This window comes from Paraherbaspirillum soli, from assembly GCF_042654985.1.
GTDB classification, from domain to species: domain Bacteria; phylum Pseudomonadota; class Gammaproteobacteria; order Burkholderiales; family Burkholderiaceae_D; genus Paraherbaspirillum; species Paraherbaspirillum soli.
This window is the reverse complement of the sequence record NZ_JBHSMT010000031.1, coordinates 114,502-165,434: the sequence shown is the minus strand read 5'-3', so window position 1 is coordinate 165,434 and position 50,933 is coordinate 114,502. Positions and strand designations below refer to the sequence as shown.

The window sequence follows — 50,933 nt, the reverse complement described above, 5'->3', positions numbered from 1 at the left end:
AAGTCAAGCGCGAGCAGATCGTGACGGTCAAGGCACCTGCTGTCCCGCAAAATGAGAAGCCGGTCGCGCATCTGACCGGTCCTGCGCAAGCGGAGGCCGAATCGTTGGTGACCCTGGATGCTTCTGCTTCGAGCGATCCGGACGGCGACGCGCTGAACTATGTGTGGCAAGCCCCGCAAGGCATCAAGCTGACGTCAGACGGCGCACGGGCTAGCTTCACTGCTCCGGCGCTGACGGTTGACCAGCCATTCACGTTCACGGTTGGCGTGCAGGATGGCAAAGAGACGGTGAGCGCGCAACATACCGTGCTGGTCAAGGCGCCTGTTGTGGTGCTGCCGCTGGAGGCGGTGCTGGACGTCCCTGCCACGGTGCAGGCGGGCGGCAAGATCGACTTCAAGGTCGATGTGCGGCAGTCGAGCGGCAAGCCGCTCAAGTACCAATGGAGCCGTACCGCCTCGCTGTTCAGCGGCAGCGTCGGCAATAAGCCGTCTGGCAGCTACGCCGTCGCGGCAGTTGGCAAGGATAGCAATGGCTCGATTTCGGTGATTGTGAGCGATGGCACGGAACAGCTTGAGCTCAAACAGGCGGTGACGGTGCAGGCGCCCAAGCCGAACCTGGCGCCGGACGGCGCGCTGAACGGCCCGGCATCGGTGAAGGCAGGCCAGGCGTTTCAGCTCGACGCGGCATTCTCCGACCCCGAGAACGACCAGCTGTCTTACCGCTGGACCATCCCGTCGGGCTTCACTGGCAGCAGCGCCGACAGCGCGGCCTTGCGCCTGACGGCGCCGGTGGTAAAGACCGATACCAGCGGTACGGTGACGGTCGAAGTGTCAGACGGCAAAAATCAGGTAGCCAAATCGTTCAACGTGAAAGTCGTTGCGCCCACCTGCACCGCAACGCCGTGGCAGGCCGGAAAGGCGTACAACGGCAACGCTACGGTGCAGCATCAGGGCAAGCTGTATCGGGCACGCTGGTGGAACCAGGGCAATGAGCCGGGCAATTCGGCAAACACTGGCGCGGATGGTTCGGGCAAGGTATGGGCTGATCTGGGCGCTTGCTAAAGGACACCTCGAAAACCTACTGCAGGGTTTTGCAAGCCCGTCAATCTCGGGGCTGCAGGAGTGACACATTCGTCGCCGTACCTCTGTACGGCTGCGCTTCTCACCCCGACTTTGAACCGCTCGCTACGGTTTTCGAGGTGCCCTAAAACAACGGGCTGACCACGCTGTTGCGGGGCGGCCCGTTTTTCATTGCTGTGTTGCATCATCTTTTTGTACCGGTGCGGTCGAGTCGCGTTAGGATAGCGGGATGGAAAGCAAATGGCTGGAAGACTTCATTTCGTTGGCGGAAACGCATAGTTTCAGCCGCTCGGCAGAGCTGCGTCACGTCACGCAGCCGGCGTTTTCGCGCCGGATTCAATCGCTGGAGGCATGGCTGGGAGCGGACCTGATCGACCGCACTTCGTATCCGACGCGCTTGACGGCGGCAGGCGAGGTGTTTTACGAGCAGGCGCTGGAAATGCTCGGGCAAATCAATAACGCTCGCGCCATGATGCGCGGCAAGCGGCCGACCGCATTAAGCACGGTCGATTTCGCGGTGCCGCACACCTTGTCGTTGACCTATGTGCCGCGCTGGATCCGCATGCTGGAAGAAGGCTTCGGGCCGTTGAACACGCGTTTGATTGCGCTCAACGTGCACGACGCCGTGATGGCCATGGTGGATGGCGGTTGCGATCTGCTGCTGTGCTATCACCATCCGCGTCAGCCGGTGCAGCTCGACACCGGCCGCTACGACATGCTGACGCTAGGCAGCGAGGTACTGCGCGCCTACTCCCATTGCAATAAAGCCGGCGTGCCCGATTATTTGTTCCCGGGCAGCGCCAGCGCTCCCCTGCCTTTCCTGTCTTACACCAGCAATGCCTATCTCGGCCGCATGGTCGAGCTGATCCTGGCTGACGCCAAAAAGCCGCTGTATCTGGAGAAGCGCTACGAAACCGATATGGCCGAAGGTCTGAAAATGATGGCGCTGGAAGGCCATGGCGTGGCTTTCCTGCCCGAATCCGCGGTTACCCGGGAAGTGAAGCTGAAGCAGCTGGCCAGTGTGGCGGACGGTGCGCCGGAGTGGGAGGCGACCATGGAGATTCGTCTGTATCGCGAGCGCCCCACCGCGCAGCGTCCCGGCAAGCCTGTCGTCGCCAGATTGTGGGCTTACCTGTTGCAGCGGGAAGAGGAGATGGCGAAGGGGCTCAAGAGCAAGAAATTGCGTTCCATCGTTTAGATTCTCAGCCGGTGATGAATAGAGGCATTCGGCGCGCTTCGCAGCCTTTAAATTCCTTTCCGTAACCAAAATTTACAGTCGTTTACAGCGCGTTTCTGGTTTGAGTGTCTCATGCAAAAAACGCATAGTTACATGCGCACAAAGCATTGGATATGTTGCATTGCGTTGACCTACGATTCGCAGCTAGACCGATTTAGCCCTTGCTAAGGAGCCGGTCTGCAACCTCCAGGAGCGCGCAAAAATATGACTATCAAGCATGAAGTTCCATCTTATCTGGCGTCGCATGGCATTGGTCCATGGGGCGACTATCTCGAACAAATCGATCGTGTAACACCTTACCTCGGCTCGCTGTCCCGCTGGGTTGAGACGATGAAGCGTCCCAAGCGGATTTTGGTCGTCGATGTCCCTATCGAGCGCGACGACGGCACCATTGCCCATTTCGAAGGCTATCGAGTACAGCACAACACCTCGCGCGGTCCAGGCAAGGGCGGCGTGCGTTTCCACCAGAATGTGACCCTGTCGGAAGTGATGGCGTTGTCGGCCTGGATGACGGTCAAGAACGCTGCGGTTAACGTTCCATACGGCGGCGCCAAGGGCGGCATCCGGGTTGATCCCAAGACTTTGTCGCCAGGCGAATTGCAGCGCATGACGCGCCGCTACACCAGCGAAATCAACATCATCATCGGCCCGAACAAGGACATCCCGGCGCCGGACGTCAACACCAACGAGCAGATCATGGCCTGGATGATGGATACCTACTCCATGAATCAAGGCAGTACCGCATCCGGCGTGGTGACCGGCAAACCGATTTCACTGGGCGGCAGTCTGGGACGGCGCGAAGCCACCGGACGCGGCGTATTCGTGGTCGGCTGCGAAGCCGCTGCCAAGCGCGGACTGGATCTGCATAAGGCAAAAGTCGCGGTGCAGGGTTTCGGCAACGTCGGCGGCATCGCTGCGCGCTTGTTTGCCGATGCCGGTTCCAAGATCGTGGCGGTGCAGGATCATGTGTCGACGGTGGTCAATGCGAACGGCCTGGATGTTGCGGCTTTGCAAGCACACGTGGACCAGACCGGCAGCGTGGCTGGTTTCACCGGCGGCGATCATGTCTCCGATCGGGCACGGTTCTGGGGCATCGATTGCGATATCTTGATCCCTGCTGCACTGGAGCAACAAATCACTGTGGAAAATGCATCGGCTATCCGCGCCAAGATTATTCTGGAAGGTGCGAACGGTCCTACCACGCCGGCCGCGGACGATATTTTGCATGACAAGGGTGTGCTGGTGGTGCCGGACGTTATCGCTAACGCGGGTGGCGTGACTGTCAGTTATTTTGAGTGGGTACAAGACTTCTCCAGCTTCTTCTGGACCGAAGACGAAATCAACTTGCGCCTTACTCGCATCATGCGCGAAGCCTTCACCGCGGTATGGCAACTTGCCGAAGAGAAAAAAGTATCGCTGCGAACCGCCGCATTTATTGTTGCTTGCACCCGCGTTTTGCAAGCGCGTGAGATGCGCGGTTTGTATCCTTGATTGATGTTGCGTTATAGTCCGATGATTTGCCCGGTAGCAATGGGCTAGCAAAGTTGTCGGTTGCGTGTATTCGCCGCCTGATTCAGATCGAAATTGGATCGCTTTCTCTCTATGAAAAGCAGGATCAGGCGGCGCAAATCGTAGCTGACTTGCACATGCAAAATGTTTGCATGCGCGTTGCGAAAAAAAATATTTCGACATCAATAGCGCAATTCATCAGGAGAGTACTTGTGGTAAATAGGGAACAAAAGGGAACAATGCATGCCGGGCGACGTAATTCATGCTTAGGCGTGGCGTTAATGTTGGTGCTGAGTGTTGCTGCAACAGCGGTCCATGCCGAAGATGTATTGGGCAGGATTCGCGAAAAGAAAACCATCACCATTGCGTACCGGGACGCTGCATTCCCGTTCTCTTTCCTGGACCAGGATAAAAAGCCGGTCGGTTATTCCATCGATCTGTGTCTCAAACTTGCAGACGCGATCAAGCAGCAATTGAAGCTGCCGCAACTGGCGATCGCCTATGTGCCGGCGACCTCCGACAACCGCATGGATTTGATTCAAAACGGCAAAGCGGATCTGGAGTGCGGCGCCACCACCAACACGGCAGAGCGTCGCAAGAGTGTTGCTTTCACCATCCCGCATTTTGTCGCAGGAGAACGGATGTTGGTGAAAACCGATTCCAACATCAAGAACTGGCCCGATTTGCGCAATAAAAAGGTAGCGGTAACTAAGGGAACCACCAACCTGAAGCCATTGGAAGGCCGCGGTCAGGTACGGGCACTAAATTTGAAAGTGGTTGACGGCCGCGACCATAACGATTCGTTCCATATCCTGGAGACCGGCGGCGCCGATGCTTTTGCCACCGACGACGTGCTGTTATACGGACTGAAAGCCACGGCCAAAAACCCGTCGGCTTATGCGGTGGTGGGAGATCCCCTGACTACCGAACCTTATGCAATCATGCTGAGCAAGACCGATCCGGCATTCAAAAAATTCGTGGATGGCGAGATGAGCCGCATTATTCACGATTATGAAATAAACAAGCTGTACGACAAGTGGTTCTTGAAACCGATCCCGGCCAAAGATAACTTCACGTTGAACATGCCGATGAGTTACCTTTTCAGGGATTCATTGCGCTTCCCGACGGACCAGGTCGGTAATTGATTACTGCGAAGATATAAAGATAACGAACGGTTTCCGGCTAAGGACCGGAAACCGTAGTTTCTGTATAGAAATTAATAATAAAAAATATGCATGTTTTAAGGTAAAGTCCGCTTCTGAAGCAGTGACTTTGTTAAACTACACAGATAATTTTTTTTGGGGGATTGTTATGATGTCATCGAAATTGGTTGCCGCTCTGATTGGTCTGGGTGTGCTGGTTGGATCCGTGCAAGCGCAGGAGCTGACCGGGACGCTCAAGAAAATCAAGGATACCGGCACCATTACGCTAGGTGTGCGCGATTCTTCTATCCCGTTTTCTTATCTTGACGACAAACAATCCTATCAAGGCTATTCGATAGACCTCTGCCTGAAAGCGGCCACCGCAATCCAGAAGCAATTGGGCATGACCGAACTGAAGGTGAAGATGGTGCCGGTGACCTCGGCGACCCGTATTCCACTGATCTCCAATGGCGCGATCGACCTGTCCTGCGATTCCGCCACTAATAACGCCGAGCGTCAAAAAGTGGTTTCTTTTGCGCCAACCATGTTTGTGACGGCGACCCGCCTGCTGGCCAAGAAGTCATCCAACATCAAGTCGCTCGATGACCTGAAAGGCAAGACCATCGTCTCGACTTCCGGTACCTCGAACCTGAAGCTGGTCACCATTTTGAATGGCGAGCGCAATCTGGGCATGAACATCCTGGCTGCCAAAGACCATGCCGAAGCTTTCCTTATGGTAGAAACCGGCCGCGCCGTCGCGTTTGCGATGGATGATATTTTGCTGGCGTCACTAGCCGCTAATTCCCGCGCACCGGCTGACTACGCGATCACCACTGATGCGTTGTCGGTTGAGCCGTACGGCATTATTGAGCGTAAAGACGACCCGGCCTTCAAGAAGGCGGTTGATGTTGCTTTGAGCAATGTCTACAAATCGGGCCAAATCAATGATATTTACGCAAAATGGTTCTTGAAGGCGATTCCTCCAAAAGGCATCAACCTGAACGTGCCTATGAGCGCGGAATTGAAAAAGGCATTCGCCAATCCAACCGATTCCGGCGATCCGGCTGTCTATGCTGTCGTGCCTGAAGCACAAAAACAAACAATGAAGAAAAAGAAATAAGATCGGCATCATCAAGAGCAAACTGGGAGGCGCAAGCCTCCCGTTTTGTTTTTGCAATAAAATTGCTGCGACGCACAACTATGCACGGCTGACGCCAAAGCAAGGTCCGGCAATCGTGATTTGAGAGTAATAAGAGGGGACAAAAAATGCATTACAACTGGAACTGGGGCATCTTCTGGCAAGAGGCTCCCGACGGTGTCAGTACTTACATGGACACCTTGTTGGTCGGCCTCAAGTGGACCGTCGCACTATCCGCCGGGGCCTGGATCATGGCACTGATTATCGGCACCGTCATCGGTACCATCCGCACCATGCCGAATAAATGGGCGGTCCGCGTGGCGAATGGCTACGTCGAGCTATTCCGCAATATCCCGCTGATCGTGCAGATGTTCCTGTGGTATTTCGTGATGCCCGAAATCGTGCCGGCGAGCATTGGCCACTGGCTCAAGAACCTGCCGAATGCATCGTTCATCACCGCCTTTCTGGCGCTGGGTTTTTTTACGTCGTCGCGGGTTGCGGTACAGGTTTCCGCCGGCATCAATGCCTTGCCGCGCGGTCAAAAGCTGGCGGGTACCGCGCTTGGCCTGACCTTGCCGCAAACCTACCGCTACGTATTGTTGCCGATGTCGTTCCGCATCATCGTCCCGGCCCTGACCAATGAATTTGCGGCGATCATCAAGAACAGCTCGGTGGCGCTGACTATCGGCCTGGTCGAACTGACCGCAGCGGCCTATTCGATGCGTGAATTCACGTTCCAGACATTCGAGTCGCTGACTGGCGCCACCATCATTTACGTCGCCATTTCGGGAATCGCATTGCTGCTGGCTCGATGGCTGGAAAAAGTGATTGCGATTCCAGGCTTTATTGCCGCCGGTAGCGCTAACACAGGAGGTCATTAATCATGTTTTCGAATTTCGATTTTGACGTCATTCACCGCTCCTGGTTTTACCTGTTCTCGACCGGGATGAAGTTCACGCTGACGTTGACGCTCACTGCGATGCTCGGCGGCATTCTGTTCGGCACCATGCTGGCGATGATGCGCCTGTCGCACAGCAAAGCGATTTCGCTGCTGGCGACCAGCTATGTCAACCTGATCCGCTCGATACCGCTGGTGCTGGTGATTTTCTGGTTTTATTTCCTGGTGCCGTATATCGGCGCCTGGATCATCGGCGCGCCGGAGCCGATCCAGGTCGATGCGTTTTCTTCGGCACTGATCACCTTCATCCTGTTTGAAGCAGCTTATTATTGCGAAATCATGCGTTCCGGGATCCAGTCGATCCCGCGCGGCCAGGTTTCCGCCGGTTATGCGCTGGGCATGAACTACTGGCAAATGATGGGCAATGTGGTGCTGCCGCAAGCGTTCCGCAACATGATCCCGATCCTGCTGACGCAAACCATTGTGTTGTTCCAGGACGTATCGCTGGTGTATGTGCTGGGTTCGGTTCCCGACTTCGTCACCTCGGCATCGAAGATCGCGCAGCGCGACGGCCGTCTGGTCGAAATGTATATGTTTGTGGCGGTGGTCTACTTCATGATGAGTTTCGGCTTGTCATTGCTGGTCAGGAAGCTGCAGCACAGGGTTGCCATTATCCGATAGTAAGAAAACGAATTCAGGTATTAGGAGAAATTAGATGATTGAACTTAAAAACGTCAGCAAATGGTATGGCCACTTTCAAGTCCTGACCGATTGCACTACACAGGTAGCCAAGGGCGACGTGGTGGTGGTGTGCGGCCCGTCCGGCTCCGGCAAATCGACATTGATCAAAACCGTCAACGGTCTGGAACCGTTCCAAAAGGGCGAGATCGTGGTCGACGGCATTTCGGTCGGCGATCCAAAAACCAACCTGTCGAAACTGCGTGCGCGGATCGGCATGGTGTTCCAGAACTTCGAATTGTTCCCGCATCTGTCGATTCGTGAAAACCTGACCATCGGCCAGGTAAAAGTGCTCGGCCGCAGCGTTGACGAAGCCACCGAAAAGGGCTTGAAGTACCTGGACCGTGTCGGCCTGATCGCACAAAAAGATAAATTCCCCGGCCAGTTGTCCGGCGGCCAGCAACAACGCGTCGCGATTGCCCGTGCGCTGTCGATGGACCCGATTGCGATGCTGTTCGACGAACCGACTTCTGCCCTTGATCCCGAAATGATCAATGAAGTGCTGGACGTGATGGTCGGCCTGGCGCAAGAAGGCATGACCATGATGGTGGTGACGCACGAAATGGGCTTCGCCAAGAAGGTCGCCAATCGCGTGGTCTTCATGGACAAGGGCTTGGTGGTGGAAGATTGCCAGAAAGACGAATTCTTCGGCGCCCCACGCTCGGAACGTGCGCGTGACTTCCTGGCCAAAATTATTCACTAATAGTTTCGCGCCGGACATAAAGCCGCTTCGGATCAGACCGCAGCGGCTTTTTTATTTCTCGATAAGGTCGGCCAGCAAGTAGGGCGGATGAGCGCAGCGTTATCCGCCGTTTTGGACGTGCCACATGCATTTGATGCATCCAAGGCGGAAGGCGCTACGCTTTTCCGCCCTACGGCTTTTGAACCCGACGCAACATAAGAGCACCTCGCCGCTGCGGTAAAATGTCGCCCATCGCCACTCCCCCGCAGCACGCATAGCGGAGTGCCTTTTTACAGAAGAGAACCAACATGACCGATACCTTGACCATCACTCGCCCCGATGACTGGCATTTGCATTTGCGCGATGGCGTCGCGCTCGCCAGCGTGTTGCCGCACAGCGCGCGCCAGTTCGGCCGCGCGATCGTGATGCCGAACCTGAAGCCGCCGGTGACCACGACCGAGCAGGCAAGCGCCTATCGCGACCGGATCCTGGCCGTGCTGCCGCCGGACCTGGCGTTCGAACCGCTGATGACGCTGTATCTGACCGACAACACGCCGCCCGATGAAATCCGGCGCGCCAAAGACAGCGGCTTCGTGCATGCGGTCAAACTGTATCCGGCCGGCGCCACCACCAATTCCGATGCCGGCGTCACCGATCTGAGCAAGTGCTACAAAACGCTGGAAGCGATGCAGCAAGTCGGCATGCCGTTCCTGGTGCATGGCGAAGTGACCGACCCGGCGATCGACCTGTTCGATCGCGAAGCGGTTTTCATCGAAAAAGTGCTGCAACCGCTGCGGCGCGACATGCCGGAGCTGAAAGTGGTGTTCGAGCACATCACCACCAAAGAAGCCGCGCAATATGTCGAGAGCGCCGAAGGCCCGATCGCCGCGACCGTGACTGCGCATCACCTGCTGTATAACCGCAATGAAATCTTCAAGGGCGGCATCCGCCCGCATTACTACTGCTTACCGGTATTGAAGCGCGAAACACATCGGCAAGAGCTGGTGCGCGTGGCCACTTCCGGCAACCCGCGCTTCTTCCTGGGCACCGACTCGGCGCCGCATGCCAAGGGCTTGAAGGAAAATGCCTGCGGTTGCGCCGGCTGCTACACCGCGCTGCATGCGCTGGAGTTGTACGCGCAGGCTTTCGATCAGGTCGGTGCGTTGGACAAGCTGGAAGCCTTCGCCAGTTTTAACGGACCCGCATTTTATGAATTGCCGCGCAATCAGGGCAGCGTCACGCTGAAACGCCAGGCATGGACTATCCCCGCAGAGTTGCCGTTGGGCGATGCCACCTTGGTGCCGCTGAATGGTGGCGAGACGATGAACTGGCAGCTGGCATAACACGCCCATCACCCGCCTTCGCACCGCTTGGTGCGATTCTTGCGTGCTGATCGGAGAGGCAGAGATTAAATAAGCTCTCGTCCTCTCCTATCGTAGAAAACCGAGGTCTTGCGACCTGTTTCCAGCATGCATAGCCTACGTATTGTTGTCGTCAATCCAGACGCTATCGACGATGGCGCCAGCGATCCTGCGTTCGAGGCGCAAGCGGAGCGCGGCAAAGCCTTGCGCATCGGTTTGCTGCAAGCCGGCTACAACATCATTGCATCGCTGCCGGCCGACCTTTACCTGCCGGAGCGGATCGCGCAATTGCAACCGGACATGATCATTGTCGATGCCGAATCCGATGCCCGCGACGTGCTGGAGCATGTGGTGATCGCCACCCGCGACGCGCGCCGGCCTATCGTTCTGTTTACCGAGGATGCCAAGAAGTCCAGCATGGAAGCGGCGATGGCGGCCGGCGTGTCGGCCTATGTTGTCGCCGGACTGCAGGCGGAACGCATCAAGCCGGTGCTGGAAGTCGCGCTGGCGCGCTTCAATCAGGAGCAGAAGCTGCGCACCGAATTGTCCGATACCAAGCTGAAATTGGCCGAGCGCAAGATCGTCGAACGCGCCAAGGGACTGCTGATGCAGCGCCACAATATGAGCGAGCAGGATGCGTATCAGAAGCTGCGGCGGCTGGCGATGGACAAGAATCTGAAACTGGCGGAAGTTGCACAGCGCATCATCGATGCCGCCGATTTATTGGGCTAGCCTTCCTGTCTTCCTGTAGGGCGGATGAGCGCAGCGTTATCCGCCGTTGGATGTGCCACAGGTTTGTGATGCATCCAGAACGGCGGAAGGCGCTGCGCTTTTCCGCCCTACGCCACCGAGAACGCCCCAATAAAGACGCGCAAATCTGGTGCGCTGCACAAAGCCGGTGCGAATTTTATGCGTCAAACGCCATCGATCCTGGTTAAAAGCCCTGGCACGCCGCTTGCGTAGATAGAACTAGGCGCCAACGCTGGCGCCGCTGGATTCGGCCAACGGCGGTCGATCCACACAAGACAAAGGTGTCTTCCCGTATGACTTGCTCATCACGGGACGACGCCTTTTTTTATTGCGTGAAGAGAATACGGAGTCGATCCGATGGAAGCAGCAAATGCCCTACCGCACAACAATCAAGCCACCGCCGTTGCAACAGATCAGGTCGACACCAAGCGTCGCCACCTCGTTCAAACCGCAGCCCTTGCAGCGGGAGCAAGCATGTCCGGACTAGTCGGCGCAGGCGCCTGGGCCGCTGGTTCCGATCAGCCGGAAAAGACCGAAGTCAGGATAGGCTTCATCCCGCTGACCGATTGCGCGTCGGTGGTGATGGCATCGGTGCTTGGCTTCGATAAAAAATACGGCATCAAGATTGTGCTCAGCAAGGAAGCCTCCTGGGCCGCTGTGCGCGACAAGCTGGCCAATGGCGAACTGGATGCGGCGCATGTGCTGTCGGGCCTGATTTACGGCGTGCAAATGGGCATCGGCGGCCAGAAAAAAGACATGGCGATCCTGATGGGCCTGAACCAGAATGGCCAGGCCATCACCTTGTCCAGAAAGCTGGCGGACAAAGGCGCGGTGGATGGGCCGTCGCTGGCCAAATTGATGGCGCGCGAGCGGCGCGAATACACCTTCGCCCAAACCTTCCCGACCGGTACCCACGCGATGTGGTTGTACTACTGGCTGGCCGCCAACGGCATCCATCCGCTCAAGGATGCCAAGGTGATCACGGTGCCGCCGCCGCAGATGGTGGCCAATATGCGGGTCGGCAATATGGATGGCTTTTGCGTCGGCGAGCCGTGGGGCCATCGGGCGATTGTCGATGGCGTCGGCATCACCGCCGCCACCACCCAGGAAATCTGGAAAGACCATCCGGAGAAAGTGCTAGGCGCCAGCGCCGAATTCGTCGCCAAACATCCGAACACTTGCCGCGCCATGATTGCCGCCGTGCTGGAAGCCGGCAAATGGATCGACGCCTCGCTCGCCAACAGGAACAAGATGGCGGCAACCATCGCCGACAAGTCCTACGTCAACACCAGCAAGGACGTGATCGAGCAGCGCATCATGGGCCGCTATCAGAACGGCCTGGGCAAGACCTGGGACGACCCGAATTACATGAAGTTTTACAACGACGGCCTGGTGAATTTTCCGTATCTGTCGGACGGCATGTGGTTCATGACCCAGCACCGCCGCTGGGGTTTGCTGAAGACCGATCCCGACTATCTTGCGGTGGCCAGCGCGGTGAGCCAGATCGCGCTCTACAAGGAAGCCGCGGCCATGACCAAGACCAGCGTGCCGAAAGAGCCGTTCAGAAGCTCGACCTTATGCGACGGCACGCTGTGGGACGGCAAGAACCCCAAGGCCTATGCCGCCGCTTTCAAGATTCGGGCCTGAGCATGCCGCACGCAATGATTGATTCTGGAGCCAATATGAGCGCAATCGCCGACGCCGCGACCGCGGCGAATCGCCAAGCCTTGATGCCGGACAGCGTTGCTGTCGATAACGTTGCGGCGCAGCCGGCACCGCCCGCCAAAGTACAGACAGCTGCCCATCGCCGCAGCATGAGCCCGCTGATGATGCAAACGGTCGCGCCGCTGTGCGGCCTGGCATTCCTGGTGCTGCTCTGGCAGCTGATTGCGATGAGCGACAGCCAATTCCCGACGCCGCTGCTGACCTTGCAGGAAGCCGTCAAATTGTTTTCCGACCCGTTCTACCGAACCGGTCCCAACGATCAAGGCATAGGCTGGAACATCCTGGCTTCGCTGCAGCGGGTTGCGGTCGGCTTCGGCCTGGCGGCCGCGGTCGGGATTCCGTTGGGTTTCATGATCGGCCGCTTCCGCTTCCTGTCCGGCATGTTCGGTCCGGTCATCAGTTTATTGAAGCCGGTGTCGCCGCTAGCCTGGCTGCCGATCGGTCTGCTGATGTTCAAGTCGGCCAATCCAGCCGCCATCTGGTCCATCTTCATTTGTTCGATCTGGCCGATGATCATCAACACCGCGGTCGGGGTGCAGCGGGTGCCGCAGGATTACATGAACGTGGCGCGGGTCCTGAATCTGTCGGAGTGGAAGATCATCACCAAAATTCTTTTCCCGTCCGTCTTGCCCTACATGCTGACCGGGGTGCGGCTGGCGATCGGCACCGCCTGGCTGGTGATCGTCGCCGCCGAGATGCTGACCGGCGGCGTCGGGATCGGCTTCTGGGTATGGGATGAATGGAACAACCTCAACGTGCCGCACATCATCATCGCGATTGTGGTGATCGGCGTGGTCGGCCTGTTGCTGGAACAACTGCTGGTGGCGCTGGCGAAAGCGTTTACCTACGAGCAGGTTGGCAGCTAGCCCGACAAGGAGAAAAAGATGGAACTGCGCGACGCCAAATTCATAGAAATCCACCAGGCCGAAATGGTGTTTCATACCCGCAAAGGCGACTTCCATGCGCTGCGTGACATCAACCTGACGGTACGCAAGGGCGAGTTCGTGACCTTGATCGGCCACTCCGGTTGCGGCAAATCGACCTTGCTCAATCTGATTGCCGGCTTGCTGCGGCCCAGCGACGGCGTGCTGATCTGCGCCAATCGTGAAATCGGCGGACCGTCGCCGGAGCGCGCCGTGGTGTTTCAAAACCACTCGCTGCTGCCATGGCTGACCTGCTATGAAAATATTTATCTGGGCGTGGAGCGGGTGTTTGCCGCCAGCGAAAACAAGCAGGCGTTGAAAGAGCGTACCAACGCCGCACTGAGCATGGTCGGCTTGAACGCCGCAGGACAAAAGCGTCCGCACGAAATTTCCGGCGGTATGAAGCAGCGAGTCGGCATCGCCCGCGCGTTGGCGATGGAACCCAAGGTGCTGCTGATGGACGAGCCGTTCGGCGCACTCGATGCGCTGACTCGCGCTCACTTGCAAGACGAACTGCTGAAGATCGTCGCCAAGACCGGCTCGACGGTGGTGATGGTGACCCACGATGTCGACGAGGCGGTGCTGTTGTCGGACCGGATCGTGATGATGACCAACGGCCCGGCCGCCACCATCGGAGAAATCGTGCAGGTCCGTCTGCCGCGTCCGCGCGACAGAGTGGCGCTGGCGCAGGACTCCCTGTATGCCGAATATCGGACCACGGTGCTGGAGTTCCTGTATCGAAAACAGGCACATCCGGTAGCCGCAGCAGCATAAGCGCTTGAGGAGACACACCATGAAAAAGATGAAACTGGTAATGGTCGGCAACGGCATGGCCGGGGTCCGTACCCTGGAAGAGTTGCTGAAGATCGCGCCCGATATGTACGACATCACGGTGTTCGGCGCCGAGCCCTATGCCAATTACAATCGCATCCTGCTGTCGCCGGTGCTGGCGGGCGAGCAGACCATCCAGGACATCATGCTCAACGATGTCGACTGGTACGCCGAGCACGGCATCACGCTGCACCTGAACCAGACCATCACCCGCATCGACCGCGCCAAGCGCCAGGTGATGACCGCCGACGGCATGCTGGCGGAGTACGACCGGCTGTTGCTGGCAACCGGTTCCAATCCGTTCATGCTGCCGGTGCCGGGCAAGGATTTGCAGGGCGTGATTTCGTACCGCGACATCAAGGATACCAATGCCATGATTGCCGCCGCCGGTCAGCACCGGCAGGCCATCGTGATCGGCGGCGGCCTGCTCGGACTGGAAGCCGCCAACGGCTTGAAACTGCGCGGCATGGAAGTGCACGTGGTGCACCTGCCCGGCTGGCTGATGGAGCGCCAGCTGGACCCGGTGGCCGGCAAGATGCTGCAAAAATCGCTGGAGCAGCGCGGCTTGCAATTTGTGCTGGAGAAAAATACCGAAGCGCTGATCGGCGATGAAAACAATCACGTCAAGGCGATCCGCTTCACCGATGGCAGCGAACTGCCGGCCCAACTGGTGGTGATGGCGGTCGGCATCCGGCCCAACACGGCATTGGCCGAATCGGCGCATCTGTATTGCAACCGCGGGATCGTCGTCAGCGACACCATGCAGACTTACGACCCTCGGATTTACGCCGTTGGCGAATGCGTCAATCATCGCGGCAATGTGTACGGCCTGGTCGCGCCGCTGTTCGAAATGGCCAAGGTTTGCGCCAATCACCTGGCCAGTTTCGGCATCGGCCGCTACCTGGGATCGGTCACCTCGACCAAACTGAAAGTCACCGGGATCGACCTGTTCTCGGCCGGTGAATTCATGGGCGGCGAGGGCGTCGAGGAAATCGTTTTGTCCGACCCGTTAGGCGGCGTCTACAAAAAGCTGGTGATCAAGGACGACAAGCTGATCGGCGCCTGCCTGTACGGCGACACGGTGGATGGCAGCTGGTATTTCAAGCTGCTGCGCGAGGGCAAGGACATCGCAGAAATCCGCGACAGCCTGATGTTCGGCGAAGCCAACACCAGCCGTCCCGGCGATGTCGGTCACGAAGGCCATACCCGTGCCGCGGCGATGCCGGACTCGGCCGAGGTCTGCGGTTGCAATGGCGTCTGCAAGGGCAGTATCGTCAAGGCGATCAAGGAAAAGGGTTTGTTCACGCTGGAGGACGTGCGCAAGCACACCAAGGCATCCGCCTCCTGCGGCTCCTGCACCGGGCTGGTCGAACAAATCATCATGTTCACCGCCGGCGGCGATTATTCGGCAACCACCAAGGCCAAGCCGATGTGCGGCTGCACCGATCACACGCACCAGGAAGTGCGCGACGCGATCCGCGTCAACAAGTTGTTGAGCATCGCCGCCACCATGGAGTTTCTCAACTGGCGCGCGCCGAACGGCTGCCCAAGCTGCCGCCCGGCGCTGAACTATTACCTGACCTCGACCTGGCCGCATCAGGCACTGGACGACCCGCAATCGCGCGCGATCAACGAACGCGCCCACGCCAACATCCAGAAGGACGGCACTTACTCGGTGATACCGCGCATGTGGGCCGGCGAAACCAATGCGTCCGAGTTGCGCCGCATCGCCGATGTGGTCGATAAATATCAGATCCCGACCGTCAAGGTGACCGGCGGCCAGCGCATCGACTTGCTCGGCGTCAAAAAAGAAGATCTGACAGCGGTCTGGAAAGACCTCGACATGCCTTCCGGCCACGCCTATGCGAAAGCCTTGCGCACCGTGAAAACCTGCGTCGGCAGCGAGTGGTGCCGCTTCGGCACACAGGATTCGACGCGGATGGGGCATGAGCTGGAGCGCGCCTTGTGGCGCATGTACGCGCCGCACAAGGTCAAGATCGCGGTCTCCGGTTGTCCGCGCAATTGTGCCGAAGCCGGGATCAAGGATGTCGGCGTGATCGGGGTCGATTCCGGCTGGGAGATTTACGTCGGCGGCAACGGCGGCATCAAGACCGAAGTGGCGCAATTTTTCGTCAAATGCAAAACCCACGAAGAAGTGCTGGAGATTGCCGGCGCCTTCCTGCAGCTGTATCGCGAGCAAGGCTGGTATCTGGAACGCACCGTGCATTACATCGCCCGGGTCGGACTGGACTATGTGAAGCAGCAAGTGCTGGAAGATGCGGGCAAGCGGCGCGAGCTGTATGAGCGGCTGTTGTTCGCGCTGGAAGGGGAGCCCGACCCGTGGCATGAGTCGGCCAAGGCACAGGTCGATGAGCGGCAGTTCAAGGCGCTATCAATTTAAGAGTCGCGCCGTGGTAGGTCGGAAAAGCGCAGCGCCTTCCGACGGCGAGAATCGCATCAGCTGGTCAAGCCCTTGGCCTTTTCCGGCGGTACGCAAAACGTCGGAAGGCGCTGCGCTTTTCCGACCTACGATACCGGCAAATGGAGAGAACGAAAATGAGCCAATACTGGAAACCGATTTGCAATTTAAGCGACATCCCGCTGCTGGGCGCCAGAGTGGTCAAGCGCAGCGATGACCGGCAGGCGGTGCCCGATGTCGCGATTTTCCGTGGCGGCGACGAGCAGGTCTTTGCGCTGCTCGATCGCTGTCCGCACAAGGGCGGTCCGTTGTCGCAGGGGATGGTGTTCGGCGATCGGGTCGCCTGTCCGCTGCACAACTGGCACATCCAGCTGGACTCGGGTTGTGCGGTGGCGCCGGATGATGGCTGCGTGCGGCGTTTCAGCGTCAAGGTCGAAGACGGCCAGGTGTATCTCGATATGAACGAACTGGCCGTTGCGATTTAAAGCGTCATCAAAATGAACCCGCCGCGCCACGAAACCAAAGCCACCTGCTGCTATTGCGGCGTCGGCTGCGGCGTCATCATCGAGACTGACGGCCAGCAGGTGACCGGCGTCCGCGGCGACCCTGACCACCCGGCGAATTTCGGCCGTCTGTGCAGCAAGGGCAGCACCTTGCATTTGACCGCGCAGCCGCTGCTGCAACAGCAGGTGCGCGCGTTGCAGCCCGAGATGCGCACAGATCGCAACCAGCCGCGTCGCAACGCCAGCTGGGATGCGACCTTGGCCTATATGGCCGAGCGCTTTGCCGACACCATCGCCCGCCATGGGCCGGATAGCGTGGCTTTTTATGTCTCGGGACAAATGCTGACCGAGGATTACTACGTCTTCAACAAGCTCGCCAAGGGCTTGATCGGCACCAATAACATCGACACCAACTCGCGCCTGTGCATGTCGAGCGCGGTGGCCGGATACAAGCGCACGCTGGGCGCCGATGCGCCGCCGACCTGTTATGAGGACATCGATCATGCGCAGGTGATTTTCATCGTCGGTTCCAATACCGCGTTCGCGCATCCGATCCTGTATCGCCGCATCGAGGATGCGCGCAAAAATAATCCTGAGCTGAAAATCATCGTCGCCGATCCGCGCCGCACCGATACCGCGCGCGAGGCCGACCTGTTTTTGGCTATCCTGCCGGGCACCGATGTCGCGCTGTTCAACGGCATGTTGCATATCTGCCTGTGGGAAGAGTTGACCGACAGCGCTTACATCGCCGCGCACACCGAAGGCTTCGCCGAACTGAAGCAGACCGTGCGCGACTACACGCCGGCCTATGTCAGCGCCGTTTGCGGGATCCCGCAAGCCGACCTGATGCAGGCCGCGCGCTGGTTCGGCGCATCGAAGGCGACGCTGTCGCTGTATTGCCAGGGCTTGAATCAATCGGCTTCCGGCACCGACAAGAACGTGGCCTTGATCAACCTGCATCTGGCCACGCACCAGATCGGCAAGCCAGGCGCCGGCCCGTTTTCGCTGACCGGACAACCGAACGCGATGGGCGGCCGCGAAGTGGGCGGCATGGCGAATCTGTTGTCGGCGCATCGCGACCTCGGCAATCCGCAGCATCGGGCCGAAGTGGCGGCATTGTGGGATCTGCCATCGGTGCCGAGCCAGCCGGGCAAGACCGCTGTGGAATTATTCGAGGCGGTGCGGCAGGGGCAAATCAAAATCATCTGGATCGCCTGCACCAACCCGGCGCAATCGATGCCGGACCAAAAGCTGATTCGCGAAGCCTTGCGCACGGCCGAGCTGGTGATCGTGCAGGAAGCCTATACCAGCACCGCGACAGTCGCCTATGCCGACATCCTGCTGCCGGCCACCGCCTGGAGCGAGAAAGAGGGCACGGTGACCAATTCGGAGCGGCGCATCACGCGCTTCAAGCCGGCCCTGCCGCCGCCCGGGCAGACGCGCCACGACTGGCGGATTGCGGTCGATTTTGCGCACGCGCTGGAAGCGCGCATCGGTTGCAACACGCTCAGCGGCAGCACGCTGTTTCCATATGACTCGGTGGAACAAATCTGGAATGAACATCGCGCCTCGACCCGCGGCCGCGACCTGGACATCAGCGGCTTGTCGTTCGCGCTGCTGGAGCAGCGGGGGCCGCAGCAATGGCCGTTTCCGGAGGGCGCCAGCAGCGGCCGCAAACGCCTGTACCAAGACGGAAGATTTCCGACCGCCAGCGGCCGCGCCAAATTCGTCAACGTCGCCTATCAAGCGGTGGCGGAGCCTATCGATGTCCGTTATCCGTTCGCGCTGACCACCGGACGTCTGCGCGATCAATGGCATGGCATGAGCCGCACCGGCACCGTCGCCCAATTGTTTTCGCATGCCGGCGAACCGGCCGTGATGATGAATCCCGGGGATATGCAGCGACGCTTTTTGACTGCGGGCGATCTGGTGCATGTGACCAGCCGGCGCGGCACGCAGATTTTGCCGGTGCAGACCGGCGACGACATGCGCAGCGGGCAGGTTTTTATCGCGATGCATTGGGGCGAGGAATATTTGTCCGGCCGCGGCCCGCGCCAGAATCCGGATGACGCCTGCTACGGCGTCAATGCGATGACCAATCCCGCGTTCTGTCCCAGCTCTTTTCAGCCGGAACTGAAGCATGCCGCGGTCAAGGTGTTGAAGGCCGAACTGCCGTGGCGCTTCCTGGTGTTTGCCTGGATCGACGAGGCTGCGGTGTTGGCTTTGCAAGCGGCATTGCGGCCCTTCATGCGCAACTTTGCTTACGCCAGCTGCACGCTGTTTGGACGCAGTGGGAGCGGGGTCGGGGTGCTGCTGCGCGCCGCGGATGATGCGGCCGCAGCGCCGCAATTGCTGCAGCAGATTGAAGCCATGTTCGACATCGAGGGGCCGCACATTTTGCGCTACGACGACCGGCGGCGCGGCCATGCGCGCCATATCAAATTGAACGGCGACCGGCTCGAAGCAGTGGCCTTGAGCGGCGACACCAGTGCCGAGCTGTGGCTGAAACCATATCTGGAGGCCGGGCAGTCGGTGCTGGGTCTGGGCCGTCGCTTGCTGATGCCGTCCGCCAAACCGCCGGCCGGCGTGCAATCGCGCGGACGCATCGTCTGCAACTGCCTGAATGTGGCCGAGAGTGAAATCCGCCAGGTGCTGGCGAATGCGGCTGCGGCGCCGGAGGAGCGCCTGGCGCTGTTGCAGCGGCAGCTTAAATGCGGCACCAATTGCGGCTCTTGCGTGCCGGAATTGAAGCGGATGGTGTTGCAGCCGATGCCGGCAGTTTAGTGTCTTGATGCCTCGGCGCATTGTAAAATGCGCGGCAAATGAGTACTCCCGCATCTTTCCCTGACGCCAGTTCGTCTGCGTCTTTTCTTGAAGCTATTGATTGGCAGCGACCCTGGCTGGCGCCGTTCCGGGCGCTTGGCCGGCAGTTGAGCGCGGCTGCCGACTGGCGGCTGGCGTTGAATGCCGCGGCGATGGCGGGTGACATCCGCAACCATCAGGACTTGCCTATCCGTTTCGTGGCGCAGGCTGAATTGCCTGCGGCTACCGCCTATGAGGCGTTCATCAGCAGCAGCGGCCAAGTGCCGACCCGCGACAATCTTCACGATTTTTTGAACGCGCTGGTATGGCTGTCATTTCCCGCCATCAAAGCCTGCCTGAATGCGTTGCAAGCAGCTGAACTGGCGCGCGCCGGGACGCTGTCCGGCAGCAGCAAGCCGCGCGGCGCGGCGCGCGATGCGGCCACCATCTTCGACGAGAACGCGGCGCTGCTGGTGGTGCGTGATAATCCAAGCGGACAAAATTTGATCGCCGCGCTGCGCAATCATCAATGGCAGCAGGCATTCATCGAACAGCGCCGCGCTTTTGACTGCGACGCCGAAGTCTGGCTGTTCGGCCATGCGTTGATGGAAAAGCTGGTGCGGCCGTACAAAGCCATTACTGCGCATGCGCTGGTGCTGTTCGCGCCGGAGCCATTCTTTGCGCTGGAGCAGGATGCCAAACGCGCTTGGATCGATAGTCAGATAGCTGCCGACCTGATGCGACATGGCTCGGTGATAGGGCGCTTGACGCCGTTGCCGGTGCTGGGGGTGCCGGGCTGGAGCGCTGATCAGGATGCCGATTTTTATGCGGACGCCGCGGTCTTCCGGCCGAAGCGAAGCGTAGCCGCCTGATAAAATCCGGAACTCTCTTTTACCAACGAGCCCAGTATGCAATTCATCGACAAAGCCATCACCGATTTCGATAACGCCTTGCGCGTGATTGCCGGCGTTGCCTCGGCCTCGCGCCCGAATCCGGCTGCCAAGGCCGCCGACGGCGCGCTGGACGCGGCCGAGCAGCGCCGCAGCGCCGGCCTGATGCGGGTCAATCATGTCGGTGAAGTTTGCGCGCAGGCGCTTTATGATGCGCAGGGCCGGTTTGCGCAGGGCGATCCGATCAAGCAGCAATTTGCCGCAGCCGGCCGCGAGGAAGAGGATCATTTGGCCTGGACCGCAGAACGCTTGCGCGAGCTGGGTTCTCGCGTCAGCTTGCTGAACCCGCTGTGGTATGCCGGTTCCTATGCGCTGGGGACCTTGGCGGCCCGGCTCGGCGATGCGCGCAGTCTGGGGTTTGTCGCAGAAACCGAACGTCAGGTCGAAGCGCATTTGACCAGCCATCTGCAGCAGCTGCCGCCGCAAGACGCCAAGTCGCGCGCGATTGTCGAGCAAATGCGGGAAGATGAAATCGCGCATGGCGATGCAGCCAAGTCGCTGGGAGCGACAGCCATGCCGCTGCCGGTGCAAAAGACGATGCAGGCGATGTCGAAGGTGATGACGACGGTTGCGTATTACCTCTAATTCCGATCCCCGCTGTAATGGCGGATCGGAACAACTGCTTAAGCCGTTTCCGGTTCTGCCAAATCGTCGACGATTTCAAACGAATGCGTCATTTCAGCTGTTTTTTCCAGCATGATCGATGCCGAGCAGTATTTTTCATGCGATAGCTTGATCGCGCGTTCGACCAGGTTGGGTTTCAGGTTGCGGCCGCGTACCGTGAAGTGGAAGTGGATCTTGGTGAATACCTTGGGGTCTTTTTCGGCCCGTTCCGATTTCAGCGTGACGTCGCAGCCGCGGATATCCTGGCCGCTCTTGCGCAGGATCAGCACCACGTCATAAGCGGTGCAGCCGCCGGTGCCGGCCAGCACCACTTCCATCGGCCGCGGCGCCAGATTGCGGCCGCCGCCATCCGGCGCTCCATCCATCGCCAATACATGACCGGAGCCGGTTTCGGCCAAAAACGTCATGCCGGACAGCCCTGTCCAACGTACTGTGCATTCCATGTGATCTCGCTGGCTGATTAAATGTCGCAATATTCTAACTGCTCTGATCGCTTGCGGTTTGGCTTGGCTATGTTGTTAAACAGGAATTGGGGCGAGCGCCTCGCAATGGCTTTCTGTTATAGGGTTTGTTGCGATGCGGCATTTCATCTCTTGGAGGCGCGCAAATCGTGTTGAAAAGCGATCGCTATTTCTTTTTGAATAGCGCTGTTGTCGAATAGGGAAATGCCAATAGTCACCTTTTGACGACAGCTGGAATTTATATCTTGCGATGCACAAATTTGTTTACTAAGATGGAGGCACTGAGCGCCGAAATTGTTTTGTGGCAATCAAACCATGTCTCCTCCACCCCCTCGATAGGCGTGGATTTAAACCCGAAGCGCTATTTTTTGCTTCGGGTTTCTTTTGTCGGCATTCTTAAAACGTCATTCGCAATCTCGTCAAATTCGCAACAATCCGTAACGCAACACGCAGTTCGACTCAATCAAATTGACGCCAAGTCCTTGAAAAGGCTATAATTTGCGGCTTTTCCGTTTGCTCAGGAAAAGATAACAAGGAAGAGTCTGCCGTTATCGGGCTGCATTTTGGCTGTTGTCGATAGCGCTGGAACCACCAAATTGAGCGAATAAATTTAGTTAGGAAGTCAACATGAAAACTTTTTCCGCTAAGGGCCATGAGGTCAAGCGCGACTGGTTCGTGATTGACGCGACGGACAAAGTCCTCGGACGTGTTGCCAGCGAAGTGGCACTCCGATTGCGCGGCAAACACAAACCGGAATTTACTCCACACGTTGATACCGGCGATTTCATCGTCGTCATCAATGCAGGCAAACTGCGCGTCACTGGCGCCAAGGCAACCGACAAGACGTATTTCCGTCACTCCGGTTATCCAGGCGGCATCTACGAAACAAATTTCCAGAAAATGCAACAGCGTTTTCCAGGTCGTGCGCTGGAAAAAGCGGTCAAGGGCATGCTGCCTAAGGGTCCGCTTGGCTACGCCATGATCAAGAAGCTCAAAGTGTACGCAGATGACAGCCATCCGCACACTGCGCAGCAACCTAAAGCACTCGAAATCTAAGGAACAGACATGATCGGTAACTACAATTACGGAACCGGCCGTCGCAAGAGTGCAGTGGCTCGCGTCTTCATCAAATCTGGCTCCGGCCAAATCGTCGTCAACGGCAAGCCAGCGAATGAATATTTTTCGCGCGAAACCGGTCTGATGGTGATCCGTCAACCACTGGAACTGACCAACCATGTCGAAACTTTCGACATCAAGGTCAACGTCAGCGGCGGCGGCGAGTCCGGCCAGGCTGGTGCAGTTCGCCACGGCATCACTCGTGCTCTGATCGACTACGATGCAACCTTGAAATCGGAACTGTCGAAAGCCGGTTTCGTTACACGTGATGCACGTGAAGTTGAGCGTAAAAAAGTTGGTCTGCGCAAAGCACGTCGCGCAAAACAATTCTCCAAGCGTTAATCTTCGCTTTCGGAATGTCGAAAAGCCGCCAGGTATGCACCTGGCGGCTTTTTGTCCTTCATTCCGGCTTGGATTGGAGGCGATAACTGCGTTGCAAGGCCTTGCCGTACTGGCGTACTGTCTGCGGGCATGCGCCTTGCTCTCACCTCTAAACCGAGCCGGAATGTGGCGATTTTGAGCTGGCGGTAACTATTCGCCGGCTAAAAATCGCCGGCTAAAATAATTGGTTCCAGTGCGCAACTTGTTCTTCTGTTGAATGTCAATTAGCCGCACGGTTTTCATGCAAGGAAAAGAAATGATCAAAGTCGGAATAGTGGGTGGTACGGGCTACACCGGAGTCGAGTTGTTGCGCTTGCTGGCAACGCATCCGCATGTGCAGCTGGAGGCGGTGACCTCGCGCAAGGAAGATGGGATGCCGATTGCGGACATGTATCCATCGTTGCGCGGACGCGTTTCGCTGGCATTTTCGGCCCCCGAGAAGGCGCAGCTGACCGCGTGCGACGTGGTGTTCTTTGCAACGCCGCATGGCGTCGCGATGGCGCAAGCGCCTGAGCTGCTCGCGGCCGGCGTTAAAGTCATCGATCTGGCTGCGGATTTCCGCCTGCAAGACACTGCCGCGTTTGAACAGTGGTACAAGCTGCCGCACAGCTGCCCAGAGCTGCTGAAAGAAGCGGCATACGGCTTGGTCGAATTGAATCGCGAGGCGATCAAAAAAGCCCGCATCGTCGGCAACCCCGGCTGCTATCCAACCACCATGCAACTCGGTTTGGCGCCGTTGCTGAAGGCCGGCGTGATTGATGCGTCGCACCTGATTGCCGATTGCAAATCGGGTGTGTCCGGCGCCGGCCGCAAGGCGGAAGTGGCAATGCTGTTCTCGGAAGCCAGCGATAATTTCAAGGCTTACGCCGTGTCCGGTCATCGTCATTCGCCTGAAACGGTGGAGCAGCTGACCAAGCTCACCGATCAAAAGATCGGCCTGTTGTTCACGCCGCATCTGGTGCCGATGATTCGCGGCATGCATTCGACGCTCTACGCGCGTCTGACCAAAGATGTCGATAATGCCGCGCTGCAGGCACTGTTTGAAAACGCTTACGCGCATGAGCCGTTTGTTGATGTGATGCCGTTTGGCTCGCATCCGGAAACCCGCTCGACGCGCAGCTCCAATATGTTGCGGATTGCGCTGCATCGGCCGAACGACGGCGATACCGTGGTCGTGCTGGTGGTTCAGGATAACCTGGTCAAAGGTGCTTCCGGCCAGGCCGTGCAATGCATGAACCTGATGTTCGGACTGGAAGAAACCACCGGGTTGCTGCACGTTCCCGTGCTGCCATGATGATGTCTGTTGGTGAGATGCAGCACGGAGATCTGCCGCGATGAAGTACAAGCTGTGGGTCCGGCGCATGTCTATTTCGGCGCCGAAAATGACCATCAAAAGTCATCTGCCGTGGCCGTTGAAGGCGGTGTTCCTGGCCGTGGTTGTGGGGCTGGGAGGCGCGATCGCGATGTGGGCATACGACCTTGGTCGTGATTTCACCGGTCATAAACCGATCGTGAGCAAACAGCAACTGGCCGATCTGAACACCCAGATTTCGACATTGACGGCCGAGCGCGATGGCTACTTGACCACAGTTAACGCTGCCGAGAGCAAGCTCAATATCGAGCGTGCGATGCAGGGGCAGCTGAGTACGCAAATCAAGGCGCTGGAAACCGAAAATGCTAAATTGAAAGCGGACTTGGCATTTTTCGAAGGATTGTTGCCGAACGCGACCGGCAATCAGGGTATGACGATCCAGCGCCTGAGCGTTGAATTGTTGACGCCGACGCAATTACGTTATCGGATGTTGATCATGCAAGGTGGAAAAGTCGGCAAGGATTTTTCCGGTAATGTGCAGTTGCTGGTAAACGCTACGGTGAACGGCAAAAGCGCTGTTCTTGCTTATCCCGGGCAAAGCTCCGGCGCCAACGACAAGGCGGCGTATCAGTTGGATTTCAAGTATTACCAGCGGGTCGAGGGCGTGTTGACCTTGCCCGATGGCGCGGTTGCCAAAACCATCCAGGCCAAGGTTCTGGAAAAAGGCCAAGTACGCGCACAGCAAACCACTAATTTGTAAAAAGGAAATAGCATGTTCAACCGCAAAGCGAAAAGTACCATCGATAGTCTGATCGGCTTATCGACCAATATCGAAGGCGATGTTCATTTCAAGGGCGGTTTGCGCATTGACGGCCATGTAAAAGGCAACGTGGTTACCGAGCCTGGCCAGGTCAGCGTATTGGTGATTTCCGAGAGCGCCAAGATCGAGGGCGAGGTGCGGGTCGCGCATCTGGTGGTCAATGGCGAGATTGTCGGCAACGTTTATTCGTCCGAACTGCTTGAGCTGCAGCCGAAAGCCCGCATCACCGGCGACGTCAATTACAAAGCGCTGGAAATGCATAGCGGTGCCCTGGTAAGCGGAAAGTTGACCCATGAGCAAAACGTTGTCGAGCCGATGTTGAAACTGGCCATGTCGCAATCCGCGTAACAGAGTGTGCGCATCGCCAGATGCGCTGCATGATTCCGGGCTAGCGCCTATAATGCAATATTGTATGTCCCCCGCAGGAGCCAAAAATGAATGCTGTCGCTGAAATGCAAGATGTTGTCGCATCCCCCATCGTTTTTACCGATAGTGCTGCCGCGAAAGTGGCGCAGTTGATCGAAGAAGAAGGCAATCCCGATCTCAAATTGCGCGTTTTCGTGCAAGGCGGTGGTTGTTCCGGTTTCCAGTACGGATTCACCTTCGACGAAATCGTCAATGAAGACGACACCACCATGACCAAGAACGGCGTTCAGCTGTTGATCGACTCGATGAGCTATCAATATCTGGTCGGTGCCGAAATCGACTACAAGGACGACCTGGAAGGCGCTCAATTCGTGATCAAGAATCCGAATGCAACGACTACCTGTGGTTGCGGCTCGTCATTCTCGGCCTGATTTACAAAGCTTAAAAAAAAGACGCCTGGGAGAAATCCCAGGCGTCTTTTTTTGTTGCGGGCTTATATGTTGTGACCAACTATCTAATTAGTTGGGGACAGAGTAATTCGCTACGCTGCGGTGGTTTTTAAACTCTGTCCCGCAATGAGTGTAAATCAGCCTGCCGGATACAACGCCCCCAAAATCCGTAACCCGCTAGCGCCGGTCACCAGCGGCAGGTTGCCCGGCAGTCGCTGATCGAAGCGCTGCGCCAGCCATGCAAATGCCACCGCTTCCACATGGTTCGGCGCGATCCCGAGCGCTTCGGTGGATTGCACTGTCGTCACCAGATGATGCCGTTGCAGCGCGTGTGCCAGTTGCTGCATCAGATATGGGTTATAGGCGCCGCCACCGCACACATGCACCGTTTTTACATCAGCAGCATGCTGCGCAATCGCATCCGCGATCGTGCTTGCCGTCAGAACCGCCAGCGTGGCCTGAACATCGGCCGCCGCAACCTGTGGAAAGTGGTCCAGCTTGGCGGCCAGCCAGCTGTCGTGAAACAGGTCGCGCCCCGTGCTCTTGGGTGCCGGCAGCGCAAAGTATACCTCGTTACGCAGCGCTTCCAGCAATGCCGGTGCCGGGCTGCCGCTGGCTGCCCACGCGCCATTTTCATCGTAATCCTTGCCTTGATGGCGCTTGATCCACAGGTCCATCAGCACATTGCCCGGGCCGGTATCGAAACCAACGATGTGGCGGCTCGCGTCAAGTTGGGATTGGCTGTGCAATACGCTGATATTGGCGATGCCGCCGATATTCACTACCACCCGGGTTTGGTCGGGATCGGCGAATACGGCCTGGTGAAATGCCGGCACCAGCGGCGCGCCTTGGCCGCCGGCCGCAATGTCGCGGCTGCGGAAGTCGGCAATCACGTCGATCCCGGTCAGCTCCGCCAGTAGCGCCGGGTTGTTGGCCTGGCGGGTAAAGCCAAGTTCGGGGCGATGGCGGATGGTTTGGCCGTGGACGCCGATGGCGCGCACTTGATCCGGTCGCAAGCCGGCGTCCGCCAGCAAGCGCTCGATGCATGCGGCATAGTGCGACGCCAGTGTATTGGCGACCAATGCCTCGCGTTCGATTTCATTCTGCCCCGCGCTTTGCAGCGCCATCAACTCATTGCGCAGAGAGGCTGAGAACGGGACGTAGGCGGATGCCACGGTGGTTACCGGATGTTGCGCCGGACCGCTTGGAAAGGCTGCAATGACGCCGTCGACACCATCCAGGCTGGTGCCCGACATCAGGCCGATGAACAAGCTGCTATGGGTATTTGCTGTAGTCATAATAAAACCGTTGAGAGATCAGTCAATTCTACAAGGACTGATCCGACAACGGTTTTATTCGATTCTGGAATCAACCATGCGCTTTATCGCGTCATGGTTGATAGCGACACGGGTTATTGAAGTGTCGATTTGCCTGGCAATGCCGCCAGCTTGACGGACGGAGCGGCGGCAGGCGTTGCGGTTGCCTGCAGCAAGGCAAAGCGGTGGGTCATGTCGGCGGCAACCGTGCGGAAGCGTTGCAGATTGGCGCCTGCCAGCGGCTGTGCGGTCGGCACTACTACCGACAGCGGATCGCGCGGCTGGTTGTTGATCCGGAACTCATAGTGCAAGTGCGGGCCGGTAGCCCAGCCGGTCATGCCGACGAAGCCGATCACGTCGCCCTGGCTGACCTTGCTGCCCTTGCGCGAGCTTGGCGCGAAGCGGCTCATATGCGCGTACACGGTTGAATATTTGCCATCGTGCTTGACGATGACGACATTGCCGTAACCGCTCTCGACCCCGGCGAAATCAATCACGCCGTCAGCCGTAGCATGGATTGCGGTGCCCGTTGCAGCGGCGAAATCGACGCCGGTATGCTGTTTCCATTTGCCCAGGATGGGGTGGACCCGCATTGAGAACCCGGAAGAAATCCGGGTAAATACCAGCGGCGATTTCAGGAATGCCTTTTTCAGCGATTTGCCATCGAAGCCGTAATAGCCGCCGCCCTGCGCACTGCCTGGTTCGTCGAACCAGACTGCCTGATATGGCTTGCCGGCATTGACAAACTCGCCGGCCAGAATACGGCCGGCGCGCACAAACTGACCGTTTTGCCAGAACGTCTCATAGGCCACATTGAAATGGTCGCCGCGATGCAGGTCGGAAGCAAAATTGATGTTGGTGCTGAACATTTCAATGATTTGCGAGGCCACGCTATCCGGGATTTCGGCGGCATCGGTGGCGGCAAACAGCGACGAGCGAATCACGCCGGCATGCATTTCGACGCGTCTTTCCAGTGCGACGGGTTCTTCCGAGGCACTGAATTTGTCGCCATCGCGGCGGATCAGCAGGTTTTTGGGAGCGCCGTCGCGGCCGTCGGAAATTGTCGCGCGCAACAACTGCAGTTCGCCGTCGTTGCTGGTTTGCGCTTGTACGGTAGTGCCGGCCTTGAGCCGCAAGACGCCGCGCGCGGTACTGTCGGATTTGATGAAGCCGGCAGCGCTGTCGTCATCGACGCCTAGCCGGGTCAGCAACGCCGCCAGGGTATCGCCGGCGCGCATTTTTTCTTCAGCGACGTACAGCTGATTTTGCGCTTCAAGCTGGGCGATTTGCTGGCTGAGGCTAGGCAGTTCCAACTCTTCGGAAATGGCTCTGACAGGGATGTCGGCCGAATCCATTGGCATTGGCACCACTCCGGAAGCGCCGACGGCGCACAGAGTGAGTAACAGCGAAGCGGCGGAAACGATACGGGTTTTACGTGAAGAGCCGGTCAACAGCTTAATAAAGCTGGGACGGAAGTTCATGAATTTATCTTTTAGGGACATGCAATACGTTAAAATTTGCCGTTTTCTATCGATTTTCTACCGATTCTTTTGCTGTTGCTGTAATGAACGACTCGCGGCGGGATTAAAAGGATCACGGATTATAACAGACGCCCGCGTGCCTCTTTTTTTTGCACGCGGTGGGCTCCGGGCGCCGCTCAGGGTGTACCTGCGGCGCACACGCGGCGCGGCTATTTTTTAAGATTTTATTTTCGCTAGGCATATGGCTCTCCTTCCTCAAAACGCACCAAAGACGGCAGCGGAAACTGCTGCTGAAAACACCCCTCTGATCCTGTCGGACCGCGTCCAGGAGGCGTTGGCAATCACCAAGCGCGGCGTCGACGAGTTGCTGATCGAGAGTGACTTCGTGCGCAAGCTGCAGCGCTCCGAACAAACCGGCAAACCGCTGCGCATCAAGCTCGGGCTGGACCCGACCGCGCCTGATCTGCACTTGGGCCACACGGTGGTGCTGAACAAGATGCGCCAGTTGCAGGACCTCGGCCACAACGTGATCTTTTTGATCGGCGACTTTACCTCGATGATCGGCGATCCGTCCGGGCGCAATATCACCCGTCCGCCGCTGACGCGCGAGCAGATCGAGGAAAACGCCAAAACCTATTTTGCGCAAGCCAGCCTGGTGCTGGACCCGGCGCGTACCGAAATCCGTTACAACTCCGAATGGTCGGATAAGCTCGGCGCGCGCGGCATGATCGAGTTGTCGGCCAAATACACCGTGGCGCGGATCCTGGAGCGCGAAGATTTCACCAAGCGCTACAAAGCCGGCACGCCGATTTCGGTGCATGAATTGCTGTACCCGCTGATGCAAGGCTACGACTCGGTGGCGCTGGAATCCGATCTGGAGTTGGGCGGCACCGATCAGAAATTCAATCTTCTGGTCGGCCGCGAACTGCAGAAGGATTATGGCCAGGAGCCGCAGTGCATACTCACCATGCCGTTGCTGGAAGGGCTGGACGGGGTCGAGAAAATGTCGAAGTCGAAGGGCAATTACATCGGCATTACCGAACCGGCCAACACCATGTTTGCCAAGGTCATGAGTATTTCCGACGTCATGATGTGGCGCTATTACGAGCTGCTGTCGTTCCAGTCGCTGGCGACGATTGCCGGCTTCAAGGCGCAGGTCGCTGAAGGTCAGAATCCGCGCGACATCAAGGTCGCGCTGGCGCAGGAAATCGTGGCGCGTTTCCACTCCCGCCAGGCGGCCGACGATGCGTTGGCCGATTTCAATAACCGCGCCAAAGGCGGCATCCCGGACGACATCCCGGAACTGGCTTTGACTGGTGCTCCGCTGGGTATCGGCCAATTGCTGAAGCAAGCCAATCTGTGCCCATCCACTTCGGAAGCGTTGCGCATGGTGGAGCAAGGCGGGGTGCGGATCGATGGCGGGGTGGTCAGCGACAAAGCTTTGAAAGTCGACTCCGGCACCTTCGTGGTGCAGGTCGGCAAGCGCAAGTTTGCACGCGTCACGCTGGCATAGGCGATCCGGACGTGATTGCGTTATTGCAGCGGGTCAGCCACGCCAGCGTGGTGGTGGAAGGTGCGACGGTCGGCGCGATTGATGCCGGCTTGATGGTGCTGCTGTGCGCCGAGCGCGGCGATCGCGAGCGGGAGGCCGATGCCTTGCTGGCCAAACTGCTCGGCTATCGCGTGTTTGCCGACGATGCCGGCAAGATGAATCGCAGCCTGGTCGATGTCGGCGGCGGCCTGCTGCTGGTGCCGCAATTCACGTTGGCGGCGGACACCTGCTCCGGCACCCGGCCATCGTTCACGCCGGCTGCCGCACCGGAGGACGGGCGTCGCCTGTTCGACTATTTTGCCGGGCAAGCCACCGCCAAGTATCCGCAAGTCGCCACCGGCCGCTTTGGCGCCGATATGAAAGTGTCGCTGACCAATGACGGTCCGGTGACTTTCTGGCTGCAGGTGAAACCGCCTGCAGTCAGCTCACAGTGAGATTTTGAATAGGCTCTAAAAAGACTTAGGCGTAATCTGGCACATCCAACCCTATCGACAGGAGACTGAGATGCAACTCTGGAGTCATTCTTTCAATGATGGCGGCTACATTCCCGGCGAGTATGCGTTCGCGGTGTTTAATCCCGAGACGCATGTGACACTGTCCGAAAACCACAATCCGCATGTGGGATGGGGCGACCCGCCGGCCGGTACCCAATCGCTGGTCTTGATTTGCCACGATCCCGACGTGCCGTCGCGCGGCGACGATGTCAACCAGGAAGGAAAAACAGTGCCGGCCGATTTGCCGCGCGTCGATTTTTTCCATTGGTTATTGATTGATCTGCCGCCGCATGCCGCCACGATTGAAGCCGGGACGGTCAGCGACCGGGTCGTATCGCGCGGCAAGTCCGGCCCGGAGATTGAAAACACTTCCTTTCCAGGCGCCCGTCACGGCCTGAACGATTACACCGGGTGGTTTGCCGACGATGCGGCGATGAGCGGAGATTATTTCGGCTATGACGGCCCGTGTCCGCCATGGAATGACGAAGTCGTGCATCGCTATGTTTTTACGCTGTATGCGCTGGACATCGGGCGGCTGCCGGTTGAAGGCAAATTCAACGGTCCGCAGGTATTGGCGGCAATGCGCGGACATATCCTGGCTGAAGCGGCTATCGTCGGCATTTACACTTTGAACCCGCAACTAATCACTTATTGAGTCCGGTACCAATAAAAATATCTTCATGTCGACCACAGAAATTCTTTTGATCCGTCACGGCGAAACTGACTGGAACCTTGAACGCCGCCTGCAAGGCCATTTGGATATTGGGCTGAATGCCAAGGGATTGCTGCAGGCGCAGGCCCTCAAGCAAAGTCTGGAGGGCGTGCCGCTAGATGCCGTTTTTTGCAGCGACTTGCAGCGTGCGCGCCAAACCGCAGCGGCGCTGGCGTCGTCGCGCGGTCTGGCGTTGCAGATTGACGCCGGATTGCGCGAACGCTGTTTCGGGGCGCTGGAAGGCTTGCGTTATGAGGAGGCCGCCGAGCGCTTCCCGGCGGCCTATGCTGCGATGCGTCGCCGCGACATCGACGCGCGCTATCCGGCTGGTGTGTATGTTGCCGAAACCGGACGCGAGTTCTCGCAGCGTTCTGTCGGCACCTTGATGCGCTTGCTGGGCAGCGGCGATTACCGTCGTGTTGCAATCGTCACCCACGGCGGCGTACTCGATAGCATTTATCGATTTGCCAACGGCATGGACTATGGCACGCCACGCAGTTTTGAAGTTTTCAACGCCGGCATCAATCGCCTTAGCTGGAATATTGAGCAGCCAATGCAGTTGCGGATTGACGGTTGGGGCGACGTGACGCATCTGGATGCCATTGCATTGGACGAAATCGATCGATAGGCAACCATTTAAAAGTGCGGCGCTTGTGCTAACCTTTCCCAAAAGAATTAAAACAATGGGGCATAAGCGCCAACATGAAACTCAATCTCTTCCCATCCCGCGCCCAGCGCACTGCCGATTCCGGGCAATTGGCCGGGCCATCCATAGAATCCGTCGCATCGCCAACCCCGGACGCCGAGCGCCTGGCGCTGGTCGGGGTGTTGCATCGCTTGCTGCAGATGTTGCCGCAAGCCGACTGCGGTCGCGAAAGCATCACGCGTCTGTGTCAGATGATCTTGCCTGCAAGCCCGCATATACGACTGATATGGGTTGGGTTTTGCCAGGATGATTCGGCACCGATGATCAAGCCAACTGCCGTTGTGGGGCCGGCGGCGAGCGAGTCTGCCAGCTGGCGACTGAAGAAGGAGTGCTTCGATTACGTCGCTCCTTATGGTCAGGTGGCTGATTGGGATGCCGGGCAGGAGAGTGATTTTCATGCCTTGTTTTCACCGTGGCAGTCGAACCCGGACGCCTGCTCGGCCAAGGTGGCGCTGGCGATACCGTTGCGCTCGGAAAAGGCCGACATGCACGGCATGATGGTGTTTTATGCCGATCGCCCGGATTATTTTTTCGACACTGGCTTCCCGCCGTTCCAGGCCTTCGGGCATGTGTGCGAGGTGATCTGGAAGCAATCCAATTTATCGGATCTGCTAAGCCGCCACGCGCAATTGGATACTTTGACCGGCTTGCTGACCCGGCGCCGCATCGTGCACGTATACGAAGAGGCCGTGGCGGTGACCGCAACGGACGCATCGTCGTTGTCGATTTTGTATTGTCGCCTGGACGACTTTAACAAGATCAACGAGCTCTACGGTTGGGCGGTCGCCGACAATATCCTGGCGGCCTTTGCCAAGGACACCGGCACCCAGTTGCGTACCTCGGATAGGGGCGGGCGCTTGTGCGGTACGGAATTCCTGTACGTATTGCCGGCGACCGATGCGGCTCAGGTAAAAAATATTGCCGACAGATTTCTGGCGCATTTCATGCGTCATCCGGTCAATATAGAAAACTGGTCGATCCGGCTGGCATTGTCGGTTGGCGCCGCCACCTATGGCGCCGACGGCCGCGGGCTGGACGAGTTGATTCAATATGCGGTCCAACGCACGCAAAGTTCCGCCTCCTTAGCCGTGGACGAGTCCTGATCCGGCTGATGCGCCCGCGCTCAGAATCAACGAGCTGCCCGGCAATCGCGATAAAATGACGGCTTTCCTCTTGCAAGCTCACCCGAGTTATCTACATTGCCGTGAATATTGGCCCTTATTCCCTTCGCAACAACGTTTTTGTGGCGCCGATGGCGGGTGTCACCGACCGGCCATTCCGGCAACTTTGCAAGGAGCTGGGCGCTGGTTACGCCGTGTCGGAAATGGCCGCGTCCAATCCGCGCCTATGGCAGACCGAGAAAACTTCGCGCCGCATCAATCACGATGGCGAAATGGAGCCGCGCGCGGTACAGATCGCCGGCGCCGACCCGCTGATGCTGGCTGAATGTGCAAAATACAATGTCGATCACGGCGCGCAAATCATCGACATCAACATGGGTTGCCCGGTCAAGAAAGTGTGCAACAGCTGGTGCGGCTCGGCCTTGTTGCAGGACGAACAACTGGTGGCGCGGATTCTGGACGCAGTAGTGGCCGCGGTCGATGTGCCGGTGACGCTCAAGTTCCGGACCGGCTGGGATCGGCTCAACAAGAACGCATTGAATATCGCGCGACTGGCGGAGGCCAGCGGCATCGCCATGCTGACCTTGCATGGCCGGACTCGCGCCGATGGTTATAGCGGCGACGCCGAATACCAGACGATTGCCGCGGTGAAGGCAGCGGTGGCTATCCCGGTGGTGGCGAACGGCGATATCACGACGCCGGAAAAAGCCCGCCAGGTGCTGGAAATCACCAAAGCCGACGCCATCATGGTCGGGCGGGCAGCGCAGGGGCGGCCGTGGATATTCCGCGAGATCGAACATTTTTTGCGTACCGGCGAGTATTTACCCGCGCCGCGCGTGGCGGAAGTACAACACCTGATGGATGAACACTTGCGTGCACATTATGGTTTTTACGGCGACTACCTGGGCGTGCGTACCGCCCGCAAGCATATTGGCTGGTACGTCCGAGATCTGCCCGGGGGCGAGGCATTCCGACAACGGATGAACCTGCTGGAAGACTGCGGACAACAGTTGGCGGCAGTAAATAGCTTCTTTGAATCGCAGTTTGCGTATGGGGAGCGGTTACAATACCGGGTGGCCGAGCAGATGCTGGCGGCGTGAACCAGATCAACAAGAATAGCAAAGAAGAATGAGCAAAGAAAGTATTCAGGAAGTCGTTAAACAAAGCCTTGAAAAATATTTCAAGGATTTAGGCGAGCAGCCGCCGTCAAATATCTACGATATGGTGATTTCCACCGTGGAGAAGCCGGTATTGGAAGCGGTGATTGCGCGCGCCGAAGGTAACCAGTCGCATGCAGCCGAGATGCTGGGCATCAATCGCAACACCTTGCGCAAGAAGTTGCAGCAGCACGGGCTGTTGTAATTTTTGGCATTGTCATGAGCGCCAAGCAAACAATTCAGTGTAAATACTCAACAAGCATAAGCCACAACAAGTAATAAGCTGTGTTCAACGAGGTGCCATGGGGCCGGGTCACGGCGCTTAAGCCATGGCCCTCGGCTTTAAGTTCTTGTTTACCGTTGGCCGTTCCGTCTTCTTCATCACTTCCTGAGTTCTCATTATGATTAAACAAGCCCTTATTTCCGTATCCGATAAGACCGGGATACTCGATTTCGCACGTGCATTGTCGGCGCTGGGGGTGAATATTCTCTCGACGGGCGGCACCGCCAAGCTGCTGGCCGACAATGGCGTCCAGGTGACCGAGGTGGCGGATTACACCGGGTTCCCGGAAATGCTCGACGGCCGGGTTAAAACGCTGCATCCGAAAGTGCATGGCGGGATCCTGGCGCGGCGCGATTTTCCCGAGCACGTTGCGGCGTTGGCGCAGCATCAGATTCCGACCATCGACATGGTGGTGGTCAATCTGTATCCGTTTCAGCAGACGATCGCCAAAGAGCAATGCTCGCTTGAGGACGCGATTGAAAATATCGACATCGGCGGCCCTGCGATGTTGCGCTCGTCGGCCAAGAACCACAAAGATGTGATCGTGATTTGCGATCCGACCGATTACGCCGGCGTACTGGAAGAGTTGACTGCGAATCAAGGCGAGGTCGGTTACGGCACCAAATTCGCGCTGGCCAAGAAAGTGTTCGCCCATACCGCGCAATACGATGGTGCGATCACCAACTATTTCACTTCGCTGGGCGAAGACAAGCAGCACGCGACCCGCAGCGCCTATCCGGCAACACTGAATATGCACTTCGAAAAAGTGCAGGAAATGCGCTACGGCGAAAACCCGCATCAATCCGCCGCGTTCTATCGCGACACCAAGCGGATTGACGGCGCTTTGGCCAATTACACCCAGTTGCAGGGCAAAGAACTGTCATACAACAATATCGCCGATGCCGATGCCGCGTGGGAATGCGTGAAAACGTTTAACGAAACCGCCTGCGTCATCATCAAGCATGCCAATCCATGCGGCGTCGCCACTGGCGGCAGTCCGCTGGAGGCATACAGCAAGGCGTTCCAGACCGATCCGACTTCAGCTTTTGGCGGCATTATCGCCTTCAACCATGAGCTCGATGGCGTTGCCGCGGAAGCGATTGCCAAGCAATTCGTTGAAGTGCTGATCGCACCATCCTTCACCGAGCAGGCCAAACAGATCTTTGCCGGCAAGCAGAACGTCCGCTTGTTGGAAATCCCATTGGGCAGCGAGATCAACGCGTATGACTTCAAGCGTGTCGGCGGCGGTCTGCTGGTGCAATCGCCGGATGCCAAGAATGTCGCCCTGGCAGAACTTAAAGTGGTCAGCAAAAAACGGCCGACCCAGCAACAATTGCAGGATTTGATGTTTGCCTGGCGGGTTGCCAAGTTCGTCAAGTCGAACGCCATTGTGTTTTGCGGCAACGGCATGACTCTGGGCGTCGGCGCCGGTCAGATGAGCCGCGTCGATTCCGCCCGCATCGCCTCGATCAAGGCGCAAAACGCTGGCTTGTCGCTGGCCGGCTCGGCGGTCGCTTCGGATGCTTTCTTCCCGTTCCGCGATGGCCTGGATGTGGTGGTGGATGCCGGCGCGACTTGTGTGATTCAACCGGGCGGTTCGATGCGCGATCAAGAAATCATTGATGCCGCCGACGAGCGTGGTGTGGTCATGCTGCTGACTGGCACGCGTCATTTCCGCCATTAATCGCAAATAGGCAATTTGATAACCGAATGGTAGTTAATAGCGCTTCGCCCTTGCTCGCTGCGGCAACGGCGAAGCGTTTTGTTTTTTTTGCCCCAATATGAAAATCCTCGGTATCGACCCGGGTCTGCGGACTACGGGTTTTGGCGTCATCGACAAGCAGGGCAGCAAGCTCAGCTACATTGCGTCGGGCACCATCAAAACACCGGATACCGACTTGCCGCAGCGCCTGAAAGTTATTCTGGCCAGTGTCTCCGAAGTCATTCGCAGCTATGCGCCCGATTGTTCCGCGATCGAAAAAGTCTTCGTCAACGTCAACCCCCAATCAACGCTATTGCTCGGGCAGGCCCGCGGCGCCGCCATATGTGCGTTGGTGAGCGCTGACTTGATGGTGGCTGAATATACCGCTTTGCAGATCAAGCAGGCGGTGGCCGGTCACGGCAAGGCGCAGAAACAGCAGGTGCAGGATATGGTGCAACGCCTGCTCGCTTTACCCGGATTGCCCGGTACCGATGCCGCCGATGCATTGGCTGTGGCCATCTGTCATGCCCACAGTGGCGATGCGCTGGCGACCTTGGGCGCACTGGCCCCGAGTTTGGCCAAAAAGGGTTTGCGTGTGCGCGGCGGTCGTTTGGTTGGCTAGCGCTTACGCATTTTGCCGTTGCCTCACGCCTTGAGGCGATCCCTTCCTCCGCGTCGCCCCGCCCCGCGCTACGTACCTGCTTGTTGTGTCATTTCAGGTTGCTGAAAAACATGGCAATTGTAAGTTCTTGTGACAGGTTTGCTCTGCATAAACACATGTGTTTATCTAAGGCTTAACTTATACATCTTCAGATAAGTCCTTAATTCATTGGGGGAATTTGGATTTGCAGAAATTCAAAATCTCTTCGCTAAATGACGCTAAGTCATTGACTTTACTCAAATATTTGACAATTGCCGCCTGCTAAATGGCTTGACCTGGAATAGTGCATCCTCTAAAGTGGGTGGAAGTGTGGAAAAGTGTATTTTTGTGGGGCAATTTTACTTACCCAAAAGAACATGATTCCCAAAACCAGCTAATAAAACAGGAGTGTTTGCGGTGTTCCAGGGGGCGTCAGCATTAAATCTCGATGCGAAAGGACGGATGGCGGTGCCATCCAAGCATCGTGACGCGCTGACGGTCCAGTGCGAAGGCCGGCTGACGCTGACCAAGCACCCGCACGGTTGCCTGTTGCTATTCCCGCGCCCCACCTGGGAAACTCACCGTGAGCAAATTGCCAGCTGGCCGATGTCGGCACGCGCCTGGCAACGCATTTTCCTTGGTAACGCATCCGATGTTGAGCTCGATTCCGCCGGGCGGATCCTGGTCGCCCCAGAATTGCGGTCGGCGGTCGGCTTGACGCGTGACGTGATGCTGCTGGGGATGGGAAGCCATTTCGAGATTTGGGATGCGGCCAAGCTGGCCGAGAGCGAGTCGCAAGCAGTTGCGGCCGGCATGCCCGAAGTGTTAAGTAATTTTTCGTTTTAATGGTCCCGCGATGAGTGAGCAAGTGGTGCCCGAATTCCAGCACCGCACGGTGTTGCTGGACGAAGCTGTCGATGCGTTGGCAATTGCCGGCGCGCGCGCTGACGGCATTTATGTCGACGGCACCTTCGGACGCGGCGGACATAGCCGGAGAATTTTAGAAAAGCTGGGCCAACGCGGGCGATTGCTGGCGTTTGACAAGGATCCGCAAGCGATTGCCACCGCCGGCACCATCGTCGATCCGCGGTTCGAGATCGTGCACGACAGTTTTGCAACGATGGCGCAGGCTCTGCAACAACGGAATATTGCGCAGGTGGATGGGGTGCTGCTGGATCTAGGCATTTCATCGCCGCAGGTGGACGATGCCAGCCGGGGTTTCAGCTTCCGCGCCGATGGCCCGCTCGATATGCGGATGGATACTACCCGCGGCATGTCCGCCGCCGCGTGGCTGGCAAGCGCAGATGAAAAGTTAATCGGAAAGGTAATACGAGAATATGGGGAAGAACGGTTTGCTGTTCAGATTGCAAAGGCGATTGTTGCTGGCCGGGCAATCCAGCCAATTTCAAGCACACGACAGCTTGCCCAGATCGTGGCAAACGCCGTCAAAACCCGGGAGAAGGGCAAAGACCCGGCAACTCGCACCTTTCAGGCTATACGGATTTACATCAATCAAGAGCTTGAAGAACTCGAAATAGGGCTGGATAAGGCATTTCGGCAGATGGCACTGCAAGGGAGGTTGGTTGTGATCAGCTTTCACTCGCTGGAAGACCGGATCGTCAAACAGTTCATGGCCTCCAAGGCCAAGCTGCCGCAGCCTGACCGTCGCCTGCCGATTCGCGCCGTCGATCTGCCGCAGCCCGAATTGAAGCTGCTGGCCAGGATCAAGCCATCCGACGCCGAAGTCTCGGAAAATCCACGCGCCCGTTCCGCCATCATGCGCGTCGGCGAGCGTCTGGCCGGTAGCCCTTCAGCCGCAAGCGCGCCATCTGGAGCCGGACAGTGAGCAGCCGCCTCAATTTCGTACTGGCCCTGGCCGTCGTGCTGTGTTCGCTGGCGCTGGTCAACGCGCAATATCAGGCGCGTCAATTATTCATCGAGCTGGAGCGTTCGCAAAGCCAGGCGCGGCAGCTGGATATTGAATGGGCGCAATTGCAGCTCGATCAATCGACGCTCGGCAAAAACTCACGCATCGAGGCAAGCGCCACCCGCGACCTGAACATGGTGCCGTTGACGGCGGCTCGTACGCAATATCTGACAGTGGGGGAAAAATGACACGTAATCCTCCACGCAGCGCCCATGCATCGCGTGTCGCCGCCGCCAAAGGCGTACCGTTTTCGTCCAGCCCGGTACTGAAAGTGAAGTTGCCGGTATGGCGCTCGCGCGTCGTGCTGTTCGCCATGTTTGCCGCTTTTCTGGCATTGATTGGCCGGGCTCTATGGCTGCAAGGGATTTCCACCGATTTCCTGCAAAAGCAGGGTGCCTCGCGCTATGCGCGCACCTTGGAACTGCCGGCTACGCGCGGCAAAATCACTGACCGTAACGGTCAGGTATTGGCATCCTCGGTGCCGGTCAAGGCGGTCTGGGCGATCCCGGAAGACGTGCTGGATGCACCCAAGGAAAAATTGCAGCAACTGGCAAAATTGCTTGAGATGAGCGAGGCCGAGCTGCGCAAAAAACTCGATTCCGACCGTAGCTTCGTTTACCTGAAGCGGCAAGTCGAACCGGATACCTCCGACAAGATCGTCAAGCTCGGCATCCGCGGCGTCGAAACGCGCAAGGAATACAAACGCTACTACCCCGAAGGGGAGGTAATGGCGCACGTGGTCGGCTTTACCAACGTCGAAGACGCCGGTCAGGACGGCATGGAGCTGTCGCAGCAAAAAAACCTGGCCGGCACCACCGGTAGCCGTCGCGTGATCAAGGATAGGTTGGGGCGTATCGTCGAGGATATCGAAGCGGTCAAGGAGCCGCACGATGGCAAGGAGTTGGTGTTGTCGATCGACAGCAAGATCCAGTACATCGCCTTTACGCAATTGAAAGAGGCGGTCGAAAAGAGCAAGGCCAAAGCCGGCGGCATCGTCGTAGTGGACGCCAAGACCGGCGAGGTGCTGGCGCTTGCCAATTTGCCCTCTTACAACCCGAACGATCGCTCGGTATTGACCGGGGCGCAACTGCGCAATCGGGTGATGACCGATACCTTCGAGCCTGGCTCCACGCTGAAGCCATTCACCGTGGCTTTGGCGCTTGACACCAATCGCGTGCAGGCGACTACGACCTTCCAGATCCCCGATAAAATGACGATTGGTACCGCCACTATCGGCGATTCGCATCCGCATGGCGTGCTGACGATGAGCGTGGCTCAGATTATCCAGAAATCGTCCAACATCGGCACCGCCAAAATTGCCGCGCAAATGCCGGCTGAAGAAATGTGGGAGATGTTCACTACTGTTGGTCTTGGGCAGCAGCCGAAATTCGGTTTCCCAGGTGCGGTTGCCGGCCGTGTGCGCCCTTATAAATCGTGGCGTCCGATCGAGCAGGCGACCATGAGCTACGGCCACGGCATCTCGGTGTCGCTGATCCAGATGGCGCACGCATATACGATTTTTGCCCGCAACGGCGATTTTATTCCATTGACCTTCCAGAAGGTCACCGAGCCGCCGGTTGGGCAGCGGGTGGTATCCGAAAAGACTGCGCTCACCGTGCGAGCGATGCTGGAAACGGTCACCGCGCCTGGCGGCACCGCGCCCAAGGCGCAAGTGCCCGGCTATCGGGTCGGCGGCAAAACCGGCACCGCTTACAAGATCGAGGGCGGCAAATACGTCAAAAAATATATTGCCGACTTTGTCGGTTTTGCTCCGGCCTCTGATCCTCGCTTGATCATTGCGGTGATGGTCGACGAGCCCAGCGTGGGCTCGCATTTTGGTGGTGATGTGGCAGCGCCGGTGTTTGCGACGGTTGCCGCCAACGCCTTGCGGGCGCTGAACGTTGCGCCGGATTCGACCGTCACCAACATCATTATCCCGACCGAAGTGGTACAGGAGAGCATGTAATGAAGGCCATGAAGAAGCCAATGAAGACAACCTCGGTACGATTGGACGACATCCTGAACTGGTTGCGCGGACTGGCTCCGGCATCCGCCGCGGCGGCCGACCTGACTTCGGATTCACGCGCGGTCAAACCCGGCGATGTGTTCGTTGCCTATCCCGGCGATCATGCGGACGGCCGCAACTATATTGCGCAAGCGCTGCAAAAGGGTGCTTGCGCGGTGGTATATGAGGCGGATGGATTCGACTGGGATGTCAGTTGGGACGCGACCCATAAAGTGCCGCATCTGGCCGTCGCGGGCTTGAAACAAGCCGCCGGCCCGATTGCCAATGCCTACTATCAAAAGCCGGACGCCGGCATGCAAATCGTCGCCGTGACCGGCACCAATGGCAAGACCTCGTGCAGTCAATGGCTGGGGCATGCACTGTCGCATCTGGGGGAAATGACCGGGGTGGTCGGTACGCTGGGCGTGGGCGTGTTTGCCAAAGGCCAGCGCGGTGCGTTTCGGGAAACCGGCTATACCACGCCGGATGCCGTACTGTTGCAGCGCACCCTGGCGGAGATGCGCGACGCCGGAGTCGGCGCGCTGGCAATCGAGGCATCCTCGATCGGCCTGGAGCAAGGCCGTCTGAACGGCATGCATGTCGATATCGCCTTGTTCACCAATTTCACCCGCGATCATCTCGATTACCACGGCGACATGGCGCACTATGAGGCGGCCAAGCAGATGCTGTTCGACTGGCCCGGATTGCAGCATGCCGTGATCAATCTGGATGATGAAATGGGATTGCGGCTGGCGCGCCATCTGCAACAGAAGACGCAGGCGATTCCGGTGATCGGCTATGCGTTGACCGAGGTCGAGGCGGCAGCTGGCATCCCGGTATTGCGCGCCTCGGCGATCAAGACCAATGCCGGCGGCACCGTATTTCATGTGGAGTCGACGTTCGGCTCCGGCCAGATCAAAACCCGGCTGGTCGGCCAGTTCAATGTCAGCAATGTGCTCGGCATTCTGGGCGTGCTGCTGGCCAAAGGCGTTGTCTGGGCCGCGGCAGTCCATGCGATTGAACTGTTGACCGCGGTCCCCGGCCGCATGCAGCAATTCGGCGGCCAGGACGCGCCGCTGATCGTGATCGACTATGCGCATACCCCCGATGCGCTGGAAAAGACGCTGCATACCTTGCGCCAGGTGGCGCAGCAACGGCATGGCGAGTTGTGGTGCGTGTTCGGTTGCGGCGGCGATCGCGATCCGGGCAAGCGGCCGCAGATGGGCGCCGTCGCCGAGCTGGCGGATCACGTGATCGTGACCAGCGACAATCCGCGCAGTGAAGAGCCGGGCGCGATCATTGCGCAAATCCTGCACGGCATGCAATCGCCTGCGGCTGCGCTGACGCTGGAAGACCGGGCCGGCGCGATCCTGTGGGCGGTACGCCATGCGGCCAAGGCCGATGTGGTGCTGCTGGCAGGAAAAGGACATGAAACCTATCAAGAAATAAAAGGAAAGAAATTGCCGTTTTTGGACGCCGACCATACCGCGCTGGCATTGGCTGCGCGGGCCACGATGAAAGGCGGCCACGTATGAAGTCATCGCTGACCCAATTGCAGAGTTGGGTTCCCAATTCTTCCATCGTCGCTGCTGCTGGAGCCGCTCCGGTGGCGGTGACCGGCTTGACGACAGATAGTCGCGCGGTCGTGCCGGGCAATCTGTTTGTCGCGCTGCGCGGCGAACGTTTTGACGCGCATGACTTTTTGCCGCAGGTGGCGGCGCAAGGCGCGGCCGCGGTGGTGGTGGAGCGTGTACCTGCAAATCTTCCGGTCCCCGCGCTGGTGGTGCCAGATACGCGGCTCGCGCTGGGTGCGATTGGCCATCGCTGGCGCGCGCAATTCAAGCTGCCCTTGATCGCAGTGACCGGCAGCAACGGCAAAACCACTGTCAAGGAAATGATCGCGGCGATCCTGGCCGCGGCGTTTGGCGATGAGCAGTTTTTGGCCACGCGCGGCAACCTGAATAATGAGATCGGCGTGCCGTTGACCTTGCTGCGGTTGGAAGCGAGCCATCAGGCGGCAGTGGTTGAACTGGGCATGAACCATCCGGGCGAGATAGCGGTGCTGACCGCGCTGGCCGAACCGACCGTGGCACTGGTGAATAACGCGCAGCGCGAGCATCAGGAGTTCATGGCAACGGTCGAAGCGGTCGCCAAGGAAAACGGCGACGTGATTCGTGGCATGCCGGCCAGCGGGATTGCCGTGTTTCCTGCCGACGATCCGTATACCGCCTTGTGGCGCGACTACGCAGCGGACAAGGGCGGCAGCATTACCTTCGGCCTGTCCGCCGACGCCGATGTCAGCTGCACTTATAGCCAGGCGGCGAATGGTTTCGGCAGCGATTTGGCCGTCACCGTCGCGCTTGCCAACCCTGTACAAAAATTTGACATACAGCTGTCCGCCGCCGGCGAGCACAACGTGCGCAACGCACTCGCCGCGATTGCCTGCGCGTTGGCGATTGGGATCGAGGTCGCGGCCATCAAGCGCGGCCTGGAAGCGTTCGCTCCGGTCAGCGGCCGTCTGCAACGCAAGCTGGCGCAACGCGCCGCCTGCGCCGGTGCGCTGGTGATCGACGACACCTATAACGCCAATCCCGATTCGGTACGGGCCGCAATCGACGTGCTGGCCCAGGCCCCGGCCGACCAGCCGCGGTTGCTGGTATTGGGCGACATGGGCGAAGTCGGCAATGAAGGCCGCAAGTTTCACCAGGAAATCGGTGCTTATGCGCAGCAACGCGGCATCGCGCAGTTGTTCACGCTGGGCAAGTTGGCGGCTGACGCCAGTGCCGCCTTCGGCCCGCAAGCAAAACATTTTGTCGACCTGGCAGCGCTGCTGGCTGCGGTCGACGCTTATATGACACCGCATGCCACGGTGTTGGTAAAAGGATCGCGCTTCATGAAAATGGAACGCGTGGTGCAGCATCTGCTCGTCGCAACATCAGAAGGAAGTCACTAACATGCTGCTTTGGTTGGCACAATATTTACAGCAGGATTTCAGTGTCCTGCGGGTTTTCAATTTCATCACCTTTCGCGCCGTGTTCGCGACGCTGACGGCGTTGGCGATCGGCTTGATCGCAGGACCTGGCGTGATCCGCATGCTGGCGCGCCTGAAGGTCGGACAAGCGGTGCGTACCGATGGTCCGCAAACGCATTTGATCAAATCTGGTACGCCGACCATGGGCGGCGTGCTGATCCTGATTGCGATCGGTATTTCAACTTTGCTGTGGAGCGACCTGAGCAACCGTTTCGTCTGGATCGTGCTGGTGGTGACGCTGGGTTTTGGTGCCATCGGCTGGGTCGACGACTATCGCAAGGTGGTCTACAAGGACCCGAACGGCATGCGCTCGCGCGAGAAATATTTCTGGCAATCGGTGATCGGCGTGGTGGCGGCAGTGTATCTGGCGTTCTCGGTATCGGCGCCGAACAATACCCAGGTCTGGGATTTGTTCGTGGCCTGGGTGCAGTCCGGTTTCAGCCTGGATTTGCCGCCGAAGGCCGATTTGATCGTGCCGTTCTTCAAAACCGTCAGCTATCCGCTGGGCGTCTGGGGCTTCATGGCGCTGACTTATTTCGTCATCGTCGGCACCAGCAACGCGGTGAATCTGACCGATGGCCTGGACGGCCTGGCGATCATGCCGACGGTCATGGTCGGCTCCGCCCTCGGACTGTTTGCCTATCTGACCGGTAACGTGACCTTTGCCAAATATCTGCTGATTCCGCATATCCCCGGCGCCGGCGAACTGCTGATTTTCTGCGGCGCGATGGCCGGTGCCGGCCTGGCTTTCCTTTGGTACAACGCCTATCCGGCGCAGGTATTCATGGGCGACGTCGGCGCGCTGGCGCTGGGCGGCGCGCTGGGCACCGTGGCCGTCATCGTGCGGCAGGAAATCGTGTTGTTCATCATGGGCGGCATCTTTGTGGTCGAAACGCTGTCGGTGATGGTCCAGGTGGTGTATTTCAAGTTCACCAAGAAGCGTTACGGAGTCGGTCGGCGGGTGCTGCTGATGGCGCCGCTGCACCACCACTATGAGCAAAAAGGCTGGAAAGAAACGCAGGTGGTCGTGCGTTTCTGGATCATCTCGATGATGCTGGTGTTGTTTGGACTTTCCACTCTGAAGTTAAGGTAATGAACGCTGCGGTCATGACATACACGGGTAAACATGTTCTGGTACTAGGCTTGGGCGAGTCCGGCCTGGCATGCGCATTGTGGCTGGCACACTGCGGCGCGAGCGTGCGCGTGGCCGATACCCGCAGTGCGCCTGAGCGCCTGCCGCAATTGCGGCAAGCGATAGCGGATGTCGAATTTGTCGGCGGCGGCGACAGTTTTGCTCCGAGTTTGCTCGACGGCATCGACTTTGTCGCAGTCAGTCCCGGCCTAATACCAAGCAAGGAATTGAAGGACATCATCCCAGCCGCGGCCGCCGCCAATATCCCGGTATGGGGCGAGATCGAGCTATTCGCGCAAGCCCTGGCGGCATTGCGCGAGAGTCAGGCGTATGCGCCGAAAGTGATTGCGATCACCGGCACCAACGGCAAAACCACCGTCACCAGTTTGACCGGCTTGCTGTGCGAACGAGCCGGCTTGACGGTGCAGGTGGCCGGCAATATCAGTCCGGCCGCGCTGGATGTGTTGCGCACCGCACTGGAGCAAAACGCGTTGCCGCAGGTCTGGGTGCTGGAATTGTCGAGCTTCCAGTTGCATACCACTTACAGCCTGCAAGCCGACGCCGCGACCATCCTCAATATCACGCAAGACCATCTGGATTGGCATGGCGATATGGCGGCCTATGCGGCCGACAAGGCGCGCATCTTCGGCAGCGATACCACGCGCGTATTGAACCGCGACGATGCATTGGTGATGCAGTTCCAGACGTCGAAGAGCTTGAGTTTCGGCTTCGACGAGCCGACCCAGGGTGATTGTTTCGGCCTGGTCAGCGATCACGGCATGCAATGGCTGACGGTAGCCGTGCCGGCGGAAGAGACTGAAAAGGAAGCAAAGAAACGCGGCAAGAAAGAGCAGCCCGAATTGCCGGTCTCGATCAAACGCCTGATGCCGGCCGATGCGCTGCGCATTCGCGGCCGCCACAATGCAGCCAATGCGCTGGCGGCACTGGCATTGTGCCGCGCCATCGACTTGCCGTTCGCACCGCTATTGCACGGCCTGCGCGAGTATCACGGCGAGCCGCATCGGGTCGAACTGGTGACCACCATCGGCGGCGTCGAATACTACGACGACAGCAAAGGCACCAATGTCGGCGCCACGGTAGCGGCCTTGAACGGCCTCGGTCGCGGTTCCGACAACGACGGCAATGCCAGCCGCCTGGTATTGATCGCCGGCGGCGACGGCAAAGGGCAGGACTTTGCGCCATTGGCAGAGCCGCTGGCTACTTATGGTCGGGCGCTGGTCTTGATCGGCCGCGACGCCGCCGCAATTCAAGTAGCGGTTGAGAGCCGGACGCAAGCAGCGAGGGTCGAGATCGTCAGCTGCGCGACGCTGGAACAAGCGGTGCAGCGCGCTGCCGAGCTGGCACAGCCAGGCGACGCGGTATTGCTGTCGCCGGCTTGCGCCAGTTTCGACATGTTCCGTAATTACGCGCATCGGGCCCAGGTGTTTGTCGATGCGGTGCGCGAGCTGGCCTTGTCGCGCGGCGAGGTCGGCCTATGAAATTCGCCTTTCCATCTTTTTCGGCCAAGCCTGCGGACAGCCCTGCGTCCCGGCCGCGCACGCTCGACAGCCAGAAGTCCGGCGCCCAGCGTTCGAAAATGATGGAGTACGACCAGCCGCTGGTGTGGGTGGTGGTGCTGCTGATGCTGCTCGGACTGGTCATGGTGTACTCGGCCTCCATCGCGTTGCCGGACTCGCCCAAGTATGCGAACTACAGCAACGCCCACTTCCTGGTGCGGCAGGCGATTTTTATCGGCGTCTCGCTGGTCGCCGGCTTGTTTACATTCCGTATCCCGATCGCTACCTGGCAGCGGGCCGCGCCCTATTTGTTCGTGATTACCCTGGTATTGCTGGCGATGGTGCTGGTGCCCGGCCTGGGGCGAGGGGTCAACGGCGCCAAGCGCTGGCTGTCGTTCCGCGTATTTAATTTGCAGCCGTCGGAATTAATGAAGCTATTCATTGTCTTGTATGCAGCCAACTACACGGTGCGCAAGCAGCAAGTGATGCACAAGCTGACCAAGGGTTTCTTGCCGATGACGGCTGCGGTCGGTGTGGTCGGTCTGCTGTTGTTGCTGGAGCCGGATCTCGGCGCGCTGGGCGTGATCGTCTGCATCGCGATGGGGATTCTGTTTTTGGGTGGCATCAACGGCATCTGGTTCGGCGGCATCGGCGCCGTGCTGGCCGGCTTGTTCACGCTGGTGATCTGGCTGTCGCCGTGGCGTCGCGAGCGGATTTTTGCCTACCTGAATCCGTGGACGGAGGAAAACGCCCTGGGCAAGGCTTACCAGTTGTCACACTCGCTGATCGCGTTCGGACGCGGCGAATTGTTCGGCGTCGGCCTCGGGGCCAGCGTGGAGAAATTGCATTATTTGCCGGAAGCGCATACCGACTTTTTGTTGGCGGTGATTGGTGAGGAATTGGGTTTTGTCGGCGTGCTGGTGGTGGTCATGCTGTTTTACTGGATCATCAAGCGCGCCTTTGAAATCGGCCGGCAGGCGATCGCGATGGAACAAACATTTGCCGGCTTGACCGCCAAGGGCATCGGCATCTGGATCGGGGTGCAAACCTTTATCAACATGGGCGTCAATCTGGGACTGTTGCCGACCAAAGGCCTGACTTTGCCGCTGATGAGTTACGGCGGCTCCGGCGTGCTGATCAACTGCATCGGCCTGGCAATCCTGTTGCGCATCGACTACGAGAACCGGGTCATGATGCGGGGAGGACGGTCATGAAGCGCTTATTGATCATGGCGGCCGGTACCGGCGGGCATATCTTCCCGGGGCTGGCGATTGCCGACACGATGCGCGCTCGCGGCTGGCAAGTGACGTGGCTGGGAACAACGCATGGCATGGAATGCGAGCTGGTGCCGCGCCATGCTATCGAGATGGACCGGATTGAATTTTCCGGATTGCGCGGCAAAGGCTGGCTGCATACCTTGCGCGGCGTGTGGCGGCTGTTGCTCAGTTTCCCGGCGTGCTTCGGCATCATCGGCCGCCGCCAGGCCGATGTGGTGCTGGGGATGGGCGGCTATGTGACGGTGCCGGGCGGTGCGATGGCGCGCTTGCGCGGCGTGCCGCTGGTGCTGGTGAATGCCGATGCGGCGTTGCTGTTGTCGAACAAAACCCTGACGCCGCTGGCGCAGCGCGTGTTGTTCGGTTTCCCGGCGGATTTCGGCCGGGCCGCAAAAAAGGCGCTGGTGACCGGCAACCCGGTGCGCCGGGAAATCATGGCGCTGCCGCTGCCGGCGCAGCGTTATGGCGGTCGCAGCGGGCCGCTGCGCTTGTTGGTGGTCGGCGGCAGCCTGGGCGCGAAGGCGCTCAACGATTGCTTGCCGGCAGCACTGGCCTTGATTCCGGCCGAATCGCGGCCGAGCGTGACGCATCAATCCGGCAAGCAGCATATCGATGCCTTGCGCAACGCTTATGCGGCGGCCGGCGTGACGGCGGAAGTGGTGGCGTTTATCGACGACATGCCGCGCCGTTATGCCGATGCCGATCTGGTGCTTTGTCGCGCAGGCGCGATCACGGTGTCGGAACTGACCGCGGCCGGCGTCGCCAGCGTGCTGGTGCCGCTGGTGGCATCGACCACTTCGCATCAGCGCGAAAACGCGCGCTGGATGGCGAATCAGCAAGCGGCAATCCATTTGCCGCAAACGGAATTGAATAAAGAACGCCTGGCCGCGTTGTTGATGCAGACCTCGCGTCAGGACTGCCAAACGATGGCACAGGCAGCATATGAAAACGGCAGGCGCGATGCGAATCAGGCCATCGCGCAGGTACTTGAAGAATTGGCAGGTGATGTATGAAACACAAAGTAAAGAATATCCATTTCGTCGGCATCGGCGGCAGCGGTATGAGCGGCATCGCCGAGGTGTTATTGAACCTTGGCTATACCGTATCGGGCTCCGATCTCGGCAGCAATGCCGCGACCCGTCGCCTGATCAGCCTCGGCGCCAAGGTGACGCAAGGCCATGCGGCCAAGAACATCGAGCAGGCGCACGCGATCGTCACGTCGACCGCGGTGCAGGCCGACAATCCGGAAGTCGTCGCCGCGCGCGAAAAACATATCCCTATCGTGCCACGGGCCGTCATGTTGGCGGAGTTGATGCGTCTCAAGCGCGGTATCGCGATTGCCGGTACGCACGGCAAAACCACCACCACCAGCCTGGTTGCCAGCATCCTGGCGCAAGGCGGACTGGACCCGACGTTTGTGATTGGCGGCCGCCTGACCAGCGCTGGCGCCAACGCCAAACTGGGCTCGGGCGATTTCATCGTGGCCGAGGCCGACGAGTCTGATGCCTCTTTCCTGAATTTGTCGCCGGTGATCGAAGTCATCACGAACATCGATGCCGATCACATGGAAACCTACGATCACGATTTCAACAAGCTGAAACAGGCTTTCGTCGAGTTCACCCAGCGTCTGCCGTTTTACGGCGTGGCCGTGTTGTGCCTGGACGATGCCAACGTGCGGGAAATCATGCCGCAGATTTCCAAACTGATTACCACCTACGGCTTCCATGAGGATGCCGATGTGCGTGCGATCGACGCCAAGGCGGTGGCCGGCCACATGCAATTCACGGTGATCCAGAAAGGCTATGCGGCGATGCCGATCAGCCTTAACCAGCCGGGCATGCACAACGTCCAGAACGCCTGCGCAGCGATTGCCATCGCTCGCGAATTGGGCGTCGCTGACGCCGCGATTCAACAGGCGTTGACCGAATTTAACGGCGTCGGCCGCCGCTTCACCCGCTACGGCGAAATCAAGTTGCACGACGCCGACGGCAAGACTACCGGCGAGTTCGCGCTGGTGGACGATTACGGCCATCATCCGGTGGAAACCGCCGCCACCATCCAGGCGGCGCGCGGCGCTTATCCCGGACGGCGGCTGGTGCTGGCGTTTCAGCCGCACCGCTACACCCGCACCCGCGACCTGTTTGAAGATTTTGTCAAAGTGTTGGCCACCGTCGATGTACTGGTGCTGGCCGAGGTGTACGCCGCCGGCGAATCGCCGCTGGTGGCCGCCGACGGTCGCGCGCTGGCGCACGCATTGCGGGTGGCCGGCATGGCGGAATTGGTATTTGTCGAAGACATCGCAGACATGCCGGCGGCCATCCTCAACATCGCTCGCGACGGTGACGTGGTGATGACGATGGGCGCCGGCTCGATCAGCGGCGTGCCGGCCAAATTGGCGAAATTGCTTGAGCCGTAACCGGTCAATCACTGAGTAGCAAAGACAATCGAAAGAGATGAGTAAACAAATTATGGCTAATCAATTCGGGAAAGTCGGAGTGTTGTTCGGCGGCCGTTCGGCCGAGCGCGAAGTCTCCAATATGTCTGGAGCCGGGGTGCTGCAGGCTTTGCAAAGCCGCGGCGTGGATGCCTACCCCTTCGATCCGGCGCAGCGCAGTCTGGCGGAACTGGCGGCGGAAAAATTCGATCGCGTGTTTATCGCATTGCACG

48 protein-coding genes (1 of these 48 running past the window's edge) are annotated in these 50,933 nt (G+C 58.6%); 45 read left to right on the top strand and 3 right to left on the bottom strand.

Annotated elements, in window-relative coordinates:
- The 18 genes from ACFPM8_RS21450 to coq7 all read left to right on the top strand — a co-directional run.
- The coding region (locus tag ACFPM8_RS21450) for a PKD domain-containing protein (protein ID WP_379000827.1) at positions 1-1,061 on the top strand (1,061 nt) is incomplete at its 5' end.
- 247 nt (positions 1,062-1,308) lie between these two features.
- Positions 1,309-2,277 carry a LysR family transcriptional regulator gene (locus ACFPM8_RS21445; protein WP_379000825.1) on the top strand — a complete coding sequence of 323 codons (969 nt, stop codon included), beginning with the start codon at positions 1,309-1,311 and terminating at the stop codon, positions 2,275-2,277.
- A 243-nt stretch (positions 2,278-2,520) separates the two neighbouring features.
- Positions 2,521-3,807, top strand: coding sequence for a Glu/Leu/Phe/Val family dehydrogenase (locus ACFPM8_RS21440; RefSeq protein ID WP_379000824.1), 1,287 nt, complete (start codon positions 2,521-2,523; stop codon positions 3,805-3,807).
- Positions 3,808-4,106: 299 nt separating this feature from the next.
- On the top strand, positions 4,107-4,970 hold the full coding sequence (locus ACFPM8_RS21435) for an amino acid ABC transporter substrate-binding protein (protein ID WP_379000822.1): 864 nt from the start codon (positions 4,107-4,109) through the stop codon (positions 4,968-4,970).
- A 166-nt stretch (positions 4,971-5,136) separates the two neighbouring features.
- Positions 5,137-6,087: an amino acid ABC transporter substrate-binding protein gene (locus tag ACFPM8_RS21430; protein ID WP_379000820.1), complete on the top strand. Its 951-nt coding sequence runs from the start codon at positions 5,137-5,139 to the stop codon at positions 6,085-6,087.
- Positions 6,088-6,233: 146 nt separating this feature from the next.
- Positions 6,234-6,986 (top strand): amino acid ABC transporter permease, encoded by a 753-nt coding sequence (locus ACFPM8_RS21425; RefSeq protein ID WP_379000818.1) that lies wholly within the window; start codon positions 6,234-6,236, stop codon positions 6,984-6,986.
- Positions 6,987-6,988: 2 nt separating this feature from the next.
- Entirely contained in the window at positions 6,989-7,684 is a 696-nt protein-coding gene (locus ACFPM8_RS21420) for an amino acid ABC transporter permease (protein ID WP_379000816.1), read from the top strand.
- A gap of 34 nt (positions 7,685-7,718) precedes the next feature.
- The gene (locus ACFPM8_RS21415) at positions 7,719-8,444 is read left to right on the top strand and encodes an amino acid ABC transporter ATP-binding protein (protein WP_379000814.1); all 726 of its coding nucleotides are present in this window, start codon (positions 7,719-7,721) and stop codon (positions 8,442-8,444) included.
- Between the two features lie 287 nt (positions 8,445-8,731).
- Complete coding sequence (gene pyrC, locus ACFPM8_RS21410; RefSeq protein ID WP_379000812.1) at positions 8,732-9,766, top strand: dihydroorotase; 1,035 nt, start codon at positions 8,732-8,734, stop codon at positions 9,764-9,766.
- Between the two features lie 126 nt (positions 9,767-9,892).
- Positions 9,893-10,516, top strand: a complete 624-nt coding sequence (locus ACFPM8_RS21405) for an ANTAR domain-containing response regulator (RefSeq protein WP_379000810.1) — start codon at positions 9,893-9,895, stop codon at positions 10,514-10,516.
- Between the two features lie 375 nt (positions 10,517-10,891).
- Positions 10,892-12,181 (top strand): CmpA/NrtA family ABC transporter substrate-binding protein, encoded by a 1,290-nt coding sequence (locus ACFPM8_RS21400; protein WP_379000808.1) that lies wholly within the window; start codon positions 10,892-10,894, stop codon positions 12,179-12,181.
- A gap of 167 nt (positions 12,182-12,348) precedes the next feature.
- Positions 12,349-13,125, top strand: coding sequence for a nitrate ABC transporter permease (ntrB, locus tag ACFPM8_RS21395; protein ID WP_379000857.1), 777 nt, complete (start codon positions 12,349-12,351; stop codon positions 13,123-13,125).
- Positions 13,126-13,143: 18 nt separating this feature from the next.
- Positions 13,144-13,956, top strand: coding sequence for an ABC transporter ATP-binding protein (locus ACFPM8_RS21390; protein ID WP_379000806.1), 813 nt, complete (start codon positions 13,144-13,146; stop codon positions 13,954-13,956).
- Between the two features lie 19 nt (positions 13,957-13,975).
- Positions 13,976-16,414 (top strand): nitrite reductase large subunit NirB, encoded by a 2,439-nt coding sequence (gene nirB, locus ACFPM8_RS21385; protein WP_379000804.1) that lies wholly within the window; start codon positions 13,976-13,978, stop codon positions 16,412-16,414.
- 155 nt (positions 16,415-16,569) lie between these two features.
- A complete protein-coding gene (nirD, locus tag ACFPM8_RS21380) occupies positions 16,570-16,917 on the top strand; it encodes a nitrite reductase small subunit NirD (RefSeq protein ID WP_379000802.1) in 348 nt (115 codons plus the stop codon).
- Positions 16,918-16,929: 12 nt separating this feature from the next.
- Positions 16,930-19,719: a nitrate reductase gene (locus ACFPM8_RS21375; RefSeq protein WP_379000800.1), complete on the top strand. Its 2,790-nt coding sequence runs from the start codon at positions 16,930-16,932 to the stop codon at positions 19,717-19,719.
- A gap of 38 nt (positions 19,720-19,757) precedes the next feature.
- A complete protein-coding gene (locus ACFPM8_RS21370; RefSeq protein WP_379000798.1) occupies positions 19,758-20,609 on the top strand; it encodes a DUF3025 domain-containing protein in 852 nt (283 codons plus the stop codon).
- Between the two features lie 36 nt (positions 20,610-20,645).
- On the top strand, positions 20,646-21,272 hold the full coding sequence (gene coq7, locus ACFPM8_RS21365) for a 2-polyprenyl-3-methyl-6-methoxy-1,4-benzoquinone monooxygenase (protein WP_379000796.1): 627 nt from the start codon (positions 20,646-20,648) through the stop codon (positions 21,270-21,272).
- A 38-nt stretch (positions 21,273-21,310) separates the two neighbouring features.
- Here the strand turns inward: coq7 and ACFPM8_RS21360 are convergent, their stop codons facing one another.
- Entirely contained in the window at positions 21,311-21,754 is a 444-nt protein-coding gene (locus tag ACFPM8_RS21360) for an OsmC family protein (RefSeq protein WP_379000794.1), read from the bottom strand.
- Between the two features lie 645 nt (positions 21,755-22,399).
- Here ACFPM8_RS21360 and rplM point away from each other — a divergent pair.
- The 6 genes from rplM (at position 22,400) to erpA (ending at position 26,198) form a co-directional block, all read left to right on the top strand.
- Positions 22,400-22,828: a 50S ribosomal protein L13 gene (gene rplM, locus ACFPM8_RS21355; protein ID WP_379000792.1), complete on the top strand. Its 429-nt coding sequence runs from the start codon at positions 22,400-22,402 to the stop codon at positions 22,826-22,828.
- Between the two features lie 9 nt (positions 22,829-22,837).
- The gene (rpsI, locus tag ACFPM8_RS21350) at positions 22,838-23,230 is read left to right on the top strand and encodes a 30S ribosomal protein S9 (protein WP_061534642.1); all 393 of its coding nucleotides are present in this window, start codon (positions 22,838-22,840) and stop codon (positions 23,228-23,230) included.
- Between the two features lie 295 nt (positions 23,231-23,525).
- Entirely contained in the window at positions 23,526-24,563 is a 1,038-nt protein-coding gene (gene argC / locus ACFPM8_RS21345) for an N-acetyl-gamma-glutamyl-phosphate reductase (RefSeq protein WP_379000789.1), read from the top strand.
- An 88-nt stretch (positions 24,564-24,651) separates the two neighbouring features.
- On the top strand, positions 24,652-25,341 hold the full coding sequence (locus ACFPM8_RS21340; protein WP_379000787.1) for a DUF6776 family protein: 690 nt from the start codon (positions 24,652-24,654) through the stop codon (positions 25,339-25,341).
- Positions 25,342-25,353: 12 nt separating this feature from the next.
- Entirely contained in the window at positions 25,354-25,749 is a 396-nt protein-coding gene (locus ACFPM8_RS21335) for a bactofilin family protein (protein ID WP_379000785.1), read from the top strand.
- Positions 25,750-25,835: 86 nt separating this feature from the next.
- Positions 25,836-26,198 (top strand): iron-sulfur cluster insertion protein ErpA, encoded by a 363-nt coding sequence (gene erpA, locus ACFPM8_RS21330; RefSeq protein WP_379000783.1) that lies wholly within the window; start codon positions 25,836-25,838, stop codon positions 26,196-26,198.
- Positions 26,199-26,353: 155 nt separating this feature from the next.
- Here the strand turns inward: erpA and ACFPM8_RS21325 are convergent, their stop codons facing one another.
- Together ACFPM8_RS21325 and ACFPM8_RS21320 are read right to left on the bottom strand one after the other, a co-directional pair.
- Positions 26,354-27,514: an anhydro-N-acetylmuramic acid kinase gene (locus tag ACFPM8_RS21325; protein ID WP_379000781.1), complete on the bottom strand. Its 1,161-nt coding sequence runs from the start codon at positions 27,512-27,514 to the stop codon at positions 26,354-26,356.
- 113 nt (positions 27,515-27,627) lie between these two features.
- Positions 27,628-29,034 (bottom strand): peptidoglycan DD-metalloendopeptidase family protein, encoded by a 1,407-nt coding sequence (locus ACFPM8_RS21320; protein WP_379000779.1) that lies wholly within the window; start codon positions 29,032-29,034, stop codon positions 27,628-27,630.
- Between the two features lie 220 nt (positions 29,035-29,254).
- On the opposite strand from ACFPM8_RS21320, the gene tyrS reads away from it, so the two are divergent.
- The 21 genes from tyrS to ACFPM8_RS21215 all read left to right on the top strand — a co-directional run.
- On the top strand, positions 29,255-30,526 hold the full coding sequence (gene tyrS, locus ACFPM8_RS21315) for a tyrosine--tRNA ligase (protein ID WP_379000777.1): 1,272 nt from the start codon (positions 29,255-29,257) through the stop codon (positions 30,524-30,526).
- 11 nt (positions 30,527-30,537) lie between these two features.
- Positions 30,538-30,999: a D-aminoacyl-tRNA deacylase gene (gene dtd / locus ACFPM8_RS21310; RefSeq protein ID WP_379000775.1), complete on the top strand. Its 462-nt coding sequence runs from the start codon at positions 30,538-30,540 to the stop codon at positions 30,997-30,999.
- Between the two features lie 70 nt (positions 31,000-31,069).
- The gene (locus tag ACFPM8_RS21305; RefSeq protein WP_379000772.1) at positions 31,070-31,714 is read left to right on the top strand and encodes a YbhB/YbcL family Raf kinase inhibitor-like protein; all 645 of its coding nucleotides are present in this window, start codon (positions 31,070-31,072) and stop codon (positions 31,712-31,714) included.
- 25 nt (positions 31,715-31,739) lie between these two features.
- Positions 31,740-32,399, top strand: a complete 660-nt coding sequence (locus tag ACFPM8_RS21300) for a histidine phosphatase family protein (protein WP_379000769.1) — start codon at positions 31,740-31,742, stop codon at positions 32,397-32,399.
- Positions 32,400-32,473: 74 nt separating this feature from the next.
- Complete coding sequence (locus ACFPM8_RS21295) at positions 32,474-33,580, top strand: GGDEF domain-containing protein (protein ID WP_379000767.1); 1,107 nt, start codon at positions 32,474-32,476, stop codon at positions 33,578-33,580.
- A gap of 101 nt (positions 33,581-33,681) precedes the next feature.
- Entirely contained in the window at positions 33,682-34,698 is a 1,017-nt protein-coding gene (gene dusB, locus ACFPM8_RS21290; protein ID WP_379000765.1) for a tRNA dihydrouridine synthase DusB, read from the top strand.
- A 28-nt stretch (positions 34,699-34,726) separates the two neighbouring features.
- Positions 34,727-34,960 carry a Fis family transcriptional regulator gene (locus ACFPM8_RS21285; protein ID WP_379000764.1) on the top strand — a complete coding sequence of 78 codons (234 nt, stop codon included), beginning with the start codon at positions 34,727-34,729 and terminating at the stop codon, positions 34,958-34,960.
- Between the two features lie 196 nt (positions 34,961-35,156).
- A complete protein-coding gene (purH, locus tag ACFPM8_RS21280) occupies positions 35,157-36,722 on the top strand; it encodes a bifunctional phosphoribosylaminoimidazolecarboxamide formyltransferase/IMP cyclohydrolase (protein WP_379000762.1) in 1,566 nt (521 codons plus the stop codon).
- Positions 36,723-36,819: 97 nt separating this feature from the next.
- Positions 36,820-37,362, top strand: a complete 543-nt coding sequence (gene ruvC, locus ACFPM8_RS21275; RefSeq protein WP_379000761.1) for a crossover junction endodeoxyribonuclease RuvC — start codon at positions 36,820-36,822, stop codon at positions 37,360-37,362.
- A gap of 435 nt (positions 37,363-37,797) precedes the next feature.
- Positions 37,798-38,226 (top strand): division/cell wall cluster transcriptional repressor MraZ, encoded by a 429-nt coding sequence (gene mraZ, locus ACFPM8_RS21270; protein ID WP_379000759.1) that lies wholly within the window; start codon positions 37,798-37,800, stop codon positions 38,224-38,226.
- Positions 38,227-38,236: 10 nt separating this feature from the next.
- Complete coding sequence (gene rsmH / locus ACFPM8_RS21265; protein WP_379000758.1) at positions 38,237-39,226, top strand: 16S rRNA (cytosine(1402)-N(4))-methyltransferase RsmH; 990 nt, start codon at positions 38,237-38,239, stop codon at positions 39,224-39,226.
- Positions 39,223-39,495 carry a cell division protein FtsL gene (gene ftsL, locus ACFPM8_RS21260; protein WP_379000756.1) on the top strand — a complete coding sequence of 91 codons (273 nt, stop codon included), beginning with the start codon at positions 39,223-39,225 and terminating at the stop codon, positions 39,493-39,495. The genes rsmH and ftsL overlap by 4 nt, the downstream gene beginning before the upstream one ends.
- A complete protein-coding gene (locus ACFPM8_RS21255; RefSeq protein WP_379000754.1) occupies positions 39,492-41,273 on the top strand; it encodes a peptidoglycan D,D-transpeptidase FtsI family protein in 1,782 nt (593 codons plus the stop codon). The genes ftsL and ACFPM8_RS21255 overlap by 4 nt, the downstream gene beginning before the upstream one ends.
- 8 nt (positions 41,274-41,281) lie before the next feature.
- Positions 41,282-42,847 (top strand): UDP-N-acetylmuramoyl-L-alanyl-D-glutamate--2,6-diaminopimelate ligase, encoded by a 1,566-nt coding sequence (locus ACFPM8_RS21250; RefSeq protein WP_379000855.1) that lies wholly within the window; start codon positions 41,282-41,284, stop codon positions 42,845-42,847.
- Positions 42,844-44,265: a UDP-N-acetylmuramoyl-tripeptide--D-alanyl-D-alanine ligase gene (locus ACFPM8_RS21245; protein WP_379000752.1), complete on the top strand. Its 1,422-nt coding sequence runs from the start codon at positions 42,844-42,846 to the stop codon at positions 44,263-44,265. The genes ACFPM8_RS21250 and ACFPM8_RS21245 overlap by 4 nt, the downstream gene beginning before the upstream one ends.
- A 1-nt stretch (position 44,266) precedes the next feature.
- Positions 44,267-45,436 (top strand): phospho-N-acetylmuramoyl-pentapeptide-transferase, encoded by a 1,170-nt coding sequence (mraY, locus tag ACFPM8_RS21240; protein WP_379000750.1) that lies wholly within the window; start codon positions 44,267-44,269, stop codon positions 45,434-45,436.
- 14 nt (positions 45,437-45,450) lie between these two features.
- On the top strand, positions 45,451-46,974 hold the full coding sequence (murD, locus tag ACFPM8_RS21235) for a UDP-N-acetylmuramoyl-L-alanine--D-glutamate ligase (protein WP_379000748.1): 1,524 nt from the start codon (positions 45,451-45,453) through the stop codon (positions 46,972-46,974).
- Positions 46,971-48,206, top strand: a complete 1,236-nt coding sequence (gene ftsW, locus ACFPM8_RS21230; protein ID WP_379000746.1) for a putative lipid II flippase FtsW — start codon at positions 46,971-46,973, stop codon at positions 48,204-48,206. Before murD ends, ftsW begins: the two co-directional genes overlap by 4 nt.
- Positions 48,203-49,279, top strand: coding sequence for an undecaprenyldiphospho-muramoylpentapeptide beta-N-acetylglucosaminyltransferase (gene murG / locus ACFPM8_RS21225; RefSeq protein WP_379000744.1), 1,077 nt, complete (start codon positions 48,203-48,205; stop codon positions 49,277-49,279). The genes ftsW and murG overlap by 4 nt, the downstream gene beginning before the upstream one ends.
- Positions 49,276-50,682 (top strand): UDP-N-acetylmuramate--L-alanine ligase, encoded by a 1,407-nt coding sequence (gene murC, locus ACFPM8_RS21220; RefSeq protein WP_379000743.1) that lies wholly within the window; start codon positions 49,276-49,278, stop codon positions 50,680-50,682. The genes murG and murC overlap by 4 nt, the downstream gene beginning before the upstream one ends.
- A 52-nt stretch (positions 50,683-50,734) precedes the next feature.
- On the top strand, positions 50,735-50,933 hold the 5' end (the start) of the coding sequence (locus tag ACFPM8_RS21215) for a D-alanine--D-alanine ligase (RefSeq protein ID WP_379000741.1). The gene runs 773 nt beyond the window's last position; 199 of the gene's 972 nt are visible here — the first part of the coding sequence; it begins with the start codon at positions 50,735-50,737; the stop codon falls past the right edge of the window.

What these genes read in the sequence shown, in the direction of transcription:
- murD (WP_379000748.1), top strand. Translation starts at nt 45,451, where the DNA reads ATGACATACACGGGTAAACATGTTCTGGTACTAGGCTTGGGCGAGTCC.
- ACFPM8_RS21400 (WP_379000808.1), top strand. Translation starts at nt 10,892, where the DNA reads ATGGAAGCAGCAAATGCCCTACCGCACAACAATCAAGCCACCGCCGTT.
- ACFPM8_RS21305 (WP_379000772.1), top strand. Translation starts at nt 31,070, where the DNA reads ATGCAACTCTGGAGTCATTCTTTCAATGATGGCGGCTACATTCCCGGC.
- ruvC (WP_379000761.1), top strand. Translation starts at nt 36,820, where the DNA reads ATGAAAATCCTCGGTATCGACCCGGGTCTGCGGACTACGGGTTTTGGC.
- ACFPM8_RS21250 (WP_379000855.1), top strand. Translation starts at nt 41,282, where the DNA reads ATGAAGAAGCCAATGAAGACAACCTCGGTACGATTGGACGACATCCTG.
- ACFPM8_RS21325 (WP_379000781.1), bottom strand. Translation starts at nt 27,514, where the DNA reads ATGACTACAGCAAATACCCATAGCAGCTTGTTCATCGGCCTGATGTCG.
- argC (WP_379000789.1), top strand. Translation starts at nt 23,526, where the DNA reads ATGATCAAAGTCGGAATAGTGGGTGGTACGGGCTACACCGGAGTCGAG.
- ACFPM8_RS21445 (WP_379000825.1), top strand. Translation starts at nt 1,309, where the DNA reads ATGGAAAGCAAATGGCTGGAAGACTTCATTTCGTTGGCGGAAACGCAT.
- rpsI (WP_061534642.1), top strand. Translation starts at nt 22,838, where the DNA reads ATGATCGGTAACTACAATTACGGAACCGGCCGTCGCAAGAGTGCAGTG.
- ACFPM8_RS21390 (WP_379000806.1), top strand. Translation starts at nt 13,144, where the DNA reads ATGGAACTGCGCGACGCCAAATTCATAGAAATCCACCAGGCCGAAATG.
- ACFPM8_RS21295 (WP_379000767.1), top strand. Translation starts at nt 32,474, where the DNA reads ATGAAACTCAATCTCTTCCCATCCCGCGCCCAGCGCACTGCCGATTCC.
- ACFPM8_RS21370 (WP_379000798.1), top strand. Translation starts at nt 19,758, where the DNA reads ATGAGTACTCCCGCATCTTTCCCTGACGCCAGTTCGTCTGCGTCTTTT.
- nirB (WP_379000804.1), top strand. Translation starts at nt 13,976, where the DNA reads ATGAAAAAGATGAAACTGGTAATGGTCGGCAACGGCATGGCCGGGGTC.
- murC (WP_379000743.1), top strand. Translation starts at nt 49,276, where the DNA reads ATGAAACACAAAGTAAAGAATATCCATTTCGTCGGCATCGGCGGCAGC.
- rsmH (WP_379000758.1), top strand. Translation starts at nt 38,237, where the DNA reads ATGAGTGAGCAAGTGGTGCCCGAATTCCAGCACCGCACGGTGTTGCTG.
- ACFPM8_RS21440 (WP_379000824.1), top strand. Translation starts at nt 2,521, where the DNA reads ATGACTATCAAGCATGAAGTTCCATCTTATCTGGCGTCGCATGGCATT.
- ACFPM8_RS21425 (WP_379000818.1), top strand. Translation starts at nt 6,234, where the DNA reads ATGCATTACAACTGGAACTGGGGCATCTTCTGGCAAGAGGCTCCCGAC.
- ntrB (WP_379000857.1), top strand. Translation starts at nt 12,349, where the DNA reads ATGAGCCCGCTGATGATGCAAACGGTCGCGCCGCTGTGCGGCCTGGCA.
- ACFPM8_RS21320 (WP_379000779.1), bottom strand. Translation starts at nt 29,034, where the DNA reads ATGTCCCTAAAAGATAAATTCATGAACTTCCGTCCCAGCTTTATTAAG.
- ACFPM8_RS21245 (WP_379000752.1), top strand. Translation starts at nt 42,844, where the DNA reads ATGAAGTCATCGCTGACCCAATTGCAGAGTTGGGTTCCCAATTCTTCC.
- rplM (WP_379000792.1), top strand. Translation starts at nt 22,400, where the DNA reads ATGAAAACTTTTTCCGCTAAGGGCCATGAGGTCAAGCGCGACTGGTTC.
- tyrS (WP_379000777.1), top strand. Translation starts at nt 29,255, where the DNA reads ATGGCTCTCCTTCCTCAAAACGCACCAAAGACGGCAGCGGAAACTGCT.
- ACFPM8_RS21360 (WP_379000794.1), bottom strand. Translation starts at nt 21,754, where the DNA reads ATGGAATGCACAGTACGTTGGACAGGGCTGTCCGGCATGACGTTTTTG.
- ACFPM8_RS21405 (WP_379000810.1), top strand. Translation starts at nt 9,893, where the DNA reads ATGCATAGCCTACGTATTGTTGTCGTCAATCCAGACGCTATCGACGAT.
- ftsW (WP_379000746.1), top strand. Translation starts at nt 46,971, where the DNA reads ATGAAATTCGCCTTTCCATCTTTTTCGGCCAAGCCTGCGGACAGCCCT.
- purH (WP_379000762.1), top strand. Translation starts at nt 35,157, where the DNA reads ATGATTAAACAAGCCCTTATTTCCGTATCCGATAAGACCGGGATACTC.
- ACFPM8_RS21420 (WP_379000816.1), top strand. Translation starts at nt 6,989, where the DNA reads ATGTTTTCGAATTTCGATTTTGACGTCATTCACCGCTCCTGGTTTTAC.
- pyrC (WP_379000812.1), top strand. Translation starts at nt 8,732, where the DNA reads ATGACCGATACCTTGACCATCACTCGCCCCGATGACTGGCATTTGCAT.
- ACFPM8_RS21430 (WP_379000820.1), top strand. Translation starts at nt 5,137, where the DNA reads ATGATGTCATCGAAATTGGTTGCCGCTCTGATTGGTCTGGGTGTGCTG.
- ACFPM8_RS21435 (WP_379000822.1), top strand. Translation starts at nt 4,107, where the DNA reads ATGTTGGTGCTGAGTGTTGCTGCAACAGCGGTCCATGCCGAAGATGTA.
- erpA (WP_379000783.1), top strand. Translation starts at nt 25,836, where the DNA reads ATGAATGCTGTCGCTGAAATGCAAGATGTTGTCGCATCCCCCATCGTT.
- ACFPM8_RS21255 (WP_379000754.1), top strand. Translation starts at nt 39,492, where the DNA reads ATGACACGTAATCCTCCACGCAGCGCCCATGCATCGCGTGTCGCCGCC.
- ACFPM8_RS21375 (WP_379000800.1), top strand. Translation starts at nt 16,930, where the DNA reads ATGAACCCGCCGCGCCACGAAACCAAAGCCACCTGCTGCTATTGCGGC.
- ACFPM8_RS21285 (WP_379000764.1), top strand. Translation starts at nt 34,727, where the DNA reads ATGAGCAAAGAAAGTATTCAGGAAGTCGTTAAACAAAGCCTTGAAAAA.
- murG (WP_379000744.1), top strand. Translation starts at nt 48,203, where the DNA reads ATGAAGCGCTTATTGATCATGGCGGCCGGTACCGGCGGGCATATCTTC.
- ACFPM8_RS21415 (WP_379000814.1), top strand. Translation starts at nt 7,719, where the DNA reads ATGATTGAACTTAAAAACGTCAGCAAATGGTATGGCCACTTTCAAGTC.
- ACFPM8_RS21340 (WP_379000787.1), top strand. Translation starts at nt 24,652, where the DNA reads ATGACCATCAAAAGTCATCTGCCGTGGCCGTTGAAGGCGGTGTTCCTG.
- mraY (WP_379000750.1), top strand. Translation starts at nt 44,267, where the DNA reads ATGCTGCTTTGGTTGGCACAATATTTACAGCAGGATTTCAGTGTCCTG.
- nirD (WP_379000802.1), top strand. Translation starts at nt 16,570, where the DNA reads ATGAGCCAATACTGGAAACCGATTTGCAATTTAAGCGACATCCCGCTG.
- ACFPM8_RS21300 (WP_379000769.1), top strand. Translation starts at nt 31,740, where the DNA reads ATGTCGACCACAGAAATTCTTTTGATCCGTCACGGCGAAACTGACTGG.
- ACFPM8_RS21335 (WP_379000785.1), top strand. Translation starts at nt 25,354, where the DNA reads ATGTTCAACCGCAAAGCGAAAAGTACCATCGATAGTCTGATCGGCTTA.
- coq7 (WP_379000796.1), top strand. Translation starts at nt 20,646, where the DNA reads ATGCAATTCATCGACAAAGCCATCACCGATTTCGATAACGCCTTGCGC.